The sequence below is a fragment of the Herpetosiphon sp. genome (assembly GCF_003512625.1).
Classification (GTDB): domain Bacteria; phylum Chloroflexota; class Chloroflexia; order Chloroflexales; family Herpetosiphonaceae; genus Herpetosiphon; species Herpetosiphon aurantiacus.
Window position 1 is genome coordinate 11,555 of sequence record NZ_DOPT01000046.1, and the last position, 46,161, is coordinate 57,715.

Annotated in this window: 41 protein-coding genes and 1 riboswitch; of the genes, 20 read left to right on the plus strand and 21 right to left on the minus strand. The window is 49.6% G+C overall.

Features of this window, described 5'->3' with window-relative positions:
* Positions 1-107 precede the first annotated feature (107 nt).
* The 4 genes from DEF47_RS10625 to DEF47_RS10640 all read left to right on the plus strand — a co-directional run bounded on the left by DEF47_RS10625 (position 108) and on the right by DEF47_RS10640 (position 5,369).
* Positions 108-488, plus strand: coding sequence for a hypothetical protein (locus tag DEF47_RS10625; RefSeq protein ID WP_012189919.1), 381 nt, complete (start codon positions 108-110; stop codon positions 486-488).
* A gap of 160 nt (positions 489-648) precedes the next feature.
* Positions 649-1,584 carry an RNA polymerase sigma factor gene (locus DEF47_RS10630; protein ID WP_287045127.1) on the plus strand — a complete coding sequence of 312 codons (936 nt, stop codon included), beginning with the start codon at positions 649-651 and terminating at the stop codon, positions 1,582-1,584.
* 150 nt (positions 1,585-1,734) lie between these two features.
* Positions 1,735-2,508: a hypothetical protein gene (locus DEF47_RS10635; RefSeq protein WP_012189917.1), complete on the plus strand. Its 774-nt coding sequence runs from the start codon at positions 1,735-1,737 to the stop codon at positions 2,506-2,508.
* A gap of 53 nt (positions 2,509-2,561) precedes the next feature.
* Entirely contained in the window at positions 2,562-5,369 is a 2,808-nt protein-coding gene (locus DEF47_RS10640; protein ID WP_041304464.1) for a CHAT domain-containing protein, read from the plus strand.
* Between the two features lie 172 nt (positions 5,370-5,541).
* Here DEF47_RS10640 and DEF47_RS10645 read toward each other — a convergent pair whose 3' ends face one another.
* Positions 5,542-8,070: a cellulose-binding domain-containing protein gene (locus tag DEF47_RS10645; RefSeq protein WP_012189915.1), complete on the minus strand. Its 2,529-nt coding sequence runs from the start codon at positions 8,068-8,070 to the stop codon at positions 5,542-5,544.
* A 419-nt stretch (positions 8,071-8,489) separates the two neighbouring features.
* Here DEF47_RS10645 and DEF47_RS10650 point away from each other — a divergent pair, with 419 nt between their 5' ends.
* From DEF47_RS10650 to DEF47_RS10660, 3 genes are all read left to right on the plus strand, one after another.
* On the plus strand, positions 8,490-10,043 hold the full coding sequence (locus tag DEF47_RS10650; RefSeq protein ID WP_012189914.1) for a hypothetical protein: 1,554 nt from the start codon (positions 8,490-8,492) through the stop codon (positions 10,041-10,043).
* Positions 10,044-10,493: 450 nt separating this feature from the next.
* Positions 10,494-11,762 (plus strand): beta-ketoacyl-ACP synthase II, encoded by a 1,269-nt coding sequence (gene fabF / locus DEF47_RS10655; protein WP_012189913.1) that lies wholly within the window; start codon positions 10,494-10,496, stop codon positions 11,760-11,762.
* 70 nt (positions 11,763-11,832) lie between these two features.
* Entirely contained in the window at positions 11,833-12,207 is a 375-nt protein-coding gene (locus DEF47_RS10660; protein ID WP_041304462.1) for a hypothetical protein, read from the plus strand.
* Positions 12,208-12,386: 179 nt separating this feature from the next.
* Here the strand turns inward: DEF47_RS10660 and DEF47_RS10665 are convergent, their stop codons facing one another.
* Positions 12,387-12,953 carry a DUF305 domain-containing protein gene (locus DEF47_RS10665; RefSeq protein WP_012189911.1) on the minus strand — a complete coding sequence of 189 codons (567 nt, stop codon included), beginning with the start codon at positions 12,951-12,953 and terminating at the stop codon, positions 12,387-12,389.
* 236 nt (positions 12,954-13,189) lie between these two features.
* Between DEF47_RS10665 and DEF47_RS10670 the strand changes: the two genes are divergently transcribed.
* Together DEF47_RS10670 and DEF47_RS10675 are read left to right on the plus strand one after the other, a co-directional pair.
* Entirely contained in the window at positions 13,190-14,509 is a 1,320-nt protein-coding gene (locus tag DEF47_RS10670; RefSeq protein WP_012189910.1) for a sensor histidine kinase, read from the plus strand.
* A complete protein-coding gene (locus DEF47_RS10675) occupies positions 14,506-15,663 on the plus strand; it encodes a sigma-54-dependent transcriptional regulator (protein ID WP_012189909.1) in 1,158 nt (385 codons plus the stop codon). Before DEF47_RS10670 ends, DEF47_RS10675 begins: the two co-directional genes overlap by 4 nt.
* On the opposite strand, the gene DEF47_RS10680 is transcribed toward DEF47_RS10675, so the two are convergent.
* A complete protein-coding gene (locus tag DEF47_RS10680; RefSeq protein WP_012189908.1) occupies positions 15,660-16,526 on the minus strand; it encodes an SDR family oxidoreductase in 867 nt (288 codons plus the stop codon). The two genes, DEF47_RS10675 and DEF47_RS10680, sit on opposite strands and share 4 nt — an antisense overlap.
* A 528-nt stretch (positions 16,527-17,054) precedes the next feature.
* Here DEF47_RS10680 and DEF47_RS10685 point away from each other — a divergent pair.
* Positions 17,055-17,786 carry a hypothetical protein gene (locus tag DEF47_RS10685; RefSeq protein WP_012189907.1) on the plus strand — a complete coding sequence of 244 codons (732 nt, stop codon included), beginning with the start codon at positions 17,055-17,057 and terminating at the stop codon, positions 17,784-17,786.
* 104 nt (positions 17,787-17,890) lie between these two features.
* Positions 17,891-19,234, plus strand: coding sequence for an asparagine--tRNA ligase (asnS, locus tag DEF47_RS10690; RefSeq protein ID WP_012189906.1), 1,344 nt, complete (start codon positions 17,891-17,893; stop codon positions 19,232-19,234).
* 163 nt (positions 19,235-19,397) lie between these two features.
* On the opposite strand, the gene DEF47_RS10695 is transcribed toward asnS, so the two are convergent.
* Together DEF47_RS10695 and DEF47_RS10700 are read right to left on the minus strand one after the other, a co-directional pair.
* Positions 19,398-20,339: an ADP-ribosylglycohydrolase family protein gene (locus DEF47_RS10695; RefSeq protein ID WP_041304460.1), complete on the minus strand. Its 942-nt coding sequence runs from the start codon at positions 20,337-20,339 to the stop codon at positions 19,398-19,400.
* A 146-nt stretch (positions 20,340-20,485) separates the two neighbouring features.
* Complete coding sequence (locus DEF47_RS10700; RefSeq protein WP_012189904.1) at positions 20,486-21,220, minus strand: DUF7873 family protein; 735 nt, start codon at positions 21,218-21,220, stop codon at positions 20,486-20,488.
* 208 nt (positions 21,221-21,428) lie between these two features.
* Between DEF47_RS10700 and DEF47_RS10705 the strand changes: the two genes are divergently transcribed.
* The 6 genes from DEF47_RS10705 to DEF47_RS10730 all read left to right on the plus strand — a co-directional run bounded on the left by DEF47_RS10705 (position 21,429) and on the right by DEF47_RS10730 (position 25,385).
* The gene (locus DEF47_RS10705; protein WP_012189903.1) at positions 21,429-21,953 is read left to right on the plus strand and encodes a DUF4405 domain-containing protein; all 525 of its coding nucleotides are present in this window, start codon (positions 21,429-21,431) and stop codon (positions 21,951-21,953) included.
* Between the two features lie 2 nt (positions 21,954-21,955).
* Positions 21,956-22,291, plus strand: coding sequence for a hypothetical protein (locus DEF47_RS10710; protein ID WP_012189902.1), 336 nt, complete (start codon positions 21,956-21,958; stop codon positions 22,289-22,291).
* 75 nt (positions 22,292-22,366) lie between these two features.
* Positions 22,367-23,062 carry a response regulator gene (locus DEF47_RS10715; RefSeq protein ID WP_012189901.1) on the plus strand — a complete coding sequence of 232 codons (696 nt, stop codon included), beginning with the start codon at positions 22,367-22,369 and terminating at the stop codon, positions 23,060-23,062.
* Entirely contained in the window at positions 23,059-24,435 is a 1,377-nt protein-coding gene (locus DEF47_RS10720) for a sensor histidine kinase (RefSeq protein WP_012189900.1), read from the plus strand. The genes DEF47_RS10715 and DEF47_RS10720 overlap by 4 nt, the downstream gene beginning before the upstream one ends.
* 48 nt (positions 24,436-24,483) lie before the next feature.
* Positions 24,484-24,867 carry a VOC family protein gene (locus DEF47_RS10725; RefSeq protein ID WP_012189899.1) on the plus strand — a complete coding sequence of 128 codons (384 nt, stop codon included), beginning with the start codon at positions 24,484-24,486 and terminating at the stop codon, positions 24,865-24,867.
* A 65-nt stretch (positions 24,868-24,932) separates the two neighbouring features.
* Positions 24,933-25,385: a macro domain-containing protein gene (locus tag DEF47_RS10730; RefSeq protein WP_012189898.1), complete on the plus strand. Its 453-nt coding sequence runs from the start codon at positions 24,933-24,935 to the stop codon at positions 25,383-25,385.
* Positions 25,386-25,406: 21 nt separating this feature from the next.
* Here DEF47_RS10730 and DEF47_RS10735 read toward each other — a convergent pair whose 3' ends face one another.
* From DEF47_RS10735 to DEF47_RS10780, 10 genes are all read right to left on the minus strand, one after another.
* Positions 25,407-25,913 carry a GNAT family N-acetyltransferase gene (locus DEF47_RS10735; protein ID WP_012189897.1) on the minus strand — a complete coding sequence of 169 codons (507 nt, stop codon included), beginning with the start codon at positions 25,911-25,913 and terminating at the stop codon, positions 25,407-25,409.
* Positions 25,914-25,977: 64 nt separating this feature from the next.
* Positions 25,978-27,195, minus strand: coding sequence for a methionine adenosyltransferase (metK, locus tag DEF47_RS10740; RefSeq protein ID WP_012189896.1), 1,218 nt, complete (start codon positions 27,193-27,195; stop codon positions 25,978-25,980).
* Positions 27,196-27,386: 191 nt separating this feature from the next.
* Positions 27,387-28,649: an adenosylhomocysteinase gene (ahcY, locus tag DEF47_RS10745; RefSeq protein WP_012189895.1), complete on the minus strand. Its 1,263-nt coding sequence runs from the start codon at positions 28,647-28,649 to the stop codon at positions 27,387-27,389.
* Between the two features lie 74 nt (positions 28,650-28,723).
* On the minus strand, positions 28,724-29,680 hold the full coding sequence (locus DEF47_RS10750) for a carbohydrate kinase family protein (protein WP_012189894.1): 957 nt from the start codon (positions 29,678-29,680) through the stop codon (positions 28,724-28,726).
* A 55-nt stretch (positions 29,681-29,735) separates the two neighbouring features.
* A complete protein-coding gene (locus DEF47_RS10755; RefSeq protein WP_012189893.1) occupies positions 29,736-30,755 on the minus strand; it encodes a hypothetical protein in 1,020 nt (339 codons plus the stop codon).
* Positions 30,733-31,800, minus strand: coding sequence for an S-methyl-5-thioribose-1-phosphate isomerase (gene mtnA, locus DEF47_RS10760; RefSeq protein WP_041306228.1), 1,068 nt, complete (start codon positions 31,798-31,800; stop codon positions 30,733-30,735). The genes DEF47_RS10755 and mtnA overlap by 23 nt, the downstream gene beginning before the upstream one ends.
* A 48-nt stretch (positions 31,801-31,848) precedes the next feature.
* Positions 31,849-31,947: riboswitch (SAM riboswitch) on the minus strand.
* A 106-nt stretch (positions 31,948-32,053) separates the two neighbouring features.
* On the minus strand, positions 32,054-33,259 hold the full coding sequence (locus tag DEF47_RS10765) for an NAD(P)/FAD-dependent oxidoreductase (protein ID WP_012189891.1): 1,206 nt from the start codon (positions 33,257-33,259) through the stop codon (positions 32,054-32,056).
* An 82-nt stretch (positions 33,260-33,341) separates the two neighbouring features.
* Positions 33,342-33,797 (minus strand): GNAT family N-acetyltransferase, encoded by a 456-nt coding sequence (locus DEF47_RS10770; protein ID WP_012189890.1) that lies wholly within the window; start codon positions 33,795-33,797, stop codon positions 33,342-33,344.
* A 633-nt stretch (positions 33,798-34,430) separates the two neighbouring features.
* Positions 34,431-36,080 carry an FAD-dependent oxidoreductase gene (locus tag DEF47_RS10775; protein ID WP_012189889.1) on the minus strand — a complete coding sequence of 550 codons (1,650 nt, stop codon included), beginning with the start codon at positions 36,078-36,080 and terminating at the stop codon, positions 34,431-34,433.
* 269 nt (positions 36,081-36,349) lie between these two features.
* Positions 36,350-37,330, minus strand: coding sequence for a polyprenyl synthetase family protein (locus DEF47_RS10780; RefSeq protein WP_012189888.1), 981 nt, complete (start codon positions 37,328-37,330; stop codon positions 36,350-36,352).
* Between the two features lie 174 nt (positions 37,331-37,504).
* Between DEF47_RS10780 and fabZ the strand changes: the two genes are divergently transcribed.
* Both fabZ and DEF47_RS10790 read left to right on the plus strand, forming a co-directional pair.
* Positions 37,505-37,930 (plus strand): 3-hydroxyacyl-ACP dehydratase FabZ, encoded by a 426-nt coding sequence (fabZ, locus tag DEF47_RS10785; protein WP_012189887.1) that lies wholly within the window; start codon positions 37,505-37,507, stop codon positions 37,928-37,930.
* Positions 37,931-37,969: 39 nt separating this feature from the next.
* Positions 37,970-38,701 (plus strand): response regulator transcription factor, encoded by a 732-nt coding sequence (locus DEF47_RS10790; RefSeq protein WP_012189886.1) that lies wholly within the window; start codon positions 37,970-37,972, stop codon positions 38,699-38,701.
* 139 nt (positions 38,702-38,840) lie between these two features.
* On the opposite strand, the gene DEF47_RS10795 is transcribed toward DEF47_RS10790, so the two are convergent.
* The 3 genes from DEF47_RS10795 to DEF47_RS10805 all read right to left on the minus strand — a co-directional run bounded on the left by DEF47_RS10795 (position 38,841) and on the right by DEF47_RS10805 (position 41,286).
* Complete coding sequence (locus DEF47_RS10795) at positions 38,841-39,479, minus strand: aspartate/glutamate racemase family protein (RefSeq protein ID WP_012189885.1); 639 nt, start codon at positions 39,477-39,479, stop codon at positions 38,841-38,843.
* 54 nt (positions 39,480-39,533) lie between these two features.
* Positions 39,534-40,217 carry a pentapeptide repeat-containing protein gene (locus DEF47_RS10800; protein WP_012189884.1) on the minus strand — a complete coding sequence of 228 codons (684 nt, stop codon included), beginning with the start codon at positions 40,215-40,217 and terminating at the stop codon, positions 39,534-39,536.
* A gap of 115 nt (positions 40,218-40,332) precedes the next feature.
* Positions 40,333-41,286: a ring-cleaving dioxygenase gene (locus tag DEF47_RS10805; RefSeq protein ID WP_012189883.1), complete on the minus strand. Its 954-nt coding sequence runs from the start codon at positions 41,284-41,286 to the stop codon at positions 40,333-40,335.
* Positions 41,287-41,445: 159 nt separating this feature from the next.
* Between DEF47_RS10805 and DEF47_RS10810 the strand changes: the two genes are divergently transcribed.
* Positions 41,446-42,612, plus strand: coding sequence for an FAD-dependent monooxygenase (locus tag DEF47_RS10810; RefSeq protein ID WP_012189882.1), 1,167 nt, complete (start codon positions 41,446-41,448; stop codon positions 42,610-42,612).
* 260 nt (positions 42,613-42,872) lie between these two features.
* Here DEF47_RS10810 and DEF47_RS10815 read toward each other — a convergent pair whose 3' ends face one another.
* The 3 genes from DEF47_RS10815 to DEF47_RS10825 form a co-directional block, all read right to left on the minus strand.
* Positions 42,873-43,703 carry an ABC transporter ATP-binding protein gene (locus DEF47_RS10815; protein ID WP_012189881.1) on the minus strand — a complete coding sequence of 277 codons (831 nt, stop codon included), beginning with the start codon at positions 43,701-43,703 and terminating at the stop codon, positions 42,873-42,875.
* On the minus strand, positions 43,703-44,551 hold the full coding sequence (gene ntrB / locus DEF47_RS10820; protein WP_012189880.1) for a nitrate ABC transporter permease: 849 nt from the start codon (positions 44,549-44,551) through the stop codon (positions 43,703-43,705). Before ntrB ends, DEF47_RS10815 begins: the two co-directional genes overlap by 1 nt.
* A 99-nt stretch (positions 44,552-44,650) precedes the next feature.
* Complete coding sequence (locus DEF47_RS10825) at positions 44,651-45,874, minus strand: CmpA/NrtA family ABC transporter substrate-binding protein (protein WP_012189879.1); 1,224 nt, start codon at positions 45,872-45,874, stop codon at positions 44,651-44,653.
* Between the last annotated feature and the right edge of the window lie 287 nt (positions 45,875-46,161).

The following is a 46,161-nucleotide window of genomic DNA, read 5'->3' on the forward strand; positions in this document are numbered from 1 at the left end:
GGCGGGACGGAAGGGTGGTGAATACTGATGAATGCTAATATTCAATAATTGCTAAAAAACTACCCTTAGGAAATGATCACCAACCCCTGCTAGTTAAAGGACTTTGAATGAACATCTTATATCTGTTGCATGATCGGCTGCAAATTGCCTTTATGCTCTTTATGATCATTATTGGTATTTGGGGCTGTTTTCTGTTTTTTACTGGGCGTTCGATCACTGGCGATTTTTGGGGCGCATTGGTAATTGGCGAAGGCTTGGTGATTGTTGAGGCAATTGTCGGAATTTTGCTGTATATCGGCGGTGCTCGCCCACAGCGTGATATCTTCCATATTTTGTATGCAGCAGTCGCGGTTATTTCGATTCCGGCAACCTTTGCCTTCACGCGAGGCCGTGATAATCGCTTTGAAGCGTTAATTTATGGCTTGTTGGGTTTCTTCTTGATGGGGATTTCGATTCGTACCCGTACTACCGCTTTGTTTGCAATGTAACCTTAGGCAAAGTAGCGGCTAGCGCTCCGTCGTTGCTGCTGCTTGTACATTTTTGTGTGCTTTTTTTTTTAAAGATGGCTAGTATGCTGCCCCTCGCTCACTTGGTGGGAGAGGGGTTGATTATTGGATCGTTAAGGTATAGATTCGATTAAGTGGAATCATGATTTCGCAAGCCATTATAGCAATAAACAACGTTGCTATAGCATCCTTAATTCCTTGCATATTTTTATCGTTAAAGCTACAATACGCCCTACTTATGGCCTTTTTTAGATTGAATTGCATCGGCCCACGAGGTAGCTTTATGAATCGCTTTGACGATTGTGGTGACGTTGTGCGTAAGAGCATCCTCCACCTCAATGATTGCGAGCAATGGATGTTGAATGCCTCACAAATTGATGAATATATCGCCGTAATTACACGTCTTTACCCCGAACTACCTGATAATCTTGAATTGTTATCCAAGTGGATTAGCAACTATCATTTCGAACATCGCTTAATTCAAGCCTTGGCTGATCAGTCACATCCAGACCATGGGCGTGCTTGGAATGACCTCATTCGTCAGATAGCCAACCAGCTCGCTCCGAAAGAAGTTTATGCGTATGGCGATCGTCAGACGATTATGAGCGATCTCATCCAAGAAACATGTTTGCTGATTTTCAAATCGATTAATCAATTTAAATACAAAAGTCGCTTACGGACGTGGGTCTACACAATTGTTAATAATCAATATTTGCAATATGTACGCAAGTTGAAAACCCGTAATCAACTTAAGCCTGATCAATCGATTGATGATGAAATTGGCTTGGAGCTGGCTGACCGAAACGAATCGCTGGAGAGTGTTGTGGATTTTAATCTGCTGCATCAACATTGTATTGCAATTTTGAGGCAAGCTCCTGACCCGCGATTAGCTGATATTTTTCAATATTATGCGGTAGAAGAGTTGACGCTTAAGCAAATAGCCGCAAAAGAGGGCTTAAGTATTGGGCGGGTGCACGAACTGTTTAAAAAAATTCAAACAATCCTCTATACTGATCCGATAATTATTTATTGGCGTAACGATGCAGCAACCTCTGACGATTCGGCAGAACCCAAGTAAAAATTTGCGATAACTGCATCATATTAATTAGGAATTAGGATCGAGCTGTTGTTAATGGCGCATTGTATGGACGGTGCCAAGCGATGTAGGCCGTATTTTTGAGGTCTTAGCAACATCTTGGATTGTAGTAGGATTAAAGGTATACGATTTATGGAGCATGTATCACATACAGCAGTTATGAATTGGCTTGCTCAGCTCAGTAATGCGACGGCTGGTTTGCTTTCTCCGCCAACACTTTATTGGCATATCGCAACCTGCAAGCAGTGTCGGGCGCATTTGACCCTGTTAACCATAACCTCGCCCGCATTATCCCCACCCAGTGAACCCGCTTTATGCCAGCTTGATTTTGAAGCAATTGCGGCGTTTATTGAGGCTGAGGCAGAGCTTGGAACCTATCAAGCATTGCAGCAGCATAGCGCCATTTGGTGGCATTTAAGTAGTTGTCGGGCTTGTGCGGAACTCTATGCCACAACAGTTGCCGATCTGAGTTTAGCCCCCAAAAACGCTGTGGACTTCAAACCAATTGGGCTGGAACTGCGGTTGCCAAGCTTTACGCCAATCCCCCGCTATCAAAAGCTATGGCCTGAATTAACGATCGCGGCGGGTCAGCTCACGGCCTTGATGCACTATCAACAAGCTCGTTTTCGGGCTGCTGAAGGGGATGAAGAACCTTCGGTGATTCATGAAGCCAGTGGCCCAGATTTGACGATCGAGGCAAGTTTGGTGTTGCAAGAAGGGATATGGCGAATCAGGCTCACCGTCGATCCGCCGATTACTGGCCGCGCCGTTGCTGCGATCGGCGATCAGCACTTTTATGCGACCTTTGAGCATGGAGTTGCCACGTTTGATGGGTTTAATGCAGCGCTCTTTGATGCTGATCCATCGGTATCAATGCGGGTATTTGCTGAACAATCGTTAGAATAGCTTGAGTTTTTTGATTGGTATGCTGAACGCGTAACTTTGAAACGGAGGGAGCATTGATTCCTGCAACTGCACCGAAGCCAATTCGTCGTTGGTTGTTGCTAGCGATGCATGCTCCTGAGCGAATGCTTGAGCGGCAGCAACGCTATCAGGTAGCTGACGACCATGAGTTTGCATGGCGACAATATTGTCTTGGTTTGGCCAACCTTCGGCTTCAGCGGCTTGCGGCGTTGCAGTTGGCCCTGAGCCAAGCCCGCCAAGCATTTGGGCTGAGCCATGATCCGCTTGGCCTTTTGTATTGTGAGGGTTTGGCTTTAGCTGGGGCTTGGCTCGCTGGAACAAATGTCGAGAATTTGCAGCGACTGGAAGGCTTGGCTCACCGCTTTCGTGCGCTTGGCTATCCACTTGAGGCAACTCGGACGGATCTGCTGCGGGTTTTGCATTATTATAGTCTTGGTCAGGTTGAGCGAGGGTTGAGCTTGATTCAGCCGCTTGAAGCCTCGATTGATCAGTTGGGCAGCAGATACGACCAAGCCTATTGGCTATGGATTAGTGGGATGACCTATAGTCATAACCATGATTTTAACCAAGCTGGTCGTCTGCTTGATCAGGCATTTGTGCTTTTTAGCAGCTTGCACATGCAACCAGAGTGTGCCCGTTGCTTGTTTGATCGTTCATGGTTGTGGCAGCGCCAAGAGCGCTATGCTGCGGCCTTTAACGACCTCGCGGCGGCTCAGACACTTGCCGATGATCTGAATTTGGTTTATTTGATTGCCGCATGTGCCAAAAATACAGGCTTGGCGTTAAGTCGTTTGGGGCGTTATGCTGCCGCGTTGGATTGGACACTAGATGCCCGTCGGCGCTATGGGCAGCTGGCGCGGCACGATTTTATCAATGGTTGCGAGCTGAATCTCGCCAATATTCTCTATTATGCTGGCTTGTATGAGCTTGCGCTTAAAATGTTCGAACGGCTTGAGGGGAATTATCGTCGGCTAAATTTGCTGCGGATGGCAGCTGGGAGTGTCCGCAATCAGGCACTTGTATTGCGTGCTCAACATCAAGCACAGGCTGCCTATGATCTATTGCGTTCGATTGAAGCGCCGATTTTGCAGGGTACTAATCAATTAGAACAAGCCGAATATTGGCAAGCGCTGGCTTTTGCACTTGCTGAGCAGGGTGATATTGAGCAAGCAACCACCATCTTCGGCCACGCCGAAAGCCTTTTTAAGCAACTTGATAATCAACCTGCTGCTGCAAAATGCCGTTTAGAGTTAGCTTGGCTGGCGCTTAAACAACATCAATCAACAGATGATTCTGATAATGCCCAGATACACACAATTAAACACCAGCTTCAGCAAACTTTGGGCTATTTGGATGATCGCCCATTCTATCGCTGGCGCATTTTGTATGGGCTAGGTTTGTGCGAGGCGGCCTTTGGTAAAACCGCAGCAGCCCTTGATTACTATACCCAAGTTAGTCTTATTATCACCAATTTGCGCCTCGAATTTTTCGATGAACATGCCTCAAGTGCGATCTTTGTGCAGGCCCACGATCTTTTTACGGCGGCGCTTGATTTGACTCTCCAAGCGAATAATCCGCTGGCCTTATTGCAATTGAGCGAACAACAACGCGCCTTGGTATTACGCCAACATCTGGATTCAGGGCGCTCCAATCGTCGGATTCCGCGGGCGTTGCAGGCACAGTTGTGGCGTGGTTTGCGCACGGATAGTCTGGGTTTCTTGGATGATCTGCCGCCTGTTGGCAAACTTGAGATTCCAGAGATTCAATTTGACATCACTGAAGCCTTTGATCAGCTTGATATTGCCCAGCTTCGGCAGCATTTAACGGCGGTATATCAGGCGCGTTGGGTGGTGTTGGCCTATATTTGTCATGGCTCACGGTTAATTCGCTTAACCCTCACCCCAACCATGCTGCAAGCTGATGTGATTGTGCTTGATGCTGGCTTGAAACGCTTGATCGAACGAGCAAGTTTGGCACGATATCGCTGGTTTACCTATAGTGGTCAGCAAGCAAGCGATCAGCCGATTTGGCCTGAGCTTGAGTCGCTTGCGTCTCACTTATTGCCCCCAATTGTTTCACAACCCCTTGATTACTTGCTGATTGTGCCCGCTGAGCCGTTACATGGAATTGCATGGGGCACGTTACGACTTAACCAAAAATGGTTGGCTCAGCATACAGCGATTAATATTCTGCCTAATCTTAGCCACATTCAACCAACCGCCATGGTGGTCAAACCATATAGTCAGGGGGTTATGATTGGGTGTAGCGAGTTTCGTGATGATTTGCCAGCGTTGCCAAATGTTGAACCTGAAATAGCCCAACTTGAAGCAATTTATGCTGATCAGCCTACTCTGACCCTCCAGAATGCGGCTGTAACCAAAGCCCGAATCTTCGAGCTATCCAACGCCGGGAGCTTGCTAGGCTGTCGATTTTTGCATATTGCCAGTCATGCCCAGCTACGCTCTGGCGCAGGCCAAGCTGCCTATATTCAATTGTGGGATGAGCGTTTAAGCTTCGATCAGATTATTGATCTGCAACTCCAAGGAACATGGGTTATTTTATCGGTCTGTGATGGCTCGGCGAGCGATGTTTTGGCGGGCGAAGAGGTGTTGAGCTTGAGTCGGGCTTTTTTGGCAGCAGGAGCTACGGCGGTAATTGCCAACCTTTGGAAGCAAGCAGATGATGCTTCGCCTCGCTTGATGGCCCGCTTGCATAGCTTGCTCCATGCTGGTAGCGACCCAGTACGAGCACTATGTTTGCTCCAAAATGATTGGCTTATGCACTATGATAACGCTTCTCCCTTAGTTTGGGGCGGGCTTCAAGTTATTAGTAGTTTGGCCTAGTGTTCTTCGATTTGGCATGCCCTCACCACCTAGCCCCTGCTTCTGCCCGGATGGCGATCGGAATCACCGTATCATGAAGGGTGGAGCACCCCTCTCCCGCCTCAGTGGGAGAGGGGCTGGGGATGAGGGAACGGAACTAGTTGGCAATCCAATGAACCATTACACCTAATTGCTAATTCGAAACCCGATTACGCATCTTCAGGGCATCGAATAGCTCAATATTGCGATCAAGGTTGGTTTCAAGCTCGACATGCAATGTGTTGAGCATCAAATCCATCAAGGCTTGGCGTTCGGCTGAGGTGGTATAACGCGCCTGTCCATTCAAAAAGGCGGGCGTGCCAACTTCCAACGACCAATATTGGTTGGGGTAGGCCGTGCGCATGTTGTACGGCTCATCGTGGAACGACAAACGAATGCTATACACCGAGAGCTTTTGTGTTTGATTGTACACCACTTCGATGATATCGCGCTGTGGGTGACCATAGCCACGGCCAGGGCGTTGTTCATTATTATAATGACCATTACGTAAATCAAACGATAAGCCCGATGGCCCGACCCACCAAATCATGGCACAATCGAGGTAATAGGGAATAGTACTGGTATTTTTGAACTGAATCACCTGATACCAGAAACCCGAATTTTCCTCGTGCAGTTTGGTCGTTGCCTGCATCGGCGCATTACTGCTAAAGCCTGGCCCCATCGGCAAGCCACTGATTGGGTGGGTACTCGTGCGAATTGCGTTCAACACTGGATTATTTGGATCATACAAAATACTCGGATCAACGATCGAGCTAAATGTCCAGCCAAGATTATTTTCATGCACTGGCTGATCGTGGCAACGGTCGCGTTCGGCTTTTTCGGCTGGCACATAGGTACGAGCATCAGTTGGCCAGCGGGTTTGCATAAATCCAGCGGGGGCAATCGCATTGACGGGGCCAGCGGTTTCAGCCCATGGATTGCTGCTATTTTTGTGGAAGGTAGCGGTTTCGGTCTCCGGCCCTAGCAGCATCAAGCGTGGCAACAACTGACAAATCGCATTTTTGGGGAAATTTTGATTGACTAAGCGTTGCACATGGCCCAAGGCTTGGGTTCCCAATTCGCCCAAAGTTAATGTGCCATTGCCAATTTTGCTTTGAATGGCGCTGATATTCACGCCGTATAAACTAGCTTTTTGGGCATCAGTCATGCCGCCATCAACTGGCATGTTGTTATGGCCGCCACTGCCGTCGCTCGGCAAATAATCGAGAAAATCACGATCGATATAGAGTTGGCGGTAGGTTGGGCAAAGCTCGGCAATCGTGGTAGCAGCAGTAATGCCATTGGGCGCGATGGTTGGCGTTGCACTGGGAATTGGGCTAGGCGTGAGCGTGCCAACCACGGGCGTGGTGGTGTTGGTTGGGCGCGGAGTAGCGGTCGGCGTAGTTGGGTTGCTAGCGCTACAGCCGATACGTTGAGTTGCCAGGGCCACATCATCAAACCAAATATTATGGGTAATATCATCGCCGCCGTAGCTTTCCCAACCCAACCGAATATCAACTAAGCGTGGTTGCCAATTGGCACGAGTACGCCAAGCTTGGTCAATATCAGGCGTATCGACCCCATCAACCCGCATGCCTTCAACTTCGCTGCCGTTGACCCAGGCCTGCAAATAGCCATTGGCACTATCGATCTTGAATTCGACGCATGTCCACTGACGAGGTGGAATCGTGACCGATTTGGCGATGCCTGCGCTGCTCATCGATGGGGCGGTTGCATCATCCGATTCGCGATTCCAATCGAGCACCCCTTGCTGGCCGCCCAAGCGCAAATCATTATCAGCGTCGTTGCGATCTTTGAGCGCCATTAATGTGATGTGATGGTCGGGCAAAGCTAAATCTTGGCGCACATAAAAGCGGCCATACAACAGATTGCCAATGCTTTCGATCGCCGTGGTATTGCCGAAAAAGGCATGATCACAGAAATTACTATGCCCATGAACCATGATCGATTTGCTGCCGCTATTGGCATAGGTGTTATCGACCATCACTGAGCCATGGCCAGTACAATCAGGATAGAGCGCTTGCCAAAATCCACTGGGATCAATGCCGGTTTGGTTTTCAAAATCGTCGCAGATAATTGCGCCAATACAGCCATTGTTGTTGGGCGTTGCGGTTGGGGTAGTTGGAGCAATCGTTGGGGTATTCGATGGACGCGGAGTGCCAGTTGGGGGCATTGGGGTGTTAGTTGGGGGCCGCGCCGTCGCCGTGTTGGTTGGGTTACTGGTTGGCGGTGTGATCGTTACGTTAGTTTCGCCACAAACCACCCCATTCAGGGTAAAACTCGTGGGAATACTATTCGTGCCACTGAATGTTGCTTGAAAGCCAACATTAACGCTGCCACCGCTGGTGATCGAGCCATTCCAAGCGGCATTTTGCACACTGACGGCGGCGTTAGTTTGGGTCAAAACGCCATTCCACAGATTAACAATCCGCTGATTGCCAGCAAACGTCCAGCTTAACTGCCAAGTTGTGGTTGCTGCCAAATTATTGGTAACGGTCACATCGCCAATAAACCCATCGGCCCATTGATTGATCACCTTATAGCTGACCACGCAACTGGCCGCTGCCGCGCTGGGCGTAGCCGTGCGATGTGCAACGCTAAGGCTGATCAAGGCGATCAACAATACCAACAATGTTCCACGAGCATACATTCGTCGTAGCATAAGCTTGCGCCTCCTTGCGATATGCGATGAGTTGCAACAGTGCTAACCCAACAGCTTCGGCTTGCATTCTTGGAATCGGTCTCAAATTCAAAGAAACAAGCCCTAGTGGAATTATTTGGAAGGGGCAGCAGCGATGGTTACGGAATCGCTCCCAAGATAATTGTAAATATTCATTAACGAATGTAGTGGTTTTGGTACTATTTGTCAATAGTTTTTAATAAAAGATTTTTAACTAAAGCCAAGCCAATGTGATCCACGAAGAGCACGAAGGATACGAAGCCAGAACTAGGAACCCAATAACCAAGTTCTTCAAATGGACATTTAAAGTCCCAGAATTCCTAAGCAAACGCCACTTTTCATCCATTTGGTTGGGCTATGCTGAGATTATTGGCGAAATCTAGCTGGTTTGTGGAGGATGTATGCAGGCCTGGCTTAACCGAATTGGCTTTGGATGGTTGCTGTTGGTGGCATTAGGTGGCTGTGGTAATGCGCTTGCGCTGACACCAACGCCGATCACAGCAGCTGATATTCAACCAAATGCTCAAGCAACAACCCAGCCCACGCTTGATCTTGTACCAACTATAACGTTGACCCCTGAGTTAGAAGTCACGGAATCGACCCCCGAAATTCGGCCAGTGCATGAGTATTATGGTGCGGCTGAAGCATGTAATGTTAATTATGATCGACTCAAGCTTGAGCCAGCTGCCGAGCAGGCTGTCCAAGCGGCCTTTGATCAAACCCAACTCAGAGGTAGCGCCGAGGTTTATGGCCGCGCCGACTGGCAAACCTGTTCAGACGAGATTGCTTGGATTATGTATAGTCTTGAGGTTGAGGTAGCTCCAGAAACTGATCAAGCGACACTTTACCAGTACGCCCAAATTCTTCATGGATTAATGCAAGATCTGCAAAATCAACCAGGACTTCAGTATCCCATGTTTGGTGCAAGTATTTATTGGCGCTTTGGGGAATATAGCTGCTCTTGGGATTATGAATATGCCACGACGATCAACCCTGATGGCAATGCTTGGTATTTAAAATATACATCATCGACCAAACAAACTGATGTTGGTGACTCAGTTTGTTTGGTAGCCGAAGTACCTGCTCCAAGTAATTATTGTTTTCCGTCGCGTTCCCCTCAACCTTTGAGCGAGACCAATCTAGCGCTCATCCAAGCCGCCATCGATCAAACCCAACTTACTGGTCAGGCCAGTGGCTATCAGCTACGCACAGGCACAAGTTGCAATTATCAATCAACCCGTTTAGGGTATCACTTCTATATTGAAGCTCCGACTAACGCAACCTCTGAATTGCTTGAAGATCGTGCCCATCAACTTCAGACAATCGTGACTGATTTGCGCCAACATCCTAGTTTGGATTATCCGCCGCATATGCTGATTATTACCTGGCGTTTTATGAATAGTGGCTGCTCATGGGGTTACGAGTATGCCGAAGATGCTCAGGGCCATGTTTGGTATCCTCGTTCATCGCCCTATTTTGGCTCCGAGCAATGGGGGCCACGCTGCCGGCATCAAGAAATTGTTGAATCAACGATTCCTCGACCTATTGATACACCATTATATGATTGTAGTGGTGCGTTTAACTTTGGCACCTATCCCGTCTCCCGCCAAGCTGAAGTCCACGTTACCCAAGCCTTGCAGCAAGTTGGCATTGATGCAATGGTTGAACTGAGCGGGAATGGCGAAGGGACAAACTGTATGTATGGCATTATGAATATCGGCTATTCGATCACACTTGATCGACCGACCAATGCTGATCAAGCCGAGCTTGAACAACAAGTGGCGACCATCCAAAGCATTCTTGATCAACAACAATTTGATATTTCGGTCAGTAGTTTGCGCATTACTTGGCGCATGGGCGAGCTTGAATGCGCTTGGTCGTATACCTATGCTTGGAAAGATGGCGATTTTGGTTGGGAGTTTGAGAACGTTTGGCCCGATCCTTGTCCCCAATAATAAATCTTCAGAGCCGAGGTGTTTATGGGCAAAACATCTCGGCTGTCTAATCCAGCGCTCTGGCGCAAATTCCCCGATAGCCACAAGCCGATCACCATCGTTAGGCTGTATCTTTGGGTTATACGATTTCAAACCGCAAAATTCTTGGGTTCTATGCTCTATGTGTAATGGTTCATGAGATTGGCAACCGTTCTTGTTCCCTCACCCCCTGACCCCCTCTCCCGCACGCGAGGCGAGGGGGAATCGCTCCAAGTGTGCTCCCCTCGCTCGCGCCGCCGTGGGAGATGGGCTAGGGGTGAGGGAACGTGACAATTGGTTGTTAATGCAATGAACCATTACATCTATGTTCTATGTTCTATATTCTCATCCCCACCCCTCAGCCCGATCAAAACTGCGGTATAGTGGTGAGGCGGTTGCTACAATGCGCAGCAACCTAGTTAAGGAATCACTATGCGTCGTGTTGTCATTACCGGAATGGGGATCGTTTCGCCGTTGGGTTGCGGAGTAGATGTCGTTTGGCAACGCCTATTAGCTGGACAATCGGGAATTGGCCCTTTGCCTGAGCAGATTAGCGCCGGCTTGGCCAGTACAATTGGCGGCATGGTGCCAAGTTTGGCTGATGATCCACAGGCTGGTTTCGAGCCAAGTGCCGTTGCCAATAGCAAAGAGCTGCGTAAAATGGATCGCTTTATTGTGCTTGGTTTGGCTGCTGCCGCCGAGGCACTCAAGCAAGCTCAGTGGCAACCACAAACTGAAGAAGCCCAAGAGCGAACTGCGACCTTGATTGCGTCGTGCGTTGGTGGCTTTTCGACCATCACCCAAGCAGTGCGCACTTTAGATAGCAAAGGCCCGCAACGGCTCTCACCCTTTACCGTGCCTGCCTTTCTGATCAACCTTGCAGCGGGTCATATTTCAATTCGCCATGGCTTTCGTGGGCCAATCGCCGCCCCCGTGACTGCTTGTGCTGCTAGTTTGCAGGCAATCGGCGATGGTGCCCGCTTAATTCATAGTGGCGAGGCCGATGTAGCGGTCTGTGGTGGCACTGAAGCTGCACTTGATCCGGTTAGCTTGGGTGGCTTTGCCGCTGCGCGAGCATTAGCAACCGAATTTAACGATCGCCCAAGCTTGGCATCGCGCCCGTTCGACCAAGCCCGCGATGGCTTTGTGATGAGCGAAGGTGCTGGCGTTTTGGTGTTAGAAGATTTGGAACATGCCTTAGCCCGTGGAGCAACGCCATTAGTCGAGGTCGTTGGTTATGGCACAACCGCCGATGCCTACCACATTACATCTGGCCCCGAAGATGGCTCTGGCGCGGCGCGGGCAATGCGTTTAGCCTTGCGCCAGGCCCAAATCTCTGCTCGCGATGTTCAACATTTGAATGCTCATGCTACCTCAACCCAAGTGGGCGATCGTGGCGAACTGGCGGCGATTAAGCAGGTATTTGGTGAAAACTCTGGTTTAGCCGTGAGCGCCACCAAATCGTCAACTGGCCACTTGTTGGGGGCTGCAGGCGCGGTTGAAGCAATTTTTACGGCCTTGGCAATTCGCGACCAAATTGCGCCAGCCACATTAAACCTAGACGATCCTGATCCGGCGAGTGAGGGCATCGACTTAGTAGCGAAGCAGCCTCGCCCAATGCCAATTGAATATGCCTTATCGAACGGGTTTGGCTTTGGTGGAGTCAATGCCAGTGTCATTCTTAAACGTTGGCAAGGCTAAGTTTAATTGTGAAGGATGAGGGATGCAGAGGAGAAGGGTTTATAAAAGGATGAAGGATAAAGGATGAAGGATGAGTCTATATCTTTGGCATAATCAAATAAACCCCGATCCTTGTCTGGATGGTGCTTGTCAAGCGCAGATTAGTGCCTATTTTAAGAATTTAGATTTGTGTAATCGTATGGTATTGCCAGCATATGCTTTAGAATTTAGCCCAACTAATTTTTTGGAACAGCTATTTGAACTGCTTTTAACTGTTGGTAATCGAGAATTTTATTTTGAGCAATTTGAAATTTGTGAATATGGTGAGCTTCCTTCTGCATGTCCACATGAATTACTGGTCTTTCAACTAGTCGTTAGGGCCACCGAATTTCCCCGTGGTGAATGGATACATATTTTTTGCAATGATCGTTTTCAAATCCTTGGTATTCGGTTCGAGCTAGATTAATAATCCAACGTTATGATGGGTCGAGGTGCAGAATCAGCCGTTACGTTTTGATCCACGAAGGACATGAAGGGCACGAAGAAGAGCGAGGGGTCAGGATTCAGGAGTCAGGGGCCAGATTTGCATTACGCAACCCAATCATAATGCCTGCTCCCTAATCCCTGGCCCCTGACCCCTAGCCCCTACTTAATTTCCTGCAACCAAGTATCCATTTGTTGATTTTCGGCAGTTTGGGCCGTGATGACTGCCTCGGCAAAGGTTTTGAGTTCGGCCCGTTGGGTGCTTGCTTTGATGCTTTGGGCCATGGCGATTGCACCATCGTGATGGCTGATCATGGCGGTTAAGAAGCGTCGATCATAGCTTTCGCTGCCTGCTGGCACATCCATCGAACCCATATGCAGCGCACTTAAATCGCTGGCTGGCGCATCGCCAAACCATGCTTTGCGCCAAGCCTGCAATTGCACAATTTCTGGCTCTTGGGCTGCGATAATTTGCTTGGCTAACTCCTGCACTTGTGGATCGCTGGCTTGGCTTTGAGCATCCTTGGCCATAGCGATTGCCCCGCGATGATGCTCAATCATGCCATCAAGAAATTGCAGATCGCTCATGCTCATACTGCCATGATCGGTTGTTGGAGCTTCGGTAGCGTGATCTCCGCCATGATCATTGGTGCTTGAGTTGGTTTGGCTGGTTGCACCGCAGCCACTTAAAACTACGATTAAACCGAGAAACATCATAAATCGCCGCATATTGTGGTTCCTTTCAACTAAATGTCAACTAGCTTTAGCCTAGCCAAATTTCTAAATACAGGCCAATTTTGCTCAATTTGAACCAAACTTGCGGCGTTGGGCTGTGGCATTTGCTACAGATTGTGGCATTTGCTACGGTTTTAGCAATCAAATTATCGGAATTCTATAAAAAAATTGTTTGCTGAACAGAACAAACTTACAATAGAAGCAACAACCTTTAAACGACGAGGCTGATCATGCTTCAATCGATTAAACAGCGCTATTGGCTGTGGTTTGTGCTTAGCAGCGAGTTGATCATCACGGCGCTGCATTATCTGACCAGTGCTCATCTATTGCCCTACCACTCGATTTATCGCAGTTTGTATTATGTGCCTGTTGGTGTGGCGGCGGTGATCTGGGGTCGTTGGGCGGGCATTGGCTTGGCGCTGTTCACGGCGCTTGTCTATTTGCCGCATGCCCATTGGCTCGATGCGCATGCGGCCAACAGCTTGCTTGATAATGGCCTCGAAATGGCGACGTTGGTGCTGGTTGCCGCTTTGGTTGGCACATTGGCCGAGCGTGAACAACAGGCCCATAGTCGGGCCGAAGCCTTGCATGTGTATATTAACGATGTATTGACAAGTTTGCCTGTCGGCGTAGCAACCATCGAGCAGCAACAATTGAAATTGCAAAATCCAACTGCCCAAACCTTATTACAGCCAAGGCCAGCTCTCGTGCAACTGCCCCAAACCAATGGCTACAGCGAAATCCAAATCAATCAAATTGCCTTGGCAGTACGTCGCTCTGATTTGCATAATCTGCAAGGCCAGCCGATTGGCGCAGTTTTGGTGTTTGAAGATATTCGCGAACAACAAGCGATCGCCGAGCGGATTCGTCAGGCTGAACGGATGGCGGCTTTGGGGCAGTTGGCTGGTGGTTTGGCGCACGAGGCGCGTAATCCTTTGGGCGTAGTGCGAGCCACCAGCCAACTGCTGGGCACTAAATTGACCCAACAACCAAATTTGGCAAGCTATACCAGCGTCATTAATAGCGAGGTTGATCGCTTGGATCGGCTGATTAGTTCGTTGTTGGATTATGCCCATCCCCAAGCGTTACAGCGCCAGCCTTTGGCAATTAACCAATTATTAGTTGAATTTGTGGCTACCTGTCAGCCTTTGGCGGCTGAATATGGGGTTGATCTTCATCTAACCATCACCGATGATCAATTATGGGTTGAAGCTGATCACGATGCGATCTGGCAAATTCTATTAAATCTGTTGTTGAACGCATTGCAAGCGAGCCAAGCTGGCCAAATTATTCAGGTTCAGAGTTTGGCTGTGGCCCAACAGCTTGAAATTCGTATCCAAGATCAGGGCAAAGGCATTGATCCAGCGATTCGTGAGCGAATTTTCGATCCATTTTTTACAACCCGCGACGATGGCACGGGTATGGGTTTGGCCTTGGTGGCACGCAGCGTAGCTGAACATAGCGGCTCAATTCGGCTTGAGCCTGCGCCTGATCGCGGCACCTTAGCCCGTTTGCGCTTGCCACTTGTGAACCAAGGAGCTGAGCAATGACCAAACGCCTCTTAGTTATCGACGATGAAGCCAATTTACGCTGGGTGCTTAGCGAGGCCTTGAGCGACCAAGGCTACGACGTAGTGGTGGCCGCGAATGCCAACGATGGCTTGGCTGCGATGAGCCGCCAACCTGCCGATGTGGTCATTCTCGATCTCAAGTTGAAGGGCATGGATGGCTTGGCAACCTTGGCCCGCTTGCGCGAACGCTGGCCTGAAGTCGTTGTCTTGATCTTGACGGCGTATGGCACAGTGGCCAGCGCGGTTGAGGCTATGCAACTGGGCGCTGCTGATTATTTGCGCAAGCCCTTTGATTTGGAAGAAATTGGTTTCAAATTGCAACGAGCCTTGGAACGAGCTGCGCTACAACAAGAACTACGGCGTTTACGCCAACAACAGCAACAGCGCATGGTCAACGATTTGATCGGCAGTCATCCAGCATGGGTGGCTTGTCGTCAACAGCTTGAACGCATGATCGATCGCTTGCCCGTGTTGGTTTTGGTGGGAGATGCGGGCGTGGGCAAGGCCCAATTGGCGCGGTATGCCCATGCTATCAGCCAGCGCCAGCAGGCACCGCTGATTGAGCTTGATGCTGGCTTATTGAACGAATCGATGCTTGAGGCGGCGCTGGACGAGGCGGGCCAAGGCAGTATCATTATTCGCCGTGGTTTAGGGTGGTTGGATTGGTTACTCGCTCGAAAACTTGCGGCATGTGTACTCTTGACTAGCCTTGAAGCGCCGAATCAAACGGTTCCAACGCTGCATCTCCCCACGCTTAATCAGCGCCGTAGCGACATTGGCTTGTTAGCGGATTATTGGCTTGGACAGCAGATGCTTAGTCCTCAGGCGCTCCAAAAACTAGAGCAAAGTCAATGGAACGCCAATCTGCCCGAATTGCGCCATGTCCTTGAACGTGCAGCTGTCGCGGCTAATGGTCAGCTAATTCAGTCCGAGCATTTGCCACACGATTTGCCTAGTGCTACTGCCGAACCAATCACACTGCCCGCAAGCGGCTTGCAACTTGAGGTGGTCGAACGCAGTTTATTGCAACAGGCCTTGCAACAAGCCAATGGTAATAAAACCCGCGCCGCTGAATTATTGGGCTTATCGCGCCATCAATTACTCTATCGGCTAGAAAAACATGGCCTTAGCTAGCCATTGATCACTTCGCCACCATTGGGATGCAAAATTTGCCCAGCCATATATGATGCATCGTCGCTTGCTAGAAATACATAACAATTGGCGACTTCTTCAGGTTGGCCTGCCCGCTGCATCGGAACATCACTGCCAAACGGCGCAACTTTTTCGGCCTCGAAGGTTGCAGGAATCAGTGGAGTCCAAATTGGGCCAGGTGCTACGCCATTGACCCGAATCTTTTGGTCAATCAATGCTTGCGAGAGCGAACGAGTAAAGGCTACAATTGCCCCTTTGGTTGCCGAATAATCGAGCAATTGAGGGCTGCCACGATAGGCCGTCACCGAAGCAGTATTAATGATGCTACTGCCAGCCTTCAGGTGTGGCAAGGCAGCTTTGGTCAAATAGAACATGGCAAAGATATTGGTGCGAAAGGTGCGCTCCAATTGCTCAGCACTAATATCGGTGATCGATTTTTGCTGATGTTGCTCGGCGGCATTGTTGATCAAAATATCAAGTTGGCCGAATGTTGCAACGGTTTGTTCAACTAAGCCTTGGCAATATGCTTCATCGCCAATATCGCCAGCTGAGAGCCAGCAGCGCTGACCTTCGGCCTCAACCAGCCGTTTGGTTTCTTGGGCATCTTCATGTTCATTTAAATAATTGATTGCAACATCTGCGCCCTCTTTGGCATACACGATTGCTACTGCGCGACCGATGCCACTATCGCCGCCAGTGATCAGCGCAACTTTATCCTTGAGCTTGCCACTCCCACGATAGCTACGATCGTGGGCTTTGGGTTTGGGCTGCATTGCCGATTCGATTCCAGGCTGTTGATCCTGGGTTTGGGCTGGAAATTGCTGTTTTAGTTGATTATTTGACATAATAAATTTTCCTTTTATATACATTTACGATTGAGCAATGCAAGAACCATACCAATTGTTGTGTTGAACTGCGATCTTGTGGGTCAGCGCCTATCCCCTCCAAATACCCAACAGGGTGATGTGGATTTAGCAGCGTTTTTTACAAGAGTAGTGCAGCATCCAACACTAAGATCAAGGCTATTTGCGCTTGCTTGACGTAATACTATACTAAAGCATACCAATGTGCTACAATGGCATGTAGGCATACCAACTACGACCCACTTTTGCGAGTGCTGTCCATGAGGTGATCGAGACCCTCACCACAAGGATTAAAACAATCTATTTACATCCCCCACTTGCTCAATGACTGCCCATAGTTGCTAGGAAGCCATGTACCAACTGTGGTTATACAAAAGCTACCCATGTAGATAGGGCTAAGTGCATAGATTCAAGAACGAGTTTTCAGGTTATAATCGTGCTAGGTTTTATGGCTTTAAGCCGCACGAGAGCTGTATTTTGGAGGCTCTACACCAACGGACAAGGATGCATATGGCAACACAACAAAAGTACAAAAACATCCGACGGATTGAGAACGTCGAGGCCAATTCGTATGGTTGGTGGGTGCGGGTGAGGATCGACGGTGAACTGTTCAGCAAGTTCTTTAGTGACAATGCGTTCAATGGCTCTGGTAATGCGCTGCGTAATGCTTTAGAGTATCGCGATTCTATCAAGCGCGAACGAGGGCGACCCCACATTGAAACGGTTGACCCTGAGGTACACTACAAAGGCATTAGCCGGATTGATCGTGAGATCAAGCGGACGCATGGCTGGTATGTACGGGTGTTTTACAAAGGCCAACAACGAGTTAAATTCTTCAGTGATATGCTCTACGATGGTCGCGAAGGCGCTTTAGCTGCTGCCTTAGACTTCCGCGATGAGGCCGAGCGTGAATTAGGCAAGCCTCGAACCGATCGCCCAGTGGTCACGGTTAGTCGCCGTAACGCCACGGGCAAAATTGGTGTAACCAGAGTGCGCCGCAAGGATCGCAATCGCAAAGGCGAAGTCTATTTGCGCGATGTCTACGAAATAACTTGGTGTCCTCGCCCGAATGAAATCCATCGAACTTCGGTGTCGGTGCGCAAGTATGGCGAAGAAGAAGCTCGCAAACGAGCCTTTATGATTCGCGATAACAAAGAGCGCGAAATCTTTGGCAAGGTGGTTTCGCAAACCCCGACTGCCGAAGAGTTGGCAATACTTGATGCTGGCGATGAATCGGAGTAATTGCTTCTCAAGTAGTTGGTTGCGGCAGTACATGGTATTATTGCGAGAAATATGGCGGTGCCTTGGTGCATCGCCATTGTGTTGTTTTGTTGGAAGGAGCATCTATGGCACTGCTGCCCTCGATGTATATCCGCGATAGCGCCGACCATGTTGGCGAAGCGGTCAAACTTGCTGGTTGGGTCTATCACAAAACCGAAAAAGGCAAGTTGGTTTTTATTCAATTACGCGATGGTACCGCCACGATTCAATGTGTGGTGTTTAAAAAGAATGTCAGCGAAGAAGTTTTTGCGCGAGCCAAAGAATTAACTCAAGAATCTTCGTGCTATATCCATGGTACACTTCGCGCCGACGAACGCTCGAGCTTGGGTTTTGAATTAGATGTTACTGATATCGAAATTGTGCATCTAACCCAAAATTACCCAATTACCCCCAAAGAGCATGGCACGCAATTTTTGATGGAGCATCGCCATCTGTGGGTGCGCTCTGCCAAACAACATGCCTTGTTGCGCATTCGTGCTCAAGTGATTGCCGCAGCCCAAGAATATTTGAACAGCGAACATTTTGTGCGCTACGACTCGCCGATTCTCACGGCAACCGCTGCTGAAGGTACGAGCGACTTGTTTGCCACCGAATATTTCGATTTGGGTAATGCCTATTTGGCCCAAACTGGCCAGCTTTACGTTGAATCGGGCATGGCAACCTTTGGTCGGGTTTATTGTTTTGGCCCCACTTTTCGGGCTGAAAAATCTAAAACTCGTCGCCACCTGACCGAATTTTGGATGATCGAGCCAGAATTTGCCTTCGCTGACCAAGACGATAATATGGAATTGCAAGAAAATTTCGTTTCCTATATCGTCCAACGCGTGCTTGATCGCTGCGAAGAAGATCTCAAAATTTTAGAGCGCGATACCTCGAAGCTCGAAAATATTGTGCCACCCTTCCCCCGTATCAGCTACGACGAGGCGATTGAAAAAATCAAGCAAGGTGTGGCGGCAGGGGCAACTGTTGCTCCCGATAATGCACCATTAGCCGATTTGGAATGGGGCGACGATTTTGGCGCACCCCATGAAACCTACTTGGCCAGCTTGTTTGATAAACCCTTATTTATCTACAACTATCCAACCAAGGTCAAAGCCTTTTATATGCAACCAGCCGAAGGCCGCCCTGAAGTGGTGCGCTGCGCCGATTTGATCGCTCCCGAAGGCTATGGCGAAATTATCGGTGGCTCACAACGGATTCACGATGCTGAGTTGCTCGAAGCACGCATTCGTGAGCATGGCCTTGATGTCGCCGATTACCAATGGTATTTGGATTTGCGGCGTTATGGCAGTGTGCCGCACTCAGGCTTTGGCATGGGGATCGAACGCTGTGTTGCTTGGCTGGCAGGTACGCGCCACATCCGCGAGGCGATTCCTTTCCCACGCCAACTATATCGTATTTATCCATAAGGCTTGGGGATTGGTTGTTGGTTGTTGGGGATCGGAAATTTTAACGCAGAGGCGGCGAGGGGTCAGGATTCAGGGGCGAGGGGTCAGGATTCAGGGGCGAGGGGTCAGGCATTAAAATTATAATTTAATCCTGGCCCTTCGTGCTCTTCGTGTCCTTCGTGGATCACACCTGACCCCTCGTCAAAAGATACAATTTGATCGCAAACTTCCAAATGGTTTGTTTGAGCGCGATTTTATTGGCCCATGGCAAACTCAGCGTCGTTTCACCATAATAGGCTCCGGCAAGTTGCCCATAAATTGCTCCGGTTGTATCAGCATCATTACCCAAATTAACTGCTAATAAACAGCCTGTTTCAAATGAATTGCTGTGGTAAAACGCCCATAACGCTGCTTCAAGCGTGCGTGGCACATAACCTAAAGCCTCAATTTCTGGTGGTTGGCGTTGCTTGAACGAGCCGCTGGCGATTTCGGCAATTTCAGGGCTAAGTGGGTGCTGTTGCCAATAATCAGGGATTGGATGATAGTTAGAGGCTAAAAGTTGGGCCTTGGGCAACCCATGCAACGCGCCAATAATTAAGCCAACGTAATAACGACAAGCATCGATCGCAATCTGGTTGCCGTGGGTGGTGCGTGAGCTGGCTGCGGCATAAACATCAGCCTGTTGAGGATTATTGACATAAGCAAGGGCGATTGGCGCAATGCGCATTAACGAGCCATTACCCGCTGACCAGCGATCTTGATCGCCGGCAAAAGCATCGCCTGTTTGAATAAAATAATTAATTGCCTCGCGGATGGTGCGCCCGCTATCGATATAGCCACCAGTGCTGCTGAGATGGCCTGTTTTGAGCCAACGCCGATAACGCTGCAGTTGATCAAGTGCATCAAATCCTTGGCATTCGATTAGACTTTCGGCAAGGCACAACAACATGGCGGTATCGTCTGTCCATTGGCCAATAGCCAAATTGAACACGCCTCCGCCAAGCAGATCGCTCATTGGCTCGAATGTACCTGGACGCTGAAATTCTAACGTTGTGCCAAGCGCATCGCCAATCGCTGCGCCGACCAAACATGCGACATAGCGTTGCCAAGGAATCGTTGTTTGCATTGTAGAACCAATGTTAAATGAGGGTTCAGGGTTCAGGAGCGAGGGGTCAGGCATTAGAATGATGCTTTAATCCTGACCCTTCGTGCTCTTTGTGTCCTTCGTGGATCACACCTGACCCCTAACCGCTGGCCCCTGAACCCTAAATGTTACGCCCCAAACAGATAGCTCAAGAAGCGTTCGCCAACTTTTTGCTCGACAGCTTCGGTATTATTGGCTTCTTCGCGAGCAAATTTGACTGATTGTTGCAATTTGCTGATTCGTTCGAGTAATTCGTTGACACGGCGAGCTGGTAAGGCACCTGAAAATTTAATCGTGCGCCAATAGCCAACGATCACATCTTCATAGTAGACTTCGACTTGGGCTGGGTGTTTTTCGGTTGCCTCGGCTTTAACGTGGTTGCGTGGAATTTTTTTGGTACGCACGGTTTGAACTGGCTCGGTTGCCCAGGTATCGCTCGATTGATCAAGATTCCAGGTTTCGGCAGCATCAAGCGTTGGTAATTTACGCACAAATGTTTGCAAATCGACTAATTGTTTTTCTAAAAAGAGCAAATAAGCAACTGGAACATCTTTAAGTAAGGTTTGCCCATCAACAACCACATCGGCTTTGGCGACGCAATTTGTCCAATCTTTGGTAGCAGTCACATCAAATAAACGGGTTAAAATGGCGCTGGTTTGGCGAATAATTTCTTCGGCTCGCATTTGTACTTTGGTTGATTCAGGTGGTAATTGTTCGCCTTCTTCATCTTTTGGGCGGTAGGTGCGGCTAATTCCTGCTAAAAGGGCTTGTTTTTGTAAAGCTTGGTGGGCTTCGGTCAACTCCGAAAATGAGCGGCTTTTGACCCCTTTTTCGACTGCAATGATTTGGTTTAATTTAGCCATTGGATGATCCTCCTCACGAAATAAATTTGAATCTGTTGGCAGTATAGCCAAGCTTGGGTGATTTTGCCATAGCCCTCAGACCGATTGCGCTCAGCCATTGGGCTTAGCCCTCATAGATTGCTCGAAAGTTCTTCATAATCTTTGAACAATCATTTTTTATACTGCACTCAGCGATTTGAAATACCCTGATGCACAAAGGAATGAGTATATGCAAACGGCAACGACGATCAAAAAAGGCAATCGAACCAAAACCAATTATGTTGTCGATCTGGTGATTGGAATCAGTTTTTTGATTGCGACTGCTCCCAATGCCACGGGCGAGCCAATTCACGAGTGGTTGAGCATGGGTTTGGCGGTGATGGTGGTAACCCACTTGTTATTACATTGGCAATGGATTGTGGCAATTACCAAGAAAATTTTTCGTAAAGTTGCTTGGCAACAACGGATCAATTACATCTTAAATATTGGCTTGTTTATTGATATGACGATCATCATGTTCACCGGAATTATGATTTCTAAGACGGTTGTACCGCTGCTTGGGCTGGAATTGCCCAACAATATGACATGGCGCAGCTTGCACGGTCTGGCTTCGGATGCTGGCGTGTTTTTGATTGGCTTGCACTTGGCATTGCACTGGGATTGGATTGTGCGCACCAGCAAGCGCTATTTGATTCAGCCAATCACTAAACGTTTCCACAAACCTGCCCCCCAATTAGCTACCAAGGAGCAATAATTATGAAATTACTCGGACGTATATTAATCATTGCGCTGGCTGTGGCCTTGGTAATTGGCAGTTTGGTGGCAATTGTGCCCAGTAGCTCGGCGGCGGGGTTTGCGGGTGGTCGGCCTGAACGCCAATTGACGATCGATAGCGAGCAAGCCGCTGGCTCAGCCGATCAATCGGCTAGCACGGCACGGCCAGAGTTTGGCGGACGCGAGCGTGGCGGCGATCATCACGAAGGCGGTTTTGGCCATATCATTCGCAATGCTGGTATTATGGCGCTGATTATTGCGCTTGTGGCTTTTGGGATGCGCAGGCTGCGTCGTCGCCGCGATATTGTATGGCTCTAGCTGCTCGGTTGTAAGGCGCGACGATCCCCCAGCGTTGCGCCTTTTGAACCCGTTGCGGGAGATTGGAAACGCACAATGGCTCAGACAATTCTGGTTATCGATGATGAAGCAAAGTTACGTGAATTATTACGCAGCTATCTACAAAATGAGGGCTTTAATGTTTTTGAGGCCAAGAATGGCCGTGAAGGTTTGTATGTCGCCCGTGATGTTAAACCCGATTTGATTTTGCTCGATATTATGATGCCCGAACTTGGTGGCCTCGATTTTATGCGAGCTTGGAATAAAGAAGCTGAAACGCCAATTATTTTATTAACTGCCAAAATTGAAGATCACGATAAAATTATTGGTTTAGAACTAGGCGCTGATGATTATATTACCAAGCCATTTAATGCACGCGAAGTGATGGCACGGGTTCGTGCGGTGCTGCGCCGTAGCTACAAAGCTCAGCCCCAAGCCGATGTACTGCGAATTGGTGAGATTGTGCTGGAGCGTTCGGCTTGTACCTTGATGGTTGGCGAACAAACTGTTGATCTTACGCCCTCGGAATTTGAAATTCTAGCAACCTTGATGGCCTCGCCTGGCCACGTTTTTTCGCGCCTGGATTTGCTCGATCGCACCTCGGGGCAGGCTTACGAAGGCTATGAACGCACCATCGATGTGCATATTCGCAATTTGCGCAGCAAAATCGAGCCAGACCCGAAAAATCCGCGCTATATCGAAACTGTGTATGGGGTTGGCTATCGTTTTGCCCGCCCGAAACGGCCTGAATGATGATGTTACGCTCACTGACATGGAAATTAACCCTCGCTTTTTTGGGGGTCGGCTTGATTGGGGCTGTGGTCGTGGCCTTGTTGGCGCGGCAGAGTGCCCGCAGCGAGTTTGATCGCTTTTTATCCGAGCGCGATCAAACCGAATTAATCAACGCCGTCACAACCTTTTATATGAGCTATTCGACGTGGGACGGCTTGGAATCGGCATTAAATCAAGAGGCTGATTTAGCTTTTTATCGCCGCAGTGCCACGCTGTTTGATCGTGATGGCAACGTGATTTTGGCCAACGGCCCGTATGTACCAGGCATGATTGCCGATCAAGCCACATTAAATGCGACTCAGCCTTTAACTGTTGCCAATCAAACTATTGGTTACATTGCTTTTGGCATGATCCAAACCGCCCAACCGCCAGCGCCAAGTGCTGATCAAATGATCAAAGATGGGCCGCGGCCCCAAGATTCGTTCGATCAACGGATTACCTGGGCAATTGGGGTCAGTGCGATTTTTGCTACGAGCGTAGCCTTGTTGGTGGGCACATTCTTGGCTCGTCGCCTAACCCGCTCGTTGCGCGAGTTGACGGTCGCGACCCAAGCTATGGCGGCTGGCCAGTTGGAGCAGCAAGTTGCGGTGCGTTCAAACGATGAAATTGGCGATTTGGCCCGTTCGTTTAATCATATGAGTGCCGATTTGAGCAAAGCCACCCATTTGCGCAAACAGATGACCGCTGATTTAGCTCATGATTTGCGCACGCCCTTGAGTATTTTGCGTGGCTATGCTGAGGGCTTGCGCGACGGCGTTTTGCAACCATCAGAGACAATTTACACGGTGATTTTTGATGAAGTGACCCACCTACAACGCTTGGTTGACGATTTGCGGGTGCTTTCGTTGGCCGATGCGGGCGAGCTTTCGCTTAATCGGCGCTTGGTTGATCCGGCGGCCTTGATCGAGCGCACGATTTTGAGTGCCTTTGTGCAGGCTGAACGCCAAAATATCGAACTTAAATTAGAAACTGAAGCTGGCCTACCATCGGTTTCGGTCGATACTGATCGCATGGCCCAAGTCTTGAATAATTTAGTTAATAATGCCCTGCGCCATACCAAACAAGGCAGTATTAGCCTGATTGCCAAACGTCAAGCGCAGCAGGTGCAATTGATTATTCGCGATACTGGCAGCGGCATCGATCCTGCTGATGTGCCCTACATTTTCGCGCGTTTCTATCGGGGCGATAGCTCGCGCCAACGTGAAGATCAAGCCTCGACAGGCTTGGGATTGGCGATTGTCAAGGCGATTGTTGAAGCGCATCAAGGCCAAATCGAGGTTGAATCAAGCTTGGGCGAAGGTACGAGCTTTATTATCAGTTTACCGATTGCTTGACAATTAAGATATAATGAAACATATGTTCGTTTAGTAAGGGCGGGTTCAATGCAAATTAAAATGACCAGTGTTTTTGTCGATGATCAAACCAAGGCCTTGAAGTTTTATACTGAAGTCTTGGGCTTTATCAAAAAAGTTGAAGTTCCAGTTGGCGAATTTTTATGGCTGACCGTGGTTTCGCCCGAAACCCCCGATGAAGTTGAATTGGTGCTCGAACCAAATAATCATCCAGCGGCCCAAGCCTACCAAGCCGCCCTCAAAAACGATGGTATTCCCTGTTTGAGCTTGGCGGTCAAAGATATTCAGGCCGAATATAAGCGTATGCAGGGCTTGGGGGTTGAATTCCGTGGCCCGCCCGCCGAAATGGGGCCAACCCTTGCCACAACCTTCGATGATACCTGTGGCAATTGGGTGCAAATGTATCAAAGCTAAATAAGTGATTTTGAGCGTTCTGGTCAGCCGAGTTTGCCAGAACGCTGTTTTGCTTGGAAACGATAATGCTTGAGTATTGCCAAGGCGATCTATTGACTGCGAACGTAGCGGCTTTGGTCAATCCTGTTAATTGTGTGGGAGTGATGGGCAAAGGCTTGGCGTTGCAGTTTCGCCAAGCCTTTCCCGCCAATTACCAAGCCTATGTTAAGGCTTGTCGGGCTAGCGAAGTACAGCTTGGCACAATGTTTGTGTTTGTTGAAACGCGTTATGAACAGTCAACCACGATCATTAACTTTCCGACTAAGCAGCATTGGAAGCAGGAATCCAAGATCATTGATATTACTACAGGCTTGAATGATTTAATCGTCCAACTAACGCTCCGCTCAATTAATTCAATTGCTGTGCCTGCTTTAGGTTGTGGCTATGGTGGGTTGGCTTGGGCCGAGGTTGAGCCATTGATCGGGCAAGCGTTTGAGCGTTTGCCCGCTGTGCAAGTGAAATTATACCCGCCACAGTAAGCTATGATCAAGAACACGACCTTAAACTTTATCAAATGCTGAATGATAAGAAATTGAGCCATCCAAGCCTGCCAATGCGCCATCGACTAATTCTTGGGCCATAAAAAACTTGGCATCGACGGGATAATGGCAGCGCAAATGCCAGTTGGCGGCAGGCCAAAAGCCAAACCGTTGGTAATACTCTGGCCCACCCAAGACAACCAAGGCCTGAATTGCCGCCTGACGACAAGCTTCAATTCCAGCCTTGACCAAAGCCGCGCCAATTCCTGTGCGCTGGTGGCTTGGTAACACCGCTAATGGCCCCAAACCCCAAATCTTGAGGTGGCTTGGCGCTTGATCATACTGCACAGGGCTAAACAGAATATGCCCAACAAGCTGACCGTCAAGCTCAGCGACTAACGAGATGGTTGTGCTTGCTTGACGTAATGCAGTAACTAAATCAGCTTCACCAGCTCTGCCAAAGGCTGCTTGATTGATGGTGGTGATGGTGGCGGAATCGGCGCTGGTTTCAGGTCGAATCTGAATCATGATCCTCCTAAAATGCCAAGAGCTACCATCTTGCGGGTAGCTCTCAGCAGGGTATTGATTGGACTTACAGGCCTGATTCAGCGCGAAGCAATTCAGCTTTGTCGGTGCGTTCCCATGGCAAATCGATGTCAGCACGGCCAAAGTGACCGTAGGCAGCGGTTTGGCGATAGATTGGGCGGCGCAGATCAAGATCACGGATGATCGCACCTGGACGCAAATCAAAGTGTTTGTTGATCAACTCTAACAATTTTTCGTCGCTGACTTTGGCGGTACCAAAGGTTTCAAACGAGATTGAAAGCGGCTTTGAAACGCCGATTGCATAGCTGACTTGCAATTCAAAGCGTTCGGCCAAGCCAGCAGCCACGATGTTTTTGGCAACGTAGCGAGCAGCATAGGCAGCTGAGCGATCAACCTTGGTTGAATCTTTGCCTGAGAAAGCGCCGCCACCGTGGCGAGCAACCCCGCCGTAGGTGTCAACGATGATCTTGCGGCCAGTCAAACCTGAATCGCCCATTGGGCCACCAGTGACGAAGCGGCCAGTTGGGTTGATGAAAATCTTGGTGTTTTCATCAAGCATGCCTTCAGGAATTACCGGCTTAATCACTAATTCGATTACATCCTTGTGAATCCGCTCGTTATCGACGTTGGGATCGTGCTGGGTTGAGATCAACACGGTATCGACGCGCACAGGCTTGCCATGGCTATATTCGACGGTTACTTGGCTCTTGCCGTCGGGGCGTAAGTAGCCAACTTCGCCAGTTTTGCGCACTTTGGCCAAGCGGCGGGTCAATTGGTGAGCCAACGAAATCGTCAAAGGCATAAATTCATCGGTTTCGTTACAAGCGAACCCGAACACCATACCTTGATCGCCAGCGCCAACTTTTTCAATTTCAGCTTCGCGACTGGCTTGATCGTCGCGTACTTCCAAGGCCACATCAACGCCTTGAGCGATGTCGGGCGATTGGCCGTGCAAGGCGACGATAATCCCACAGGTTTCGGCATCGAAGCCGAACTTACCACGGGTGTAGCCAATATCGCTGACAACTTTGCGCACAATATCTTGAACTTCAACATAGCCCTTGGTGGTAACTTCACCGAGAACGACGATCAAGCCGGTGGTAGTAGCGGTTTCGCAAGCTACCCGCGACATGGGGTCTTGGGCCAACAATTCATCTAAGATCGCATCAGAAACTTGGTCACAAATTTTATCGGGGTGTCCTTCAGTCACCGATTCTGAGGTGAAGAAGAACTGTGGAGCACGCATAAACGTAGTTGCATCCATTGAGTTTTATCTCCTAAATCTATGGTTAACCAATCTTGGAGTTCCACACTCATTGGGTTCTCTGAGGATTGGTTTTGCTACAGGCTGAAAATATATACTGAAGCCGAAGGCGGGTTAATGCACTTCGGCCTCAGTCACATTAGCATAAGATCGTTGAACTAGTCTAAACTAGCCTCAAACGATCGATCAGACTAGGTGCCTTCTTCCCATGAGTTGAGGTAGGTTACTTGAGCTTCGGTCAAGATATCGATGCTGATACCCATTGCTGCAAGCTTCAAGCGAGCAATTTCTTGGTCAACTTCTACTGGCAAGGCGTAAACTTTGTTTTCCAACTTGCCTTTGTTGGTCAAGAGATATTCGCTGGCCAAAGCTTGGTTGGCGAATGATTGATCCATTACGGCGCTTGGGTGACCTTCAGCCGAAGCCAAGTTGATCAAGCGGCCTTCGCCCAACAAGTTGATGCGGCGACCATCGGCCATAACGTATTGATCGATGAATTGGCGTGGTTGTTTCTTTTCAACTGCCATTTTTTCCAAGGCTGGAATATCGATTTCAACATTGAAGTGGCCTGAGTTACAAACAATCGCGCCATCTTTCATTGCAGCGAAATCTTCGCCGTCAAGCACGTGAATATCGCCAGTTGCGGTGATGAAGATATCGCCGATGCGAGCTGCATCAACCATTGGCATCACGCGGAAGCCGTCCATTGCAGCTTCGAGCGCCTTGATTGAATCGATTTCGGTAACAATCACGTTTGCGCCGAGACCGTGGGCACGCATTGCGATCCCTTTTGAACACCAGCCGTAACCAGCCACAACCACGGTTTTACCAGCGATCAACACATTGGTTGCGCGGATGATCCCGTCGAGGGTTGATTGGCCAGTGCCATAGCGGTTGTCAAACAAATGCTTGGTTTGGCTATCGTTAACCGCGATCACTGGGAATTCGAGCACGCCTTGGTTGGCCATCGCGCGAAGCCGAATCACACCAGTGGTGGTTTCTTCGGTTGAGCCAATCAAGTTTGGCAACAATTCGCGGCGATCTTTCAACACGGCGCTCACGAGGTCGGCACCATCGTCCATGGTGATGTGAGGAGCGTGGTCGAGGGCGGCTTTCAAGTGATTGTAATAGGTTGCGTTATCTTCGCCCTTGATGGCATAGACGGGGATTTCGTCGTATTGCACCAGCGCTGCGGCAACATCGTCTTGGGTTGAAAGTGGGTTTGAAGCTGCCAACACAATATCAGCGCCACCAGCTTGGAGCGCACGCATCAAGTTAGCGGTTTCAGCGGTAACGTGCAAACATGCCGACATCTTGATGCCTTCAAGTGGACGTTCTTTGCTGAACCGTTCGCGCAATTGGCGCAAGACTGGCATTTCTTGCTCGGCCCAGGCGATGCGGCGCATGCCTTCGTCGGCCAGCTTAATATCCTTAATATCGAAATCCTTAGCCACGAAAAACTCCTTCAATAGAGAAATCAAAATTCAAAAGGCAAAAGGCAAAAAATGCCCAATTTGCCAGATTCAGTCTAGCCAAATAATTCAGCTAAGAGTGGTTCGGCTCCAAAGTTTTCTTCATAGCGAGCCATGAATTCGGCTTTGGTGTGGCGATGTTCTTGCGTACCGTGATGCTCGATGGCATAACAAGCCGTCAAGCTGGCGATCCGACCGGTAACTGGCATCGGCAAGCCTGCCAAGTAACCTCGCACAAATCCGGCGCGGAATGCATCGCCTGCTCCAGTCGGGTCGGCCACAATTGTGGGCTTAGCCGCTGGAATCTCATAAACTTGGCCATTTTGGTAGATTGTAGCACCTTCGCCGCCTTTGGTAACAACCGTTAGGCCAACGACTTGATGCAATTCTTCCTCGGTGCAGCCAATTTTTTCTGCCATCATGGCAAATTCATAATCGTTGCCGATCAAGGCTGCGGCGCTGCGGCAGCCTGCCAGCAATTCTGGGCCGTTCATGCGGGGTGCTTGCATGCTTGGGTCATACAAGTAGGGAATATTGTTGGTTTGGCATTCGATCACTAGTTGCGCCATGGCAGCCGGATCGTTTGGCGCGATAATCACGAAATCGGGGCGATGCCCGTCGAGTGGCAAGCGTTGGCGATGAGCTTGCGCCATCGCACCAGGATAGAAGGCAGTAATTTGGTTATCGGAAAGGTCGGTGTTGATAAAGCACGAAGCCGTAAAATCACCTTCGATCACTTTGATCAAGCCGGTATCGACCCCAGCGTTTTCCAGCCAAGTGCGATATTCGCTGAAATCTTCGCCAACTGTGCCCATAACCGTGGGACGTTCGCCAAGCAAAGCCAAGTTATAGGCAATATTTGGCCCAGTGCCGCCACGCATGCGCTTCATTGATTCTACCAAGAAGCTCACGCTCAACACGTGAACTTTATCGGCCAAAATATGATCTTTGAATTGCCCAGGAAACACCATGATGTAATCGTAGGCAATTGATCCAGCTACAACAATCCGCACGAACAAACTCCTATATGAGAACGATACCGCTGCTATGCTACGTGGATAGCAGCGCTCACTGCAATTTATAGTGCGTCCGAATGACGCGGCTAACCTCGGCCAACAGGCCAAGCGCGTGATCGGCATGGCTTGGCTCGTGTTGAGCGAGACCATGCGCGATAGTTAATAACGAGCCATCAAGTATGCGACTGTTGAGAATATCGTGATCGAGTGCTTCACGTAATAATTCAGTCCATTCATTGACGACATCACTGACCTGAATTTCAGCCAGTTGGGCGGGATCACTGGGCAAACATTCCCAAATAATTGCCCCGCCATTTTCTAAATAATCATTAATGCCCTTGCCACAAGCTAGCAAATCTTGGCGTTGCTCTTTGCTGCACACCAACACCCGCATGCCGCTATTGATCAACAAAGGCCAATCGACAGCTGAACCAGTTGGAGCAATACCACAAGCAATTGGGCTATGTTGAATGGTTTCAGCCAGCAAACTATAGGCCTCAGCTTGGCTAATTGAGCTAAATGGGTGCGCTTGGGCATTCCAAAATGGCTCAATCAAACAGACCCAACCTTGGATATCGTGGATGCGCAATTCGCGAGCTAGCCAACCAATCCGTAAGTGTAAATGTTGTGTCAAGACCTCGCGCAAGCGTTGATCGGCCAATAAAGGGCGTTCTTGGTCATCGATAAGCGTCAAGCCCAAGCTCAACGGCCCATATAAACCAAAACCTAAGGCTTGCGGCAACAACTGGCGATCATTAAGCCATGGCGTATGATCAAGCAATTGTTCAACGCTGTCAACTGCCACATGACCAACCGTATTTTCGAGATAGGCCAATTGATGGGCTTCAAGCTGGCGTTCGAGCTGAGCTAGATCGAAGTGTGGGTCGCTGTTCAAGCCAGGAAAACCATGGGTGCTCAAACGCCATAAGGGCTGCGCAACAAAGGTTGGGGCAATCGGATAGCCCTGAGTCCAACGCATTTGGGCCGCCCATGCACTTGCCTGATTGGTATAGGGCAGATCAAATGGTGCGATCGCTTGACAGCGAAACTCACTTGCCAGCGTTGGCGGCATTGGCAGCCTCAACCATGGTTTGTAATTGTTCAGCAAAGGGCGGGTAGGCAATGCCTTGTTCGGTAATAATTGCTGTTACCAAATGCGCCGGAGTCACATCAAAAGCCGGATGCGCCACCTTAATGCCTGCTGCCGCAATTGCCTGTTGCCCAATATGGGTTACTTCTTGGGTTGAACGTTGTTCGATTGGAATTGCCGCGCCATCGGCGGTCTGCAAATCAATGGTCGATGTTGGCGCAGCAACATACAGTGGAATATTGTGCGCTTTGGCTAACACTGCCAGCCCATAAGTGCCGATTTTATTGGCAACATCGCCATTTGCCGCAATCCGATCCGAGCCAACGATAATACAATCAACCTGGCCTTGCTGCATAAAATAAGCAGCCATGTTATCGGTAATTAAGGTTAAATCGATGCCTGCCTGTTGCAATTCCCACGCGGTGAGTCGTGCGCCCTGCAAAAATGGCCGCGTTTCATCGACCCAAACATGAATTGGCTGCCCATCTTCATGGACTGCGCGAATTGGTGCGAGCGCCGTGCCATAGGCTGCCGTGGCTAAACCACCAGCGTTGCAGTGGGTCAGCACATTGCGCGATTGGGCCAAGAGTACTTTGCCATGCTGGCCGATTGCCCGACACATAGCCTCGTCTTGGTCGCGAATGGCCTCGGCTTCAGCCAATAAACGCTGACGTAATTGATCAACCTCAAGTGTGTGATTGGCTTGGGCTACGTCAAGCATGCGCTGAGTGGCCCAAGCTAGATTGATCGCCGTAGGCCGCGTGGCATCAAGCAGCGCTTTGGCTTTAGCTAGTTTTTCGAGTAATTTACTGCTGGTTTGGGCGGTGCTGCGTTGGGCGGCCAAGGCCATGCCATAGGCTGCCGTGATGCCGATTGCTGGAGCGCCTCGCACTTGCATTGAGCGAATCGCCTCGATCACGCTATTTAAATCCTCACAACGTACAATATCCAGCGTTGCTGGCAAAAGACGTTGGTCGATCAAACAGGGAACTTCATCCCACCAAACAGTTTTAAGTACGTCAGCCATTGGTTGCATTACACAAAAAAACCTCTCAGAGAGAGGCCCGCATGCTCAAACTCATCTATCAGGCCGAACCTGCAGGATTTGGCACCTTCCAAATAATGGGGTTGCCGGGCTTCGTCGGGCCAGTCCCTCTGCCCATCTCGATGAGAGATCGCTTATTCACTGATTTTCCACAGTTCGGTAGGCGATTATAGCATAGTCAATTGCTTGTGACAAATGGCTTTTAGCGCGGTTTGGGCAGGTTGCCCAAGTTGGCTCAGTTGCGATCAAGCCGAAAGATCGCTGCATCGGGATTGGCTCGTTGACATACGCGATCACGCAACAGTTCGGCGGCGACCACGCTATAGGTAATGCCATTGCCGCCATAGCCTAGCGCCAGCAAAATCCGTGGCTGATCGGGCAAATTGTCGATGTAGGGCAAGCCATCCTTGGTTTCGCCAAAGGTTCCAGCCCAGCGATAATCGACATGCAAGGGGATCTGCGGAAACAATTGATTAAAACGTTTAGTTAATTTGGCAGCCTTACGTTCGAGTAGGGCATCGCGCTTGGCAGGCAGATCAATCTGATCATCTTCGCCGCCAATAATGGCTCGGCCTTCGTTGGTGGTACGCAAGTAGACATATGGACGAGCGCTTTCCCAAATCAAGCATCGTTCATACCAGCCACTAAAATCGGTTAATGGCTCGCTTGCCAGTGCATAGCTACTGCGAAATTTCACCAACTTGGGCTTGATATAGTGTTGCGCTTCATAGCCCGCCGCCAAAATCAGATATTTGGCATGAATGCGATAGCCAGTTTCGGTGGTGACCGTTACACCGTCGCTGTTGCTTTGCCATTCTTTGGCAACCGTGCGATCAAAAATTTGTACGCCACGTTGCGCCGCCTGCTTGAAAAGTGCATGGGATAGTTGAAAGGCATCAACTTCGCCTGCACTGTAGGAATATAGCGCCGCCGGAGCGGTAAAACTAAACCGTTCGCCAATCGCGGCTTTGTCGAGCAAATCGAGTTTGAAGCCATGAGCTTGACGTAAGGCGAATTCTTGGCGCAATTGTTTGACATGCCAGCGACTACTAGCGAGATATAAACTGGTTTTGTATGAAAAATGGTCTGCTACACCAACTTTTTGGGCTAAATCGGCAACCTTATCAATTGCCTCGCGACATAGGTGATAGGCGCGAACTGCCTGTTGCTCGCCAACCAATTTAACCAATTCAGTTAGCGGCGTATCGATTTCATATTGCAGCAAGGCGGTGCTGGCGCTAGTGCTGCCCCCAGCAAGCTCACGTTTTTCCAGCACTACCGTATCGATATTAGCCTCGCTGAGGTAGTGAGCGATCAGTGCTCCGCTAATGCCGCCGCCAATCACCACAACCTCACAGGTTAAATCGTTCTGCAAACGAGGGTAGATATTTAATAAGCCATTTTTAACTGCCCAAAACGGATATCCGCTATGTAAATCCATTGCTTGGCTGCTCCTGATATGTGCGCTTTGGGCAAGCCTTGAGCAAGGGTTATGCCGCTAGATCAAGGGTAATCTTGGCTGATTAATCCTGTGTAGCCAAAGCATACATCGCCACAATCCGACCATTTGGATCGCAGGATTGCTCTTGGAAGCCCAAGGATTGATAGAGGTTGCGGGCGGCATGATTATGTTCGCGGTAGCTTAACCAGACCTGCTTTATATTCTCAAGGGCTGCGACCTCGGCTAAAATTGCCTGCATTGCTGCGCGGCCATAACCGTGGCCTTGATACGCTTGATCGATCATTAATCGCGCAACTCGATATTGGCCAGTATTAGGGCTAATGCCATAAACTGCCAAGCCAACCAATGCATCGGCTTGGGTCAGAATCGCGCGAATCTGCATGGTTGGGTAAAACTGAGTTTCGGCAATTGAATAGAGGTTGGATGCGACAAAATCTTGCTGTTCGGCAGGCAAGCTTAATTCGCAACATGCTTGCCAATTTTCGCGAGTAATTGGAGTTAAATGCACAATTGTCATTGCCATTTCCTTGCTTTGTTATTAATACGTGAATATAAACAAATTTGATATAGGAATCAATGTTGAGCTAAATACAATCATCTTCGCTGAATCGTAGAGAAACATCGGTGTAGGTGATCGTTGGGGTAATTAGCACAGTCATTTCGATAATCGGACATTCCATTGAGGCTAATTCTAGCGTGCGATTTGGCTCTCTAATAAAGATATCATCCCATCCATCTAGATTTTTTTTCATTCACATAATATTGAACGATCTCAGCAGGTGCAAGCTCTGTGATATAACTGACGGTTCGGCCATGCTGGTTCAAGGCAAGCGGCGTAGGCGTGCTTGTGAACTGGGCTGAAGCTGGATACATAATGTTGGGCATGCTTGTCCGTTTCACTCCATCCGCAGTACAGCCAACGCATAATAAAAGGATTACAATGCTGTGCCACCACATTTGCTTGTTCATTGAACCTCCATTGAATTAGATGCTTGAAAAGTTTTGACTAAATGTCGTTATGTGTAGTGTAGAACAATCAAATGGATGCAAAATGGATCTTGGATGATTGTTTGCTGGATTTTGAGATAGACAAAACCCTGCTGCACTGCAACAGGGTTTTGCAACGAAAAGGTTATGGTGCTAAAAATGATTAATGACCAAATGCCTTCAAGGTCAATGCGCCACCAGCTAGCGTTGCCACATTCGTGAAGCCGCTTTGGCGCAAAATCCGGTAGGCGATGTAGCTGCGCATGCCAACCATACAGTGTAAGCGAATTGGTCGCCCTTCGGCTTGGGCTTTGAGGCTTGGAATCGCGGTGCGTAGTTCAGCCAGCGGCAGATTTATCGCTTCTGGAATGTGCCACGCTGCATATTCATCAGGGTTGCGCACATCAACGATCAGCGCATGCTCAGTGATCGCGGGATATTCCTCGGCATACCAGAATTTCACCGTGCCATCGAGCAGGTTGCTGGCCAAAAATCCAGCCATGTTAATGGGATCTTTGGCCGAGCCATAGGGCGGCGCATAGGCCAACTCAAGCTCAGTCAAGTCGTGGACGCTCATTTTGGCGCGAATTGCCGTCGCCAAGACATCGATGCGTTTATCCACGCCAGCGCCACCAACGATTTGCGCCCCTAGAATTCTCCCATCGGCAGGGGCAAATAAGAGCTTGAGATGCATTGGTTGAGCATCAGGGTAGTAGCCAGCGTGATCATTGGGGTGCAAATAGATTTTGTGATAGGCGCGTTGGGCGCGTTGCAGGCTCTTTTCCGAGGCTCCGGTCATGGCACAAGTGGTTGTATGCACTTTGACGATCGCCGTGCCTTGGCTGGAATGATAGCGACTGCTGCGCCCAAGCATATGCTCCGCCACGATGCGGCCTTGGCGGTTAGCCGGCCCCGCCAGCGCAATCAAGGCTGGTTGTTGCAACACCGTATCTTGCACTTCAATCACATCGCCAGCAGCATAAATCGCTGGGTCGGAGGTTTGTAGATGCTGGTTGACGGCGATGCCGCCACGTTCGCCAAGCGTCAGGCCAGCGGTTTGGGCTAATTGGCTGGCTGGCCGCACCCCAACCGCCATAATCACCAGATCGGTTTTGATCTGCCGCCCATCGCTGAGATGTACAGCGATTTGCTGGTTGGTTGGTACAAAGCGTTGAGCGCTGGCCCCAAGATGCAATTTAACCCCATGTTGTTGCAGCAAATCAGCAACTTCGCTAACCATCTCATGATCGAACAAGGGCAACACTTGCTTGGCCAGCTCAACTAGCTCGACGGTTAGGCCACGCTGTTGCAAGGCTTCAATCGTTTCGAGGCCAATATAGCCAGCGCCGATGACCACCGCATGGCCTGCGCCATCAGCCAATAATTGATTGATCTGATCAACATCGGGGATTGTGCGAACTGTGTGAATTTGGGGTAAATCGCTGCCAGGAATCGGCAATTGTAAGGCTTGACTGCCGACCGCAATCAACAATTTATCGTAGCGCTCTTGGATTGGCGTGGGCTGTTGGGGTGTTTTGATCGTCACAGTTTTTTGCTGAGGATCGATGGCGATCACCTCGTGTTGTAAGCGTAGGTCGAGATTAAAGGTTTGGCGCAGATATTCAGGGCTGGCAACTAAGAGCTTTTCGCGCTCAGCGATTGTGCCAGCGATATGGTAGGGCAAACCACAATTGGCATACGAAACATACTCGCCGCGTTCCAACACCACAATCTCGGCATGTTCGTCGAGCCGACGGAGGCGGGTGGCGGCACTCATGCCAGCAGCGACCCCGCCGATAATCATAATTTTCATCACAAGCCTCAAATTTAAATGGCAACATCGATTGCTACTTAATTGATGCAGCTTGCAGCGATTTTGTTACATTCTTCACAACAGGGTTTGGGCAGCGGATGAGCAAGCCAGCATCAAATTCAATCATAAAACGTTTGCCGCTGAAATAGGTGATTAGATGGTTGACGAAAGCGTACCAATTCGCTACTTAGATGAAGACTAACTGACATATTTAAAAACCCTGCTGCATTGCAACAGGGTTTTGCTTAACAAGTAATGATTGGTTGAATTTAGAAGTTACGGTCGAGTACGTAGTCGGCGATTTCGCGCAGCAGCTCTTTGGCATCTGATGGCGGGAAGATATCGAGTGCTGCTAAGCCACGTTGGGTAATCTCACGGGCTTGAGCGATGGCTTGATCGATCCCACCAAGCTGCTTCACTTGGCTAATTGCTTGGGTAACTTGCTCATCACTAAGCTGTTCATATTGATCAAGCAAGTTGACCAACGGATGCTCATGATGATCTTTGACTGCCAAGATCAAAGGCAAGGTGATGGTGCCTTCGCGTAAATCGTTGCCAGCAGGCTTGCCGAGGGTTTCCTCGGTGCTGACGAAATCGAGAATATCATCGACAATTTGGAAGGCTAAGCCAATATCATAGCCATAACGGGCGGCGGCCTCAATTTCTTCAGGGCTGCCACCACCACAAACCACCCCAGCGGCGGCAGCGGCTTCAAATAAAGCGGCAGTTTTGCCACCAATTTTGGCGTAATATTGTTCGAGGGCTGTTGCCGTTGGGAGCGTGGCCATGACGGGGTGTAATTCAGAGGCTGAAATCGTCATAACCGATTCGGCGAAAATCTGAATTACGCGTGGATCGGGAGCTAGTGCCATTTCGCCAGCAGCCACCGCAAACAGGTAATCACCAACCATCAATGCTACGCCTTGATCCCATTTGGCATGGACGGTAACTTTGCCGCGGCGGCGGTCGGCATCATCGACTAAATCGTCGTGAACCAAACTGGCTGCATGAATCAACTCGACAGCAGTTGCCGCATGCAAGCTATCGCTCAAACGGTAGCGCCCTAATTGTGATGCAAGCAGAACCATCATGGCTCGTAAACGCTTGCCACCAGAGCTAACAATGTGTTGACCAGCAGCCGTGATCAGCGCCGATTGCGATTCGACTCGCTGCATAATGCGATCTTCGACGGCTTGCAGATCATGGCGTAACGTGCTTGGGATTTCCAATTGTTTTAATGTGTGCGTCATAGCACGCTTCCTAATAAATTCGGTCTTTGTGAAAGTTATCGCGTACAGCAAAGCATACCCGAAAACGATCCTAGCGTCAACGGATTTGCCGCTGGCTTTAGGCTCGGTTACACTAAGGCCTAGGCTATCTGAGAGCTTTGTGAGAGGTTTTGAAAGCCGCTAGGAGTATACGCAATGCTGACCGTTGAAGATATTTTGGCAATTTTGCCCCATCGCCCGCCATTTCTGTTGGTTGACCGCATTTTAGAGATCGAAGATGGCCTGCGAGCAGTGGGCTTGAAAAACGTCACCATGAACGAGCCATTTTTCGTGGGCCATTTTCCAGGTCGGCCTGTGATGCCTGGCGTATTGATTGTCGAAGCCCTAGCTCAAGTTGGGGCGGTAATCATTTTGCGCCAGCCAGAGTATGTTGGCAAAATTGTGATGTTTGCTGGGATTGATGATTTTCGTTTCAAGCGCCCAGTTACGCCTGGTGATACACTTAAATTAGAAGTAAGCCTTGATAAAATGCGCCGTCGCATTGGCAAAGGCCAGGCTAAGGCCACGGTTGATGGCACAGTGGTTGCCGAAGGTGGGCTAATGTTTGCAATTGTTGATTAGAAGATTGCCGTAAACATTCGCCTACAGAAGGAGTCTGTTGTGGATACGTTCAATGTTGAGCTACGAGATAAGCTCATTCTGGTGGTTGATGATGAACCACGTTTAGTCACATTTATGCGCGTTAATCTCGAAGCCGAGGGTTGCCGCGTGATTAGCGCCGAAAATGGCCGCAAAGCGCTGGAAAAAGTGCGCGAAGATATGCCCGATGCGGTGCTGTTGGATATTATGATGCCTGGCTTGGATGGCTATGAAACCCTGCGCCGCTTACGGGAATTTTCGTCGATTCCAGTGATTTTTCTGACTGCCAAAGATGAAGAGGATGATCGGATTCGCGGTTTGGAGCTTGGTGCTGATGATTATATTGGCAAGCCATTTAGCCATCGCGAGTTGGTCAGCCGCTTGCGGGCAGTGCTGCGTCGCCATTATGTGACCCCAACTCAAGCGGTTTCGACCACCAAAATCGACGACCGTTTGACCGTCGATTTTGATCGGCGCGAGGTCTTGGTCAATGGTGAACGGATCAGCTTGCGGCCAACCGAATACCGCTTGCTCTATCATTTGGTGCAAAATGCTGGCTTTGTGATGCCGCACGAAACCTTGCTAGCCAAAGTTTGGGGGCCAGAATATCGCGACGAAAGCCATTATTTGCGCTTGTATGTGACCTATCTGCGCCAAAAAATCGAAGAAGACCCCGCTAACCCACACTATATCTTAACCGAACGCGGGGTTGGCTATCGCTTTGTTGATTTCAAGAAGAAGCACGACGAATAACGCCTATTTACGCGTAGATGCTCAATGCCGAAATAAGCATTGAGCATTTTTTATTGCTGAGGAGTGATAGATGATCAATTGCTCCCACTATTGCAATGATCAGGTATAGCAGTTCTTTACATTCGACGCTATAGGTGAATCAGGCTGCTTGTTTTGGCTTAAATAAAGCTTCGATTGCAATGCGCGGGCTGCTCAAAATTGGAATATTTTGTTGACATAATTGAATTGCTCCTGCCATCGATGCTTGAGCCAATACAATCACATCAACCTGATCGATTGTTTCAAGCACAATGGCAATCTGTTGCAAATAGCTGGCTTGATCGTTGGCGAGAAAGGACTTCCATGCATCCAAACAGCAATAATCACGAATTTCGATGGTTTTGGCTTGGTGTTGCGCGATTGCATTGAGGAGGGCATAGGTTGGCTCAAGTGTGCTGGTTAAAGCCGCAACTACCGCGATTCGCGAGCCAGTTGCAATTGCTTGTTCTGCCATCGCCCGATCAACTCGTATCACGGTGGGGTCTAAAGTTTCGGCCAAGCCGCCCAGCGTCGAGCATGTGCAAACGATCCGTTCTACGCCATTGGCTTGGAGTTGCTTAATTATTTGAGTGAGTTGTTGGCTAATGGCGGACGTTAATCCTTCTTGACGAGCTTGTTCAAGCAAGGTTGGCATAACGACATGCTCAACCGTACAGTTTGGCTGGATTTCGCCAACCAATTGCTCAAATGTAGCGACATGCATGCTGGCGGTGTGAATAAACCCGATGCTACTAATCATACTGTTGCTAACCTCAGCAAATTGTTTTGCAGCTTGAGATCCATGAAACTACCTTTAAGCTTGATCCTCAGTTTCTAGTTCACGAATGGTTAAGCCTAAGGATTGGGCAATTTCCAGTGCTTGGCGTGGTTCAATAATTAAGCCTTGTAGTTGCTTAGGCTCGATTTGCATGCCCCCAATCTGCGAGCCGCGAATATCAACATTGCTCAGGGTTGCTTGGCGAAAATTGGCTCGACTCAGGTCGCAGTTACGAAAACAAATATCGCTGAGTTTGGCTGCTTCAAAACTGATTTCAAGCATACGGCAATCTTCGAAGCGGACATGCTCAAGTCGCGCCGACCACCACACGCTATAATCAAGTTGGCATGTGCTAAACACCAGATGTTCAGCTTGAGCCTCGACAAATTTCATGCCGCCTAAGCGCGAATTGCGCCATTCTAGCCGCTCTAGGTGGCTTTTCTCCCAATTGGCGTGGCTTAGATCACATTGCTCAAAGCTGCTATCGACTAGTTGCGATTGTTGCAATACCACTTGATTGAATTGGCATTGACGTACTAGCGATTGCTCCATAAAAATATCTTTGGCGCGTTGTTGATTGAAATTAAGCTGCTGAATAATTAATTGAGCGTAGTTGCTGTTATCGCTCAAGCTGAGTTCGCTGACGGTTTTTAGCTCGGCTGGAGGGCAATGTTGGGGTGGCGTGATGCCTTGATAGCGTTTGCGGCGTGGGCGTACCATGAAATTCAACCTCGCAGGACTAAACGAACAGATGTGTTATTTTAATCCAGTTGGCGAATTTAGCAACATAATCAAGAGCGCTTACCATGTAGCGTAAGCGCTCTCGATTTTTGAATTAAACCAGAGGTTTGAGGTTGGCGACGATCGCTGCGCGGCGTGGCTCAAGGAATGGCGGCAATACCACCGATTCACCCAGCGTCGCAGGATCTTCATCGACGGCAAAGCCTGGCCCATCGGTGGCAATTTCAAACAAAATGCCATTTGGCTCACGGAAGTAGAGGCTGCGGAAATAGTAGCGATCAATTTCGCCGCTGGTGCGGATGCTTAATTCGCGCAAGCGTTGGGTCCAGCCATGATATTCTGCTTCGTTGGGGGTGCGAAACGCCACATGATGCACGCCACCAGCGCCAGGCTGAGCTGGAGCCAAATCAGGCTGGACGACAACATGCAATTCGGCGGCGGCTCCACCAGCACCCATTTCATAGACATAAACTGGATATTCGTTGCCTTCGTTGAGGCTATATTGACGAACTTGGCGCATATTCAGGGCTTTGGTCAGCACAATATCGGTATATTCGAGCTGCGGTATGCTCAGCCGAATTGGCCCAAGCCCACGAATTTGGTGTTCGGCTGGCACTGGGCTGGCATCCCATGGCGTGTTGGCATCGCCAGTGCCAGCATCATCAATTAAGCTCAGGCGTTGGCCTTCATTATCAGCAAAATCGATGGTTAAACGGCCATCACGTTCGATCAACCCACTATGTTTGACTGCTTGTTGGCTCAAATGCTCAGCCCACCATTCGAGGCTGGCTTTGCCCGTGACCCGCAGCGCGGTGTTGCAAATGCTATGCGTGCCGCGTTTTTCAGGCGGAGTTGGCCAATCGAAAAAGGTGATGTCGCTGCCTGGCGTGCCTGCGCCATCAGCATAAAATAGGTGATAGGCACTCACATCATCTTGGTTGACGGTGCGCTTGACCAGTCGCATGCCTAAAACTTGGGTATAAAAACGATAATTTTCGCGCACATTGGCGGTTACTGCCGTAAGATGGTGGATTCCGGTTAATTGCATAGGTGCAGGCCTCGTTACAGGATTCTAGCTCGTCTTCACTTCCACTTGTATTGTACAACTATTTTGAGATTGACATAAGCTTTGGAAATCTAACGCTTGACTTAAAACATACTATAAGGTATGTTTTGTTGTAGCTAAATTCAATCGAACGAGGATACAATGCAAGCTATCACAATTATCGGTGGGGGAATTGGCGGTTTATGTTTGGCGATTGGCCTGCAACAACGCCAGATTCCAGTGCAAATCTATGAGGCTGCGCCAGTATTACGGCCTGTTGGTGCGGGCATTTTACTCGCTCCTAATGCCATGAATTTGCTCGAACGCTGGGGCTTAGCGGAAACTGCGCGGCAGCGCGGGTTGTGTTTAAGCAACTTGGGCGGCAGCGAATTTGGGGTTTTGGATGCGCAAGGCCGAAGTTTGCTGGCTGGCTTTGATCTGAATGTGATGCGTGAGCGCTTTGGCCAAGAATTGGTGACGATCAGCCGTGCTGCCTTGCATCAACTGCTGCTTGAAGCCTTGCCCGCCGATTGTTTGCACATCGATAAGCGCTTGGTTGGCTTGCAACAAACGGCTGATTCGGTCAAAGTGCAATTTGCTGATGGCACAACCATCGAAACGGCTTGCTTGATTGGGGCGGATGGCTTGCGCTCAGCCGTGCGCGAGCAGATTTTTCCCAATCAACGCTTGCGGTATTCGGGTCAAACCTCGCATCGAGCCTTGGTTGAGTTTGATTATCACGAATTGGGCCAGCCCGTGGCCGCCGAAATTTGGGGCGCTCAACTGCGTTTTGGCTACACTCCCGTTGGGGGAAATTTGGTGTATTGGTATGCAACTAGCCTTGCTGCTCAAGGCCAGCGCGATGTTTCGCCTGCTGCCGCCCGTGAACTGTTGCTAACCCAAGCTCACGATTTGCCAACCGTGGTTAAAACCTTGATTGAACGTACACCCGATGCGGCGTTATTGCGCACCGATATTAGCGATTTGGCGCATTTGAAAAATTGGTATTATGGGCGAGTTGGTTTGCTGGGTGATGCTGCTCATGCCACCACACCGAATCTGGGCCAAGGTGGTTGCCAAGCCATCGAGGATGCTTGGGTTTTGGCCGAAATGTTGGAGCGTTACGAACAATCACAGCTCGCATTTTTGCACTATCAACGATGCCGCATCAAAAAAGCCCGCACAATTGTTGATACCTCGTGGCGGATAGGCTCATTGGTGCATTTGCCGTATGCATGGCAACAAACTTGGCGCAATCGGCTGTTGCGGCTTGTACCTCGTAGCTTCGGTCAACGCCAAACCAATGGTATCTATGAATTGAATTTTTAAAAATATTAACGAGAAAACAAATAGCCTTGATTGATTCTTGAAAGAACGATGATTTTAGGGATATCACCAGTTGCGCTTTAGGGGGTGCAGGGGGATGAAAACACCCTGCGTTCCCCGCCTTGAGGCGGGGCGGAGGGGTGGTGATCATGAGCTATGCATGGATTTGATTGAGGAATCATAAATTTATAGGATCAAAAAAGGCTGTCGCAGCATCGAGACAGCCCACCATACACAACGCTGTGTACTGGTTATTTGGTTATTTAGCAGTGCAGCGAAAGGAGCAGGTGGGTGCGCAGGTTATTCCAGGTTGGGCTGTTCATGAGGCTTTGCTTGTCGCGAGGGCGGGGCAGATCGACCGTAATCACTTCTTTAATTGTGGCTCCAGGGCCATCGGAGAAAACCACAATTCGGTCGCTGAGGTAGATCGCTTCATCAATATCGTGGGTGACCATCACCACGGTTTCGGTGCGGGCATCGCCACTCCAGAGGCCCAATAATTCTTCTTGCAGGCTGCCACGAGTCAGCGCATCGAGCGCTCCAAATGGCTCGTCAAGCAGGAGCATGCGGGGGTGAACGGCAAAAGCGCGGGCAATCGCCACCCGTTGGCGCATACCGCCGGAGAGTTGCATTGGTTTTTTGTGCATATGGTTGCTCAAACCAACCCGCGCCAAGACATCGTTGGTCAGGGCTTTACGCTCGGCTTTGCTCATTTCAGTCTGGACTGAATCGACCGCTTCGTAGACATTTTGATAGACCGAAAGCCATGGCAACAACGAATAATGCTGAAATACCATGGCTCGCTCAGGGCTGGGCGCAGCGATTGATTTACCATCAAATAGCATCGTGCCAGTGCTGATGCTGGTGAGGCCAGCGATCATATTTAAAAGGGTGCTTTTGCCACAGCCGGAGTGGCCGATAAAACTAATAAATTCGCCCGATTGAATCGTCAGATCAATATCGTGCAGGATGTTAATTTGGCCTTGACCACTAGGATAATTTTTGCCCACGCTGCTAATTTCAAGCAGCGGAGCAGGCTCCATCGGTAGAATTGCGGTGTTGGGCGTGGTGCGCGGTAACAAACGTGGAGCCATTAGTGACCTCCTTCTTGCCAAGCGGCCATACGTTGACCAATCAAACTAAACAAACGATCCAGGGCTAAACCGGTAATCCCGATAACCAAAATAGCACTCATAACCCGTTCCAACGAAAGCGCGTTCCATGAATCCCAAACGAAGAAGCCCAAACCTGTGCCCCCAGCCAACATCTCGCCTGCCACAATCACCATCCAGGCAATCCCCATCGAGAGCCGCATGCCAGTTAAAATGGCTGGAAAAGCTGCGGGCAACAACACTTTGCTGATATAGCGCCAACGACTAAACCGAAAGACCTTGGAAACAGCCTTGAGGTCGGCAGGAATATTTTGCACGCCCATGGTGGTGTTGACCAAGGTTGGCCAAAGCGAGGTGATCACAATCGCAAAAACCACAGCTTTGGGCGCATTATGCAGCACTGCCAATCCCAACGGATACCATGCCAACGGCGAGACAGGCCGCAAAATCTCGATGACTGGAGCCAGCATTTTGCGCAGCGCAGCACTACTTCCAAGCAACATACCTAGTGGGATGGCGATCGCGATGCCAATCCCCCAGCCAGTGAAGACCCGCCCCAACGAAGCCATCAACTGAATCCCGATGCCTTTATCATTGGGTCCGTTGTCGTAGAAGGGATCGCTCAAAAGCTCACGTAAGGTGCTGGCGGTTGCCAGCGGGGTTGGCAATGTGCCGCCAGAAATCCATGCCGCAACTTGCCATAACCCGGCCAAAATCAACATTCCCATCAAAACTGGGCTAAGTGTTTGCCAAATTGCGTTGAGCCAGCGGCGGATGAGGGTTGGCGCTGAACTCTCACGCCGTGGAATAACTTCGATCATTTGTGCCATGGAAGTGCTCCTTGTCTGGTTGGCAATCGAGTGGCTGGTGTGTCAGCGACTGAAGCCGTGTTACTTCAGTCGCGAAGGTGTGTCGTGATGGCCTGCGGGCTAGGATGGGCTTTTGGGATCGAAGGTTTGTTGATCGAGCGTGACGGTGAATGGCTGTAAATCGTCGCCTGCCACGGTGAGGCTCATTTCTTTGGCGACTTCAGCATACAAATCACGCATAATCAACTTGTCGGCGATGGCGGTGTAGTCGGGAGCGCTTGGCAAGAGGCCAAAGCGCACATACTGGGCCATAAACCAAATTGCATGGCTGCGTTGCGGCGCATTGACCGCACCATCCTGATAAAAAACCATGCTTTTGCTTGGCTCAAACGTGCGTTCGCCTAAGGTTGCCCCAAGGTTGTATTGGCCCTTCAAACGCGCTTCGATCACATCGGCTGGAGCGTTGACATAGGCTTGACCGCCAATAACTTTAGCGGCTTCGCTACGATTATTGAAATCGTCAAGCCATTTTGAGGCCTCAAGGATGGCCTTCATGATTTTCTTGAGGTCATCGCGGCGTTTTTCGGCAAAACTTGGATTGACCACCAAGGCTTTCTCTGGGTGTCCCGCCCACAGATCTTGGGTTGCTAACACAGTTTCGCCAATGCCCTCTTTGACTGCGACCCCGTTCCATGGCTCGCCCACGCAGAAGCCATCCATCTCGCCGATGCGCATATTGGCAACCATTTGCGGTGGTGGAATTGTGATAATTTTGACGCTATTTTGATCAACGCCAGCGGCAGCAAGCCAGTAGCGCAGCCAAATATCGTGGGTTCCGCCTGGGAAGGTGCCTGCAAAGGTGGCGGGTTTATCAGCAGGGCGTTGGCTGATCAGCGCTTTGAGTTTGCTGGGGTCGCCATACCCCACCTCTTTGGCGAGGGCACTGCTGAGCGTAATGCCTTGACCATTTTGGTTCAAAATCATGGCAATTTTGAGTTCGCTTTCGGCCTTGCCGCCAACACCAGTGTAGACCGAGAAGGGCATTCCAAACAAACAGTGGGCAGCATCGAGGTCGCCAGTTAACAGCTTATCGCGTACATTGGCCCACGAAGCCTCTTTAACCACCTCAACGTTAACCCCATATTTTTGGTATAAGCCCAAGGTATGTGCCATCACCACCGAAGCACAGTCGGTCAGCGGAATAAAGCCAATTTTGATTGGGCGCTCACCAGTTTCGCTAGCACTTTCGCTACCACCACAGGCGGTCAAAAAGCTGGGCATGGCAACGGCAGCACCAAGTGAAGCTGCGGTTTTAAGAAAATTGCGACGGCTGATTTTTGACATTGGAAGCTCCTCCGTGAAACCTGTGGCACACATCAAACGCTTGGGAGATAGCAATTATTCATCTAGTCGTTAGATCAATAATTGGGCACGATTCACCCACATTGGTGAGGCTGCATGGCGTTGCAGGAGCTATCGCGAAACGAACAGGTTTGTTAGCGCACCGTCATTGGTGGAAACTGCATTCATTGCAGGGAGTTGAGCTATGAGCTTTGCCCCTCGATCGCTCGGCGGGGACAAGGGTGCTTTTAAGGGTAGATTTTACAATCCATTGATCACCACCCTTCCGT

Excerpts from the sequence above, each read along its gene's own strand:
- DEF47_RS10625 (WP_012189919.1), top strand. The coding sequence starts at position 108 with ATGAACATCTTATATCTGTTGCATGATCGGCTGCAAATTGCCTTTATG.
- DEF47_RS10630 (WP_287045127.1), top strand. The coding sequence starts at position 649 with ATGATTTCGCAAGCCATTATAGCAATAAACAACGTTGCTATAGCATCC.
- DEF47_RS10635 (WP_012189917.1), top strand. The coding sequence starts at position 1,735 with ATGGAGCATGTATCACATACAGCAGTTATGAATTGGCTTGCTCAGCTC.
- DEF47_RS10645 (WP_012189915.1), bottom strand. The coding sequence starts at position 8,070 with ATGCTACGACGAATGTATGCTCGTGGAACATTGTTGGTATTGTTGATC.
- DEF47_RS10650 (WP_012189914.1), top strand. The coding sequence starts at position 8,490 with ATGCAGGCCTGGCTTAACCGAATTGGCTTTGGATGGTTGCTGTTGGTG.
- fabF (WP_012189913.1), top strand. The coding sequence starts at position 10,494 with ATGCGTCGTGTTGTCATTACCGGAATGGGGATCGTTTCGCCGTTGGGT.
- DEF47_RS10660 (WP_041304462.1), top strand. The coding sequence starts at position 11,833 with ATGAGTCTATATCTTTGGCATAATCAAATAAACCCCGATCCTTGTCTG.
- DEF47_RS10665 (WP_012189911.1), bottom strand. The coding sequence starts at position 12,953 with ATGCGGCGATTTATGATGTTTCTCGGTTTAATCGTAGTTTTAAGTGGC.
- DEF47_RS10670 (WP_012189910.1), top strand. The coding sequence starts at position 13,190 with ATGCTTCAATCGATTAAACAGCGCTATTGGCTGTGGTTTGTGCTTAGC.
- DEF47_RS10675 (WP_012189909.1), top strand. The coding sequence starts at position 14,506 with ATGACCAAACGCCTCTTAGTTATCGACGATGAAGCCAATTTACGCTGG.
- DEF47_RS10680 (WP_012189908.1), bottom strand. The coding sequence starts at position 16,526 with ATGTCAAATAATCAACTAAAACAGCAATTTCCAGCCCAAACCCAGGAT.
- DEF47_RS10685 (WP_012189907.1), top strand. The coding sequence starts at position 17,055 with ATGGCAACACAACAAAAGTACAAAAACATCCGACGGATTGAGAACGTC.
- asnS (WP_012189906.1), top strand. The coding sequence starts at position 17,891 with ATGGCACTGCTGCCCTCGATGTATATCCGCGATAGCGCCGACCATGTT.
- DEF47_RS10695 (WP_041304460.1), bottom strand. The coding sequence starts at position 20,339 with ATGCAAACAACGATTCCTTGGCAACGCTATGTCGCATGTTTGGTCGGC.
- DEF47_RS10700 (WP_012189904.1), bottom strand. The coding sequence starts at position 21,220 with ATGGCTAAATTAAACCAAATCATTGCAGTCGAAAAAGGGGTCAAAAGC.
- DEF47_RS10705 (WP_012189903.1), top strand. The coding sequence starts at position 21,429 with ATGCAAACGGCAACGACGATCAAAAAAGGCAATCGAACCAAAACCAAT.
- DEF47_RS10710 (WP_012189902.1), top strand. The coding sequence starts at position 21,956 with ATGAAATTACTCGGACGTATATTAATCATTGCGCTGGCTGTGGCCTTG.
- DEF47_RS10715 (WP_012189901.1), top strand. The coding sequence starts at position 22,367 with ATGGCTCAGACAATTCTGGTTATCGATGATGAAGCAAAGTTACGTGAA.
- DEF47_RS10720 (WP_012189900.1), top strand. The coding sequence starts at position 23,059 with ATGATGATGTTACGCTCACTGACATGGAAATTAACCCTCGCTTTTTTG.
- DEF47_RS10725 (WP_012189899.1), top strand. The coding sequence starts at position 24,484 with ATGCAAATTAAAATGACCAGTGTTTTTGTCGATGATCAAACCAAGGCC.
- DEF47_RS10730 (WP_012189898.1), top strand. The coding sequence starts at position 24,933 with ATGCTTGAGTATTGCCAAGGCGATCTATTGACTGCGAACGTAGCGGCT.
- DEF47_RS10735 (WP_012189897.1), bottom strand. The coding sequence starts at position 25,913 with ATGATTCAGATTCGACCTGAAACCAGCGCCGATTCCGCCACCATCACC.
- metK (WP_012189896.1), bottom strand. The coding sequence starts at position 27,195 with ATGGATGCAACTACGTTTATGCGTGCTCCACAGTTCTTCTTCACCTCA.
- DEF47_RS10755 (WP_012189893.1), bottom strand. The coding sequence starts at position 30,755 with ATGCCGCCAACGCTGGCAAGTGAGTTTCGCTGTCAAGCGATCGCACCA.
- mtnA (WP_041306228.1), bottom strand. The coding sequence starts at position 31,800 with ATGGCTGACGTACTTAAAACTGTTTGGTGGGATGAAGTTCCCTGTTTG.
- DEF47_RS10765 (WP_012189891.1), bottom strand. The coding sequence starts at position 33,259 with ATGGATTTACATAGCGGATATCCGTTTTGGGCAGTTAAAAATGGCTTA.
- DEF47_RS10770 (WP_012189890.1), bottom strand. The coding sequence starts at position 33,797 with ATGACAATTGTGCATTTAACTCCAATTACTCGCGAAAATTGGCAAGCA.
- DEF47_RS10775 (WP_012189889.1), bottom strand. The coding sequence starts at position 36,080 with ATGAAAATTATGATTATCGGCGGGGTCGCTGCTGGCATGAGTGCCGCC.
- DEF47_RS10780 (WP_012189888.1), bottom strand. The coding sequence starts at position 37,330 with ATGACGCACACATTAAAACAATTGGAAATCCCAAGCACGTTACGCCAT.
- fabZ (WP_012189887.1), top strand. The coding sequence starts at position 37,505 with ATGCTGACCGTTGAAGATATTTTGGCAATTTTGCCCCATCGCCCGCCA.
- DEF47_RS10795 (WP_012189885.1), bottom strand. The coding sequence starts at position 39,479 with ATGATTAGTAGCATCGGGTTTATTCACACCGCCAGCATGCATGTCGCT.
- DEF47_RS10800 (WP_012189884.1), bottom strand. The coding sequence starts at position 40,217 with ATGGTACGCCCACGCCGCAAACGCTATCAAGGCATCACGCCACCCCAA.
- DEF47_RS10805 (WP_012189883.1), bottom strand. The coding sequence starts at position 41,286 with ATGCAATTAACCGGAATCCACCATCTTACGGCAGTAACCGCCAATGTG.
- DEF47_RS10810 (WP_012189882.1), top strand. The coding sequence starts at position 41,446 with ATGCAAGCTATCACAATTATCGGTGGGGGAATTGGCGGTTTATGTTTG.
- DEF47_RS10815 (WP_012189881.1), bottom strand. The coding sequence starts at position 43,703 with ATGGCTCCACGTTTGTTACCGCGCACCACGCCCAACACCGCAATTCTA.
- ntrB (WP_012189880.1), bottom strand. The coding sequence starts at position 44,551 with ATGGCACAAATGATCGAAGTTATTCCACGGCGTGAGAGTTCAGCGCCA.
- DEF47_RS10825 (WP_012189879.1), bottom strand. The coding sequence starts at position 45,874 with ATGTCAAAAATCAGCCGTCGCAATTTTCTTAAAACCGCAGCTTCACTT.